Genomic DNA, 54,469 nt, shown 5'->3' with positions numbered 1-54,469 from the left:
AGGTGCATCATCACCACCACCAGGGCTTCCGGGCCTTCACCGAAGCGCACCAGAATCGCCCCGCGACCCTTGGGGCCCGGCAGCGGATGATCTTCAATCGCCCACGGGCGCAAGCGGCTGAGCACGCCATTGCTGTGCTGGCCGAGGCGACCTAGATTGCGATTGAGTTGTTGATACCAGTACGGGAAAGCGCCGAGCTGGGCCAGGTGTTCGACCTGGTTGACGTAGCCTGACCTGATGCTGCCACCATCGGCTTCCTGCAAGGCGACCAAATCGAAGTCGCCCAGCAGATCGCCGATTTTCTGCAGATTGGTCGCCCGCCCGGTGTGGGGCAGCAGATGCTGCCAGCCCCGGGTCAGGTAGTGCCGATAGCGCTCGGTACTGATGCCCACCTGGATATTGAAACTGAGCAGCCGCAGACGGCTGTCTGCGGGCAAACCCGTGGATTCCAGGTGATGTTCGTTGACCCGCGGATCATGCAGGCCAACCACTCGTTCAGTTCCCCAGCGGCGCATGGCAGGCCCCGCGCTTAGTTGGCAGCAGCCTTGTTAGCCGCTCGCTCTTTGTCGACCAGTTTTTCGGCCAACTGCAGTGCTTGTTCGGCACCGCCGGCAGAGCCGACGTCAAAACGATACTTGCCATTGACGATCAGGGTTGGAACGCCAGTGATTTCATACTTCTTGGCCAGCTCTTTAGCCTGCACGACTTTGCCCTTGATGGCGAAGGAGTTGAAGGTGGCCAGGAACTTGTCCTTGTCGACGCCTTGGGTGGCGAGGAACTCTGCCATTTCTTCAGGAGTGAGCAGTTTTTTGTGTTGTTTCTGGATGGCTTCGAACACGGCCGCATGGACCTTGTGCTCTACACCCATTGCTTCCAGGGTCAGGAACATTTGGCCGTGGGCATCCCATGGACCGCCGAACATGGCCGGGATGCGCACGAAATTCACGTCGGAAGGCAGCTTCTCGACCCATGGATTGATCACCGGCTCGAACGAGTAGCAATGCGGGCAGCCATACCAGAACAGCTCCACCACCTCGATCTTGCCAGGCACGGCAACCGGCACCGGATTGCTCAGTTCGACAAAGGGTGCAGCAGGGGCTTCGGCTGCCTGGGCAGTCATGCCGAACAGGCTGGCAGCGGCGAAGACGGCGCTGATGATCAGATTACGCATGCTTTACTCCTGGACAATTTTGGTCGCCTCGCGCGACCTGTTTTCAGACAGGTCATGGCGGGCTTGAGTTCTGTAGTGTAACGGCAGCGGCCACAAAAAAGGGCGGCCAGAGCCACCCTTTTTATACTCACCGCGACGGATTAATAGAGCGTTAACGTTGCAGGAGATGTACGTCCCGCCTGACGCTCCATGTGTCGGTCTTAGTGCAGGCCCTGAATGTAGCTGGACACCGCTGCGATATCTTCGTCGCTCAGGCGCTTGGCAATGGTCTGCATGGTCTTGGTATCGCCATCATTGGTGCGGCCGCCTTCTTCCTTGCGGAAGTCGGTCAGTTGCTTGGCAATGTACTGGGCGTGCTGGCCACCCAGGTGCGGGAAGCCGGCAGCTGCGTTGCCGGTTCCGTTAGGCGAGTGGCAGCCGGTGCAGGATGGCAGGCCCTTGGCCAGGTCACCACCACGGAACAAGGCTTCACCGCGAGCCACCACTTTCGGGTCGGCGGCGCCAACGCTGCCTTTCTGGCTGGCGAAGTAGGCGGACATATCAGCCAGGTCCTGATCGCTCAGGTTGGTCAGCAGGCCGGTCATTTCCAGTACGACACGCTTGCCGGACTTGATGTCGTGCAACTGCTTGTTCAGATAACGTTCGCCCTGACCTGCCAGTTTCGGAAAGTTAGGCGCCATGCTGTTGCCATCCGGGCCATGACAGGCGCCACATACTGCGGCTTTCGCCTGACCAGCAGTCGCATCACCTGCAGCATGGGCAATGCCGGAGATCCCCACGGTCAACAGCAGACTCACGATCAATTTGTTCATCAGCTAATCCAACTACGGCTAAGGGTTAAAGAGTTATGGGCCGGGATCACTCGCTCATCCAGTGGATGATGGCTTGGTAATCCTCGGCACTGCAGTCCATGCACAAACCACGCGGCGGCATCGCCTTGAAACCCTGGGTCACGTGTTGCACCAGCGTCTCCATACCTTTCGCCAACCTCGGCGTCCAAGCTTCCTGATCGCCCTTTCTGGGCGCCATTGGGAGTTGGCCGGAATGACAGGCACCACAAACACGGTTGTACACAGCTTCCGGATCCTGTGTAGCCTGAGCGCTGTAAAGCGGCATCAAGACACCGGCAGCTAGCAGCCATTTCGTCATAAAACGACCTTTTCAGGGTTGAGAGCGTGCTGCGTTCTAATGCGCAATCAAGGTCTATCGCTCTCGTGTACTTCATCCTACGCTGGGACAAAGCGCACACAAAATCTGCGGCATTATATACTGGCGTCACTGAAACGGAAACGACACTGCTCGCCGCGTCCATTCCCGGCGCCGCCCACATCGGAAATCCCATGCAACTCAAGAACCCCATCCTCGGCCTGTGCCAACAGTCCACCTTCATGCTCAGCGCTGCCAAAGTCGATCAATGTCCCGACGACGAAGGCTTTGAAGTGGCCTTTGCCGGGCGTTCCAACGCCGGTAAATCCAGCGCGTTGAACACCCTGACGCATGCCAGCCTGGCGCGGACCTCGAAAACTCCGGGTCGCACGCAACTCTTGAACTTCTTCAAGCTAGACGATGATCGCCGTCTGGTCGACCTGCCGGGCTACGGTTACGCGAAAGTGCCTATCCCGTTGAAGCTGCACTGGCAGCGTCACCTGGAAGCTTATCTGGGCGGTCGCGAGAGTTTGAAAGGTCTGATCCTGATGATGGATATCCGTCATCCAATGACCGATTTCGACCTGTTGATGCTCGACTGGGCTGTCGCCAGCGGTATGCCGATGCACATTTTGCTGACCAAGGCCGACAAGCTGACCTACGGCGCGGCGAAGAATGTGCTGCTCAAAGTGCAGTCGGACATCCGTAAGGGCTGGGGCGATGCGATTACCATCCAGCTGTTTTCGGCGCCGAAACGCCTGGGCCTGGAAGACGCCTACACTGTACTGGCGGGCTGGATGGAACTGGCGGACAAAGGCGCGGAACCTGCGGAGCAGTAAATCGCAGGCAAAAAAAACCCCGGACTTCTTATGGGGAGGGGGAAGTTCCGGGGTCCAAGTTCCGGACCGCTAGGGCGGGATCCAGATATCTGCCAACACTTAACACAACATAGGAGCATTGAAGGGCTTCACCAGCCTTTCAGTAACTCTGAGTGCCGATTCTGCAGATTAGTTCAGAATTTTTTCTAACGCGTTTGGAATAAGCGTCAGAATTTTCCGGACTAAGTCGGCAGGCCGCGGCTAAACGCCGCAGCGCAATCCCGTGTGGGAGCGAGCCTGCTCGCGATGTTCGTGAACGATAACTCGGGGAATCTGAATCCCCGCAGCGATCTCACGTTTTTCGCGAGCAAGCTCGCTCCTACAGGGGTGATGTGTGATCAGCGCTCCGAGGCTCAGTGAGCCTCATCCCAGTTGTTGCCCACCCCAACTTCGACCAGCAGCGGCACGTCCAGTTTCGCGGCATTGCTCATGTGCGTGCGAATTTCTTCACGCACGTGGTCCACCAGGTCCTCACGCACTTCCAGCACCAATTCATCGTGCACCTGCAGGATCACCTTGGCGTCCAGGCCGGACGCGGTCAGCCAGTTATCAACCGCCACCATGGCCTTCTTGATGATGTCTGCCGCCGTGCCCTGCATCGGCGCGTTGATGGCGGTGCGCTCAGCGCCTTTGCGCAGGGCCGGGTTTTTCGCGTTGATGTCCGGCAGGTACAGGCGACGACCGAAGATCGTCTCGACAAAACCTTGTTCAGCCGCTTGGGCGCGAGTGCGCTCCATATACTCCAGCACGCCTGGATAGCGGGCAAAGTAACGGTCGATGTACGCCTGGGATTGCTTGCGGTCGACGCCGATCTGCTTGGCCAGGCCAAAGGCGCTCATGCCGTAGATCAAGCCGAAGTTGATCGCCTTGGCGCTACGGCGCTGGTCGGTGCTGACTTCGCTCAGCTCGACGCCAAACACTTCGGCCGCAGTGGCCCGGTGCACGTCCAGGTCATTGCGGAAGGCGTGCAGCAGGCCCTCGTCCTTGGCCAGGTGCGCCATGATCCGCAGTTCGATTTGCGAGTAGTCCGCAGCCAGCAGCTTATAGCCCTTCGGCGCCACGAACGCCTGGCGAATCCGCCGGCCTTCGGCGGTGCGGATCGGGATGTTCTGCAGGTTCGGGTCAATCGACGACAGGCGTCCGGTCGCCGCGACGGCCTGCTGGTAAGACGTGTGGATGCGGCCGGTGCGCGCATTGATTTGCTCGGGCAAACGGTCGGTATAGGTGCTTTTCAGTTTGCTCAGCGAGCGGTATTGCATCAGCACCTTGGGCAGCGGGTAGTCCTGTTCAGCAAGCTCGGCCAGCACCGCTTCGGCTGTGGAAGCCTGGCCCTTGGCGGTTTTGCTGAGCACCGGCAGACCGAGTTTTTCGTAAAGAATCACCCCCAGTTGCTTGGGCGAGCCGAGGTTGAATTCTTCGCCGGCAATGGCGAACGCCTCGCGCTCAAGTGTCGTGAGTTTGTCGCCCAGCTCGACGCTCTGGATGCCCAGTAAATTGGCGTCCACCAACGCGCCCTGACGCTCGATGCGCGCCAGCACTGGCATCAGCGGCATTTCGATTTCGTCCAGCACCTTGCCCAGGCTAGGTGTGGCTGCGAGTTTTTCTTGCAATGCCAGGTGCAGGCGGAACACCACATCAGCATCTTCGGCGGCGAAGGGACCTGCCAGCTCCAGGGAGATCTGGTCGAAGGTCAGCTGCTTCACGCCTTTGCCGGCGATGTCCTGAAAGTCGGTCTTGCCCTGACCCAGGTACTTGAGCGCCAGGCTGTCCATGTCGTGGCGAGTGGCGGTCGAGTCGAGTACGTAGGACTCGAGCATGGTGTCGTAGACAATGCCGCGGACCATAATGCCGTTGCTCTGATCACCACCGATGGCGCAGTTGGCCAGGATGTTGGTTTCGAACTTGGCGTGCTGGCCGACCTTGAGCTTGTCCGGATTCTCCAGCAGCGGTTTTAACGCCAGCAGCACGGTGTCGCGATCCAGTTGGTCCGGTACGCCCATATAGGAATGGGTTAGCGGGATGTAGGCTGCTTCGTTGGCCGCCACGGAAAACGACAGGCCCACCAGCTGTGAATGCTGGGCATCGCCACCGTTGGTTTCGGTGACGAAGGCGATCAGCGGCGCCTTGTTGAGCTTGTCCAGCCAGGCCTCGAAGCGTTGCGGGTCGAGGATGGTTTCATACTGGGCTTCAACGGCGCCCGGCAGTTCCTGTACTACCTCGACAATTTCCTGGCCGGAGCGCTTGGCCTCGCGCTGGTTGTCGTCGAACCAGCTTTTGAACTCCAGCAGGGTGTACAGCTCGGCGAGTTTGTCGTGGTCCGGTTGGCCCATTTGCAGCTCGTCGAGCCCGATGTCCAGGGGCACGTCGATCTTGATAGTCGCCAATTTGTAGGAGAGAAATGCCATCTCCTTGTGCTCTTCGAGCTTGGCCGGCAGGGTCTTGGCCCCGCGAATCGGCAAGGTCGGAACGATGTCGAGCTGCGCATACAGCTCGGTCAGCCCGCCGTTCACACCTACCAGCAGCCCGGAGGCGGTTTTCGGGCCAATGCCCGGAACGCCTGGAATGTTGTCGGAGGAGTCGCCCATCAGTGCCAGATAATCGATGATCTGCTCGGGAGCGACCCCGAATTTCTCCTTCACGCCCTCTACGTCGAGCGCGCTACCGGTCATGGTATTGACCAGAGTAATGTGGCCGTCGACCAGTTGCGCCATGTCCTTGTCGCCAGTGGAAATCACCACCGGACGGTCGGCCGCTGCGCTGCTGCGGGCCAGAGTGCCAATCACGTCATCGGCCTCGACGCCTTCGACGCACAGCAACGGGAAGCCAAGGGCCTTGACGCTCTGGTGCAGAGGCTCGATCTGCACGCGCATGTCGTCGGGCATGCTCGGACGGTTGGCTTTGTATTCGGCGTACATGTCATCGCGGAATGTCCCGCCCTTGGCGTCGAACACTACGGCGAACGGGCTGTCCGGATACTGCTTGCGCAGACTCTTGAGCATGTTCAACACGCCCTTGACCGCACCGGTTGGCAGGCCTTTGGAAGTGGTCAGCGGTGGCAGCGCGTGAAAGGCGCGGTACAGGTAAGAAGAACCGTCCACCAGGACGAGGGGGGCTTGGCTCATGAGCAGGATCAACCTTTTCGGCGGGTCCGGCGCTAGAATAGCGGGACCGTTGACGACAAAGGGACAAGGTTATCATGCGCACACTAAATCGCCTGTTGCTGGCTGGCTTGTTTGCAATTACTCCGTTGGCCGTGATGGCGGCGGACGATGCGCCGTCACCCGACCCGGATGTCACCATTCGTACGGAAGGCGACAAGACCATTCAGGAATACCGCCAAAACGGTTTCCTGTACGCGATCAAGGTCACGGTAAAAGGAGCGCCGCCGTATTTTCTGGTGCGCGCGGACGGGACCGATGCAAATTTCATCCGCTCGGATCAGCCGGATATGCTGATTCCGTCGTGGAAGATCTTTGAGTGGAAGTAGTTTCTTAAATTCAATCGGCGCTGGCTCATCTGGCGGCGCCCGTACTGGCAGTTAAAACATGTCTGTGTTCACCCCCCTGGCTCGGCCCGAGCTGGAAACCTTTCTCGCCCCATACGGGCTCGGCCGCCTGCTTGATTTCCAGGGGATCGCCGCCGGTAGCGAAAACACCAATTTTTTCATCAGTCTGGAGCAGGGCGAGTTTGTCCTGACCTTGGTAGAGCGCGGTCCGGTCCAGGAAATGCCGTTCTTCATCGAACTGCTGGACGTGCTGCACGACGCCGACCTGCCGGTGCCTTACGCCTTGCGCACCACCGATGGCGTGGCCTTGCGTGAACTGGCCGGCAAGCCTGCATTGCTGCAGCCGCGCCTGGCTGGCAAACACGTCACGCAAGCCAACGCGCAACACTGCGCTCAGGTGGGCGAGTTGCTCGGCCACCTGCACCTGGCCACCCAGGCCAACATGATCAAGCGCAAGACCGATCGCGGCCTGGACTGGATGCTGGAGGAGGGTACGCAGTTCCTGTCGCACCTGGATGCCGAGCAGAACGAGCTGCTGCAGCGCGCGCTGGACGAAATCACCTTGCAGAAAACCAGGATCCTGGCGCTGCCGCGGGCCAATATTCACGCCGACCTGTTCCGCGATAACGCGATGTTCGAAGGTACGCACCTGACCGGGCTGATCGACTTCTACAACGCCTGCTCGGGGCCGATGCTGTATGACGTGGCGATTGCCTTGAATGACTGGTGCTCGGATGACGACGGCGTTATCGACGGGCCGCGGGCGCGGGCGTTGCTGGGGGCTTATGCCGGGTTGCGTCCATTCACTGCTGCAGAAGCGGAGTTATGGCCGACCATGCTGCGCGTGGCGTGCGTGCGGTTCTGGCTGTCACGGTTGATCGCTGCGGAGTCGTTTGCCGGGCAGGATGTGTTGATTCACGATCCGCTGGAGTTCCAGCGTCGGCTGGCGCAGCGGCAGAAGGTGAGTACACCGTTGCCGTTTGCCTTGTAAAAGGCCGGACGGGCAATATCTGGAATCACTACAACCCCTGTAGGAGTGAGCCTGCTCGCGATAGCGGAATAACATCCAGCATCAGTGCTGAATCTGCCACCGCTATCGCGAGCAGGCTCACTCCTACAGGGTTTTGGGTTGCCTACAGAGACTCCAGACACCCCGCCAGATCATTCCCCAACTTCTCCAGTACCTGCTCATACCCCTGGGCCGTCGCTGGCGTATACCCACCCAATGCATCCAGCTCCGCCAGTTTCACCGGCAGGCCAGCCACCAGGGTTTCCGCCAGGCGCGGACGCAGCGGTGGTTCGCTGAATACGCAGGTCTTGCCGACTTCCTGCAACCGCGTACGCATGGCCGCGACGTGCTGGGCGCCCGGTTGCACCTCGGCAGCAACGCTGAACACGCCAGCATGCTTGAGGCCGTAGGCGTCTTCGAAATAGTCGAACGCCTCGTGGAACACAAAGTACGGCTTGCCGGCGATGCCCGCCAGACGTTCCTTCAGGCGCAGGTCCAGCGCATCCAGGCGCTCATCGAAAGCCTTGAGGTTGCTTTCGTAACGCGCGGCATTGGCGGGGTCTGCGGCGCTCAGGTCGGCGGCCATTTTCGTGGCGATCACCCGGCCGTTTATCGGCGACAACCACAAATGCGCATCCAGGGTGCCCGGGCGGTGGTCATGATCATGCTCGTCCGCTTCTTCGGCGTGAGACTGGCTGTCTTCAGCAAAATGCCGCAGTTTCAGGCCCGGCAGATCCTGCACGGCAACGCTGGGCAACGTACGACCTTTCAGCACCCGAGGCAGGAAACCTTCCATATCCGGGCCGATCCAGTAGATCAGGTCGACTTCCTGCACCTTCCGTACGTCGGAAGGGCGCAGCGCATAGTTATGGGGCGAGGCACCCGGCGGCAGCAGTACTTCCGGAATCGCCACACCATCCTGCACCGCAGCGGCGATCAACTGCAGCGGCTTGATGCTGGTCAGCACCCTGACCTCGGCATGGGCGCTGCCGATCAGCATGAAACTGGCGAGAAATGTAACAAAGAAAGAAAAAAGTCGGGACACAATGACCACTCGAAGAGGCGAGAACAGGTAACATAATAACGTCTCTCACAAAACTCGTCGCCGCTCATGCCAAAAACACCGATAGCCAGCCGTCCCCACGACCACTCTCATTGCGTCCACAGCGCATTGTCCGAGGCCGATGCCCTGTGCGCGCGTCAAGGCTTGCGCCTGACCGCCCTGCGTCGGCGGGTGCTGGAGCTGGTGTGGCAAAGCCATAAACCGCTGGGGGCGTACGACATTCTGGCAGTGCTGAGCGAGCAGGACGGCCGCCGCGCCGCGCCGCCTACCGTGTACCGTGCGCTGGATTTTCTCCTGGAAAACGGCCTGGTGCACCGGATCTCGTCGCTCAATGCGTTTATCGGCTGCAACCACCCCGAGCATGCGCATCAGGGCCAGTTCCTGATCTGCCGGGAATGCCACGCGGCCATCGAACTGGAACAAAAATCCATCAGTGACGCGATCGTCGACAGCGCCAACGATGTCGGTTTTGTGGTTGAAGGCCAGACCGTCGAAGTGGTCGGGCTGTGCTCAGGTTGCCAGGGGGCCTGATGAGCAACGCGCTGATCCGTCTTGAGCAGGTATCTGTGACGTTCGCCGGGCAGAACGTCCTCGATAACATCGAACTGAGCGTCGAACCGGGGCAGATCGTCACCCTTATCGGTCCCAACGGTGCCGGCAAGACGACCCTGGTGCGGGCCGTGCTCGGTTTGTTGAAACCGGACAGCGGCAGCGTATGGCGCAAGCCGAAACTGCGGGTTGGTTACATGCCGCAAAAACTTCACGTAGACCCGACGCTGCCGCTATCAGTGCTGCGCTTTCTGCGCCTGGTGCCCGGAGTGGACCGTGCCCGGGCGCAGGCTGCGTTGAAGGAAGTCGGCGCCGAGCAGGTGATCGACAGCCCGGTGCAAAGTGTTTCCGGCGGTGAGATGCAGCGAGTCCTGCTGGCCCGGGCGCTGTTGCGCGAGCCGCAACTGCTGGTGCTCGACGAGCCGGTGCAAGGCGTTGATGTGGCGGGTCAGGCCGAGCTCTACAGCCTGATCACCCGCCTGCGCGACCGCCATGGCTGCGGCGTGCTGATGGTGTCGCACGACTTGCACCTGGTGATGAGCACCACCGACCAGGTGGTCTGCCTGAACCGGCATGTCTGCTGCTCCGGGCATCCCGAGCAGGTCAGCGGCGATCCGGCTTTCGTCGAGCTGTTCGGCAAGAATGCGCAAAGCCTGGCGATCTATCACCACCACCACGACCATGCTCACGACCTGCATGGCTCGGTGGTGACCACGGCCCCGTCGGCCTCTACCCATGTTCACGGAGATGGCTGCAAGCATGGCTGATTTTCTGCTCTACGCCCTGCTTGCAGGCTTGGCCCTGGCCCTTGTAGCGGGTCCGCTGGGTTCGTTTGTGGTCTGGCGGCGCATGGCCTATTTCGGCGATACCCTGTCCCACGCCGCGCTGCTTGGCGTGGCTCTGGGTTTCCTGCTGGATGTCAGCCCGACCGTCGCGGTCACCGTGGGCTGTCTGCTGCTTGCGGTCCTGCTGGTGACTTTGCAGCAACGCCAACCGCTGGCGTCCGACACACTGTTGGGCATTCTCGCACCGAGCACCCTCTCGCTCGGCCTGGTCGTACTAAGCTTCATGCATGAAGTGCGGATCGACCTGATGGCTTATCTGTTTGGCGACCTTCTAGCCATCAGCCCGGGCGATCTGGCCTGGATTCTCGGTGGGAGTGCGGCGGTGCTGGCGGTATTGGTGGCGATGTGGCGTCCGTTGCTGGCTATCACCGTGCATGAAGAGCTGGCCAAGGTTGAGGGGTTGCCGGTTGCGTCACTGCGACTGACCTTGATGCTGTTGATTGCCGTGGTGATCGCGGTGGCGATGAAGATTGTCGGGGTGTTGCTGATCACCTCGCTGCTGATCATTCCGGCCGCTGCGGCCCAGCGTCACGCCCGTTCGCCAGAGCAGATGGCGCTGGGCGCGAGCCTGCTGGGCATGCTCGCGGTGTGTGGCGGCCTGGCGCTGTCCTGGTTCAAGGACACCCCGGCAGGCCCGTCGATTGTGGTGACGGCGGCCGCGCTGTTTCTGCTGAGTTTTGTCCTGCCCCGTCGAGGGGTGTAGACTTGCTCGTTTTTTGCGCAAATAGAGAGTCGCAGGAATGAAGCCGTTCACCTCCCGTTATCTGCTCCTTGTCGCATTTTCTTTGCTACTGGGCGCTTGCCAAAGTACGCCGCCGGCGGCCCCCGAGGTCACTGATGCGCGGGCTGCGGCTATCGCGCAGCTGGAACAAAGCCTTGCCGGCAGTGAGCTGGCAACCGCTGAAGGGCAACTGGCTGCCCTTCAGGCAGAAGCGCCCAACGATCAATCGCTCGAGCAATACCAGCGCCAGTTGGCCGAGGCCTATCTGCTGCGCAGCCGCATTGTCCTGCAAAAAGGTGATGTGAATGCCGCCGCCACGGCGCTTAGCCGCGCTCGGGCGTTGATGCCCAAGGCGCCTGCGCTGACGGGTGGGGTCAACAACGCCATCGTCAATGCGCGCAAGGCTGAACTGGATAAAGCCGAAGCGGCGCTGATGGCGGCCGAAGCCAAACCACCGGCCAAAGTCATCGACCCGACAGCCGAAAGCACCACGGTGGCGCTGAATCTGACGGACATGGCAAAGCTGCGCCGGCAGCTGGATGCAATTGCTGCGGACGTGGTGAATTATCAGTGCGATGTGAGCATTCAGGCGCCGCGTACCCAGGATTATCCATGGTTGGCGACTTTGTTGACCAAGCGGGTGAAGAAGCTGGATTCGGGGTTTGATCTGAAATTGAAGAAGCAGATTTTGCGCAATATTCCGGCGCAGGTAGTTTTGAGTCCGCGTAAGCCTTAAAAGCATCGCGGGCAAGCCTTGCTCCCACAGGGCCGGAGCCGGTCACAAAAATGGTGATCGACTCCGGGCCCTGTGGGAGCAAGGCTTGCCCGCGATGGCGTCCTTGCCGTCGCTACAAATCTTAAGCCGGAACCGCCTTGGCCTTCGGCTCACGATCCCAAACCCGATGCTGCCCGATCGCCGCAATAAACGGTTTAAACAGCTTCGTATCCGCCCCCACGATCAATCCTGCATCGGCCTCCAGCTTCAGCACATCCAGCAATTGCTTGGCTTCGCCGTGCAGCGCGATTGCTTTCAGGTGCTTGTAGGCTTCGAGCACGTAATGCAGCGCCACGCCGTCAGTGCTCAACGCCTTGATCGACGCTGCACCACCCGGCACGAACACCGCATCGAATGCAACGGACGGCAAGCCTTCCATTGAGGCATCCACTGGCAGCGCCTTGCCGTCAGCAGTGGTCACCGGTGCCGAGGTAGGCCCCAGCAGCTTGGCGTGGGCACCTTCAGCCGCTAACGCTTTTTTCAACGCATCAATCGCCGCGCCATCGACGCCGTTCGCCGCCAGAATCGCCACCTTGCGGCTTTTGATGTTACCAGGCAGCAGGTTGGCCTGGCTCAGTGCAGGTGAGCGGTCCAGCGAAGTCTTCGGCACATCGACCGTACCTGCCTTGGGAGCTGGTAGACCGAGGTTCGCGGCAACACGTGCAGCCAGCTCAAGATCGATATTGGCCAGGATCTCGTTAACCTGACGCGCACGAATGAACTCGCGCTCGACCTTGCCCAGCTCGAAGCTGTACGCCGCAATGATGTGTTCCTGCTCGTGCTTGCTCATGCTGTGGAAGAACAGCCGCGCCTGGGAGAAGTGGTCGCTGAACGACTCGCTGCGCTGACGGATCTTGTTGGCGTCGATACGCTCAGGATACGTCTCGAAACCGCCGTCCTGGGCAGCAGGTGGAGTCTCTTTCGGCCAGCCACCGTCGATGGAATTCGGCTCGTAAGCAGCGCGTCCCTTGTCGATGGTGGTGCGATGCAGCGCGTCACGTTGACCGTTGTGGAACGGCGCAACCGGACGGTTGATCGGGATTTCGTGGAAGTTCGGGCCACCCAGACGGCTGATCTGCGTGTCGGTGTAGGAAAACAGTCGACCTTGCAGCAACGGGTCGTTGGAGAAATCGATCCCCGGCACGATGTGCCCCGGGCAGAATGCGACCTGCTCGGTTTCGGCGAAGAAATTGTCCGGGTTGCGATTCAGCACCATCTTGCCCAACGGCGTGATAGGCACGGTTTCCTCAGGGATGATCTTGGTCGGGTCGAGAATGTCGAAGTCGAAGGAGTGTTCGTTCTCTTCTTCGACAATCTGTACGCCCAGTTCCCATTCCGGGTAATCGCCCATCTCGATCGCTTCCCACAGATCGCGACGGTGGAAGTCGGTGTCCTTGCCGGCCAACTTCTGCGCTTCATCCCAAACCAGCGAGCAGGTGCCGTTGGAAGGGCGCCAATGGAATTTGACGAAACGCGATTTGCCCTCGGCATTGATCAGCCGGAAGGTGTGCACGCCAAAACCCTGCATGCTGCGCAGACTCTTCGGAATCGCGCGGTCGGACATCGCCCAGATCACCATATGCGCCGATTCCGGCACCAGGGAAACGAAGTCCCAGAAGGTGTCGTGAGCCGAGCCGCCGGTGGGAATCTCGTTATGCGGTTCAGGCTTCACCGCATGCACAAAATCGGGAAACTTGATCGCGTCCTGGATGAAGAACACTGGCATGTTGTTGCCCACCAGATCGAAGTTGCCTTCGTCGGTGAAGAATTTCACGGCAAAACCGCGCACGTCGCGCACGGTATCGCCCGAACCACGCGGGCCCTGCACCGTGGAGAAGCGGGTAAACACTGGAGTCTTCTTGCCCGGGTCCTGGAGGAAGCCGGCCTTGGTCAGTGCCGCATGGTTTTCATAAGTCTGGAAGTAACCATGGGCGCCAGTGCCGCGGGCATGCACGATACGCTCAGGAATGCGCTCATGGTCAAAGTGCGTGATTTTTTCACGCATGATGAAGTCTTCAAGCAGCGAAGGACCGCGCGCGCCGACCTTCAACGTATTCTGATTGTCCGCAATCTTCACGCCCTGGTTAGTGCGCAGGGCCTGGCCCGTGGCGTCGGAGCGAAACTCTTCCAGGCGGTCGAGCTTGGTATTAGTGTTGCCTCGGTCCAGGGTATCGGTCCCGGCCAGTTCGCTTTTCGGTGGGGCAGGTTTCTTGGTACTCATCAGTCGTAAACTCCTCGTTGCGATCTCGTCCTAGCCGGACTTGTGAGCAAGGTTCCAGGCACGGCACCTGGTCATTCTCGAGCTGCTTAAGTAGTGACTGGCGAGTGTTTCAGCCGTTCCTTTTTTCTGACCTTTGATCGCGTTATTGCCAAATCGCTGGTTGAATGCGAAATAAATGCTAAGAACCTCTATACGGACAGGCTAAAATGCGCGCCCGGCTAACCGCTGACCCTTTTCCAACGCGCCCCACAAGGTTCGCTACGTGATCGAGTTTCAAAACGTCCACAAAACCTACCGCGTCGCCGGTAAGGATATTCCCGCCCTGCACCCGACCAGTCTGACGATTGAGAATGGCCAGGTGTATGGCCTGATCGGCCATTCCGGCGCGGGGAAAAGTACCCTGCTGCGTCTGATCAACCGCCTGGAGAACTCCACGGGCGGCAAGATTTTCGTCGACGGCGAAGAAGTCACTGCGCTCGACGCCAACAGCCTGCGCCGCTTCCGCCAACAGGTCGGGATGATCTTCCAGCACTTCAACCTGCTGGCTTCCAAGACTGTGGCCGACAACGTCGCGTTGCCCCTGACCCTGGCTGGCGAACTGTCGCGCAGCCAGATCGACCAGCGCGTCGCTGAATTGCTGGCGCGGGTCGGGCTGTCCGACCACGCGAAGAAATACCCGGCGCAATTGTCCGGTGGGCAAAAGCAGCGCGTTGGTATCGCCCGTGCGCTGGCGACCAAGCCGAAAATCCTGCTGTGCGATGAAGCCACCAGCGCCCTGGACCCGCAGACCACCGCGTCGGTCCTGCAATTGCTGGCCGAGATCAACCGCGAGCTGAAGCTGACCATCGTACTGATCACTCACGAAATGGACGTGATCCGCCGGGTCTGCGACCAGGTGGCCGTGATGGACGCGGGTGTGATCGTCGAGCAAGGCTCGGTGGCAGAGGTGTTCCTGCACCCCAAACACCCGACCACCAAGCGTTTTGTGCAGGAAGCCGAGCAGGTCGATGAAGGCGAGCAGCGCGACGATTTCGCTCATGTACCCGGCCGCATTGTGCGTCTGACGTTCCAGGGCGAAGCAACCTACGCACCGTTACTGGGTACCGTCGCTCGCGAGACCGGTGTGGACTACAGCATCCTCGCCGGCCGCATCGACCGCATCAAAGACGTCCCTTACGGGCAACTTACCCTGGCCGTCACCGGTGGCGACATGGAGGCGGCCTTTGCCCGCTTCACCGCCGCTGACGTTCACATGGAGGTGCTGCGCTGATGGAAGCCCTGACAAGTTTCTTCTCCAACATCGACTGGTTCGAGATTTGGCTGGCCACTGGCGATACCTTGCTGATGCTCGGCGGTTCGCTGTTGTTCACCGTGCTGCTGGGCCTGCCACTGGGCGTGCTGCTGTTCCTGTGCAGCCCGCGGCAGTTGCTCGAAGCCAAAGGCATCTACGCGATGCTGTCGCTGGTGGTGAACATCCTGCGTTCGCTGCCGTTCATCATTCTGTTGATTGTGATGATTCCGTTTACCGTGCTGATCACCGGGACCTCCCTGGGCGTCGCGGGCGCAATTCCACCGCTGGTGGTGGGCGCCACGCCGTTCTTCGCGCGACTGGTGGAAACTGCCTTGCGTGAAGTCGACCGCGGCATCATCGAGGCGACCCAGGCCATGGGTGCGACCACGCGGCAGATCATCACCAACGCCTTGCTGCCGGAAGCCCGTCCGGGCATCTTCGCGGCGATTACGGTGACAGCTATTACACTGGTTTCCTACACGGCGATGGCCGGTGTCGTCGGCGCCGGTGGCCTGGGTGACCTGGCGATCCGCTTTGGCTACCAGCGCTTCCAGACCGATGTGATGGTCGTGACCGTGGTATTGCTGCTGGTGCTGGTCCAGGTGCTGCAAACCGTCGGCGACAAGCTGGTTGTGCATTTTTCCCGCAAATAAACATTTTTCGTCTATTACAAATGAGCCGGCCATTCGCTGGCAGGCGCCGCGAACTGGCGCCTCACATGGAGTTAGCTGAATGAAAAAACTACTCGTCGCGTTCGCCGCCGTTGCTGCGTTCTCTGCCCAGGCTGCTGAAACCCTGACCGTCGCCGCCACTCCGGTCCCGCACGCCGAAATCCTCGAATTCATCAAGCCAGCCCTGGCCAAGGAAGGCGTGGACCTGAAGGTCAAGGTCTTCACCGACTACATCCAGCCAAACGTGCAAGTCGCCGAGAAGCGCCTGGACGCCAACTTCTTCCAGCACCAGCCGTACCTGGATGAGTTCAACAAGGCCAAGGGCACCGACCTGGTAGCGGTGGCCCGCGTGCACCTGGAGCCCCTGGGCGCCTATTCCAGCAAATACAAAACCCTGGCCGAGCTGCCAGGCGGCGCCAACGTGGTGATCCCGAACGACGCCACCAACGGCGGTCGTGCCCTGTTGCTGCTGCAGAAGGCTGGCCTGATCAAGTTGAAGGAATCGAACAACATCCTGTCGACCATCAAGGACATCACCGAGAACTCCAAGGACCTGAAATTCCGCGAACTGGAAGCCGCCACCATCCCGCGCGTGCTGACCCAGGTCGACCTGGCGCTGATCAACACGAACTACGCGCTGGAAGCCAAGCTCGACCCGTCCAAGGACGCGCTGGTCATCGAAGGCAACGACTCGCCGTACGTGAACATCCTGGTCGCCCGCCCGGCCGACAAGGACAGCGAAGCGATGAAGAAGCTGATTGCTGCGCTGCACACTCCGGAAGTAAAAGCGTTCATTCTCGAGAAGTACAAGGGCGCGGTATTGCCAGCGTTCTGATTGGCTGAAGCAACGAAAAAGGGGCGCATTCAATGCGCCCCTTTTTTCTGCCTGAAATATGGTCCCCTGTGGGAGCGGGCTTGCTCGCGAAAGCGGTGTGTCATTCAACATCTATGTCGACTGACACACCGCTTTCGCGAGCAAGCCCGCTCCCACAGGGATTGCGGCGTTTACTTGCGCTTGAGCATCACCGGCAACTGCGCCACCAGCTTCACATTATTCAATGGCGCCCGAATAAACCCGCGTTGCGTGCCATCCGGTCCAATCACTGCCAGGTTGCCGCTGTGATCCACCGTGTAGTTTGGTTTGCTGGTGTCCGCCGGGATAAACGGGATGCTTACCGCGTTGGCGAATTTCTGCAGGTCTTCGATCGATGTCGGCGTCAGGCCGATGAACTGCGGGTCGAAGTAGCCCAGGTACTGCTTCAGCTGCTTGGGCGTGTCGCGGTTGGGGTCGACGCTGACCAGGATGATCTGCAGCTTGTCTCGGGCCTCCGCCGGCAACTCGCTCTTGATCTGCCGCAGTTGGGCGAGGGTGGTCGGGCAGATGTCCGGGCAGAAGGTGTAGCCGAAGAACAGCAGTGACCATTTGTCTTTCAACTCGTCGACCGCCACCGGCTTGCCATCCTGGTCGGTCATGGTCAGGTCCGGCAGGTTGCGGCTTTGCGGCAGCAGGATGATGCCGGCGTCGATCAGCGCTGTCGGGTCGCCCTGGCCTTTGCCGGACAACACTTTGTTGATGGTCAGGCCCAGCACCAGCGCGATCATGGCGACGAGGATGAAGACGGTTTTCTGAGTTCGAGTCATAGGTTCAACAGTAAGTAGTGGTCTACGAGCAGCGCGATAAACAGCAGGAACAAGTAGTAGATAGAGTACTTGAACGTGTTGATCGCCGCGTGCGGCCGAGTGCCACGGTACAGCACCACGGCCCATTGCAGGAACCTCGCGCCCAGACCCAGGGCGCAGACCAGGTAGAGCAGGCCGCTCATGTGGATCACGTAGGGCATCAGGCTGACGGCCAGCAGCGCGAAGGTGTAGAGCAGGATGTGCACCTTGGTGTAGTGCTCGCCGTGGGTGACCGGCAGCATCGGAATGTCGGCCTTGGCGTATTCCTCCTTACGATGAATCGCCAGGGCCCAGAAGTGCGGCGGGGTCCAGGCGAAGATGATCAGCACCAGCAGCAGGGGTTCGGCGCTGACATGGCCGGTCGCAGCGGTCCAGCCGAGCAGCGGTGGCGCGGCGCCGGCCAGGCCACCGATGACGATGTTTTGTGGAGTGGCGCGCTTGAGGAAGCCGGTGTAGACCACCGCGTAACCCAGTAGTGAAGCCAGGGTCAGCCCAGCGGTCAGCGGGTTGGTGAACGTCAGCAACAGGGCCTGGCCGAGCAGTGCCAGCACCAGGGCGAAGGTCAGCGCGGCGGCCGGTGAAACCCGGCCTTCGGCCAGGGGCCGTTTGTGCGTGCGCGCCATGACGGCATCGATGCGCCGGTCCACCACATGGTTGACCGCCGCAGCGCCGCCGGCACACAGCGCGATCCCCAGATTGCCGAAGATCAGCACCGTCCACGGCACCCCGGCGCGGGTCGCGAGGAACATCCCGACCAGGGAGGTGATCAGCATCAGCACCACCACTTTTGGCTTGGTCAGCTCCAGGTAGTCACGCCAAACCGCCTGGCTGTGACGTTCGCCGATCAGAGTCGCCATGGCATCTCTCCTTTTATTGTTATGGGCCCGGCTGAATGTTTACGCGGGCTGAACCGCCAGCGTGCGGGGGCTTGCTGCTTGACCCGAACCAGGCTGGTTCGCGCGTGATAATTGACCAGCACCAGCGACAGCAGCAAAGCAGCGCCACCAGCGTTGTGTGCGACGGCCACTGGCAACGGCAGGTGGAACACCACGTTGCTGATGCCCAGGGTGATCTGTGCGGCGAGCGCCACCAGCACCAGTCCCGCCAACCGTGTCATGCCGACGATCTTGAGTTGCCAGGCCAGGCCCAGCAGTACCAGGGTCACGAGCAGGGCGCCGATGCGGTGGGTCAGGTGGATGGCGGTGCGGGCATCGCTGTCCAGTTGCCCGCCTAGATAGTTCGGGCCGATGTGTTGAGTCAGGTGAAAGCCATTGGCGAAATCAGCCGGTGGCAGCCACTGTCCATGACAGGTGGGGAAGTCGACGCAAGCCACCGCAGCGTAGTTCGAGCTGACCCAGCCGCCGAGGGCAATCTGCCCGATCACTAGCAGCAGGCCGGCGGTGGCCCAGTACTGCAGACGCCGCGGTACGGTCAGCGCCGGCAGTACCCCTGACAGGCGCAAGGTCAGCAAAAACAGCAGGCTCAAGGTGGCGAAGCCGCCGAGCAGATGCCCGGTGACGACCTGTGGCCAGAGTTTGAGCGTGACTGTCCACATGCCAAACGCAGCCTGGGCGATCACCACGGCCAGCAGGAACAGCGGCAACTTCACCGGTTGCCCCGGATGCCGGCGATGCACCCACGCGCGACCGGCCAGTACCGCAATCAGCAGTCCGAGGGTGCCGGCGAAATAGCGATGGATCATCTCGTTCCAGCCTTTATGGGCTTCGACGGGGGTATCGGGAAAATGCAGCTCGGCATGGGCCAGCTGGGCTTCGCTTTTCGGCACGCTGATAAAGCCGTAGCAGCCCGGCCAGTCCGGACAGCCGAGGCCGGCATGGGTCAGGCGGGTGTACGCACCGAGCAACACCACAATCAGTGCCAGCAGGGTGGCGAACAGTGCGAGGCGAAATCCAGGTTTGGCCATGACGATGCCCTTATCCGATGTTCGACAGTTTCAACAGGTGGCGCAGGTCGTTGAGCAGGTCCTTGCCCTTGACTGTCGGGTCGTAGCGCAGCACCAGGTTGCCGTGCGGGTCGATGATCCACAGTTGCGGTTTGGCATGGTCACCGGTGGCTTTGCTGAAGGTAGTCAGGTCCATGGGATAGCGCTGCAGTTGCGGGTATTCCCGAGTGAGCTTGGCTTCGTACTCGTTGCTCAGCGGTTGCGCTGCTGCCAGCGCGTGACTGGCGCGGGAGGCATCGCGGGACAGGCCAATTTGCACCTGGCGCGCCAGGTACACCAGTTGCTGACAGTCCACCGAGCAATCCCTGGGCGCCGTCACCAGCATCTGCCAGCGTTGCTCTTGCGCCTGAATGCCAAGGTCGGCGCGGGTCTGGCCGTTGCCAATAAGCTCGCCGTGGTAGCTGCGACCCTCGGGCACCCAGAACTGCAGTTTGTACATGCCGGTGGCGAGGATCATCGGACCGATCACCCCAAGCAGAATCAGCAGCAGTTGCAAACGCCCTCTGCGCCGACTCGCCGGCGATTTCGCGTCAGACATGCTGGGTGGATTCATGGCCGCTCCCATGGTGTTTCTCCTTTGCGTTGTACCAGCCGAGGTAGATAAAGAGGCCTAGCAGGGCGATCGACATGGCGAACCACTGCACGGCATAAGCGATGTGTTTCTCCGGGCCCATGGCGACCACCGGCCAATCGGCCTGGTAGGCGGCAGGGCCCGGTTCTGCACGTAATTCGTAGGCGAAACCGTCGCGACCGAGCACTGGCCAGAGCTTCGCCGGATCAACTGCCGTCACCAGTTGTGGCCAGGCCGTGGTGGCCGGGTCGGCGTGGAGCTGGAACGTCGCGCCGGGGGACATATACACCCATGCGTTGAGCGTCAGGGCTTGGGCCGGCGTGGTGAATTGCGGTGGGATGCGCCGGTCTGGCCAGGGCAGCCAGCCGCGATTGACCAGCAGCCACAGCCCGCTGGCCTGATCCTGAAACGGTTGCAGCAGCTCGACCCCGACCTTGCCGTCTCGTTGACGGTTATCCAGCAACAGGCTGTGCGCGGCATCGAACTGGCCGTGCAGCATGACCCGGCGAAAGGCCGGGTCTTCGGTGTGCTGCAGCTCGGTGCTGGCCATCGGCTCAGCCACTCGACGCTCGGCATAGCTTTGCAGCAGCGCGCTTTTTTCCGCGCCACGGCTCAGTTGCCAAAACCCGAGCGAGACCAGCAGTGGCAGCAATATTGCGACCACCATCGTCGGCACGAGGCCCGGCCGGAAGCGCTTCATGACGTCGCCAGAAAGTCGGTAGTCGCGATAGCTATACTCAAGTGCATCGCATTTCCCCTGGAGTCTCACCATGCTCAAAGCAGCCATCGTCCTGATGCTGATTGCCACGGTTGTCAGCCTGTTCAGCGGCCTGTTTTTTCTGGTCAAGGACGACAGCAGCTCGAACCGCCTCGTCATTGCCTTGAGTATTCGTGTGGCCTTGGCTGCCATCACCGTCGGCTTGATAGCCTGGGGGTTTTTCAGCGGCCAGTTGGTTTCTCACGCACCCTGGTAACTGTAGGAGCGAGCTTGCTCCTACAACACGTAGACGAAGACGAACAACCCGATCCACACCACATCCACAAAGTGCCAGTACCAACTCGCCGCCTCGAAGCCGAACTGATGCTCGTTGTCGAAGTGCCCACGCATCACCCGCATCAACATCACAAACAGAATGATCGTGCCCATGGTGACGTGGGCGCCGTGAAACCCGGTGAGCATGAAAAACGTCGCGCCGTAGATGCCCGAACCCAGGGTCAGGCCCAGTTCCTTGTAAGCGTGGATGTACTCTTCAGCCTGGAAGCCAAGAAACGCACACCCCAGCAGCACAGTGATCGCCAGCCAGATTTTCAGCGCGCCGCGATGGCCCTTTTTCAAGGCATGGTGGGCGATGGTCACGGTCACGCTGGAGCTCACCAATAACACGGTGTTGAGCAACGGCAGGCCCCATGGGCTGATCACGTCCTTGGGTGGTGGAAACAGTTTCGAGTCAGGATTGTTCAGCAGAGGCCAGACGAACTCGAAATTCGGCCACAGCATGTGTGCCAGGCCCTTAGGGCCTTCTCCGCCGAGCGCGGGACCGGAGACTTGCCGCACATAGAACAGCGCACCGAAGAAGGCGATGAAAAACATCACTTCGGAAAAGATGAACCAGCTCATGCCCCAGCGAAACGACCGGTCCATCTGCGCGCTGTACAAGCCGCTGCGACTTTCCTTGATCACCGTGCCGAACCAGCCGAACAGCATGTAGGCCAGCAGCAGGCCGCCGACGAAAAAAATCAGTGGGCCATGAGATTCTGGCCGCGCTGCTTTCAGGTCGTTGAACCAGGTGGCCAGGCCGAACACGGTGACGAACATGCCGACCGTGGCAATGATCGGCCACTTGCTCTGGGACGGTACGTAGTAGTGCTCATGAGTTGCCATTTATTGTTCTCCTTATCGGGCACGCTCAGCCGCCAGTGTTTACTGCTACCGGTGGGTGTCGGGCGGTGATATCGAACAGCGTGTAGGACAGCGTCAGGTGCTTCACATCCTTGGGCATGTCACGGTCAACGATGAAACGTACCGGCATCTCGATCCGCTGACCGGGCTGCAGCACTTGCTGGGTAAAGCAGAAACATTCAGTTTTGTGGAAGTACGCGGCCGCTGCGCTGGGCGCGATGCTCGGCACGGCTTGGGCGCTCATTGGGCGATCGGTGGGGTTGTGCGCGATGAAAATCATCTCGTTCACTGCGCCCGGGTTGGCGGTCAGCTCGTCGTGCTTGGGATAAAAATCCCAGGACATGTCGGCAGAGTTGGTGGACAGAAATTGCACGCGCACTTGCCGTGAGGTGTCGACGACCTGCTCGCCCTCGTATTGCCCTGCGGTCTTGCCATTGATGCCGAACACCCTGCACATCACGTCGTAGATCGGCACCAGGGCGAAGCCGAAGACAAACATCGTCACTACCACCAGCAGCAGGCGGGTGACGAGTTTTTTCATTGAAATCGAGTCAGCCATGATCCCCGCCCTCGGCGCCGATGACTGTGGGAGCGGGCTTGCTCGCGAAGCAGGCGCTGCGGTTTAACAGGAGCACCGCGTCATCGTTCTTCGCGAGCAAGCCCGCTCCCACATTGGGTAGTGTGTTCATTTCACTTCCGGCGGCGTGGTGAAGGTGTGATAAGGCGCCGGCGACGGAATGCTCCATTCCAGGCCTTCTGCCCCGTCCCACGGTTTGGCCGGTGCTGGTGGGCCGCCACGGATGGTCTTGATCACGATGAACAGGAAGAAGATCTGCGTGGCGCCAAACATGAACGCGCCGATCGACGACACCATGTTGAAGTCGGCGAACTGCAGGTTGTAGTCCGGAATCCGCCGCGGCATGCCCGCCAGCCCGACGAAGTGCATCGGGAAGAACGCCATGTTCATGCCGATGAACGAGAGCCAGAAGTGCAGCTTGCCGAGGGTTTCGTCGTACATGTGGCCGGTCCATTTCGGCAGCCAGTAATAGGCCGAGGCGAAGATCCCGAAGATTGCCCCTGGCACCAGCACATAGTGGAAATGCGCGACCACGAAGTAAGTGTCCTGGTATTGGAAGTCCGCCGGGGCGATGGCCAGCATCAGCCCGGAGAAGCCGCCAATAGAAAACAGGATCACGAACGCCACGGCAAACAGCATCGGTGTTTCGAAGGTCAGCGAGCCTTGCCACATGGTGCTGGCCCAGTTGAACACCTTGACCCCGGTCGGCACTGCAATCAGCAATGTGGCGTACATGAAGAACAGCTCGCCCACCAACGGAATGCCGACCACGAACATGTGGTGCGCCCAGACGATGAACGACAGGAACGCGATACTCGCCGTGGCGTAGACCATCGAGGTGTAGCCGAACAGCGGTTTGCGCGAAAAGGTCGGGATGATGGAGCTGACGGCACCGAAGGCCGGCAGGATCATGATGTACACCTCGGGGTGACCGAAGAACCAGAACACATGCTGGAACAACACCGGGTCACCGCCACCGGCGGCACTGAAGAAACTGGTGCCGAAGTGGATGTCCATCAGCATCATGGTCACGCATCCGGCCAGGACCGGCATTACTGCGATCAACAGGAACGCGGTGATCAGCCACGTCCAGACGAACAACGGCATTTTCATCAATGTCATGCCGGGGGCGCGCAGGTTGAGGATGGTGGCGATCACGTTGATCGCGCCCATGATCGAACTGATCCCCATCAAGTGGATGGCGAAGATGAAAAACGTCACGCTTTCCGGGGCATAGGTGGTCGATAGCGGGGCGTAGAAGGTCCAGCCGAAGTTCGGCCCGCCACCCGGAGTGAACAGGGTCGAAACCAGCAGGATGAACGCCGCCGGCAACAGCCAGAAACTAAAATTGTTCATGCGTGGCAGCGCCATGTCTGGCGCGCCGATCATCAACGGGATCATCCAGTTGGCCAGGCCGACGAATGCCGGCATTACCGCGCCGAAGACCATCACCAGGCCGTGCATGGTGGTCATCTGGTTGAAAAACGCCGGTTCGACGATCTGCAGGCCCGGCTGGAACAGTTCGGCGCGAATCACCATCGCGAACGACCCGCCGAGCAGGAACATGGAAAACGCGAACCACAGGTACAGGGTGCCGATGTCCTTGTGGTTGGTGGTCAGCACCCAGCGCATCAGGCCTTTGGCAGGGCCGTGGGCATGGTCAGCGGCATGACCGTGATCATCGATTACAGCGCTCATGGCCGTTCTCCCGAGAACGAATGGGCTGGGCAGGCCGGGGCGTACTGCCCCGACCGGTTCCTTGGGTACGCAATAGACCGGGTCATTTGCTTTCCGCCTGTTTCAGCTCCAGCACTTCTTTAGGAGTGACCATGTCGCCTTTGTTGTTGCCCCAGGCGTTACGTTCGTAGGTCACGACCGCCGCGATATCGACTTCCGAGAGCTGCTTGCCGAACGCCGCCATGGCCGTGCCGGGTTTACCGTGGAAGACAATGCCCAGGTGTGCATCTTTTGGTCCGGTGGCGATTTTCGAGCCCTTGAGTGCCGGGAACATCGGCGGCAGGCCCTGGCCTTCTGCCTGGTGACAGGCTACGCAGGCTGTGTGGTAGACCTTGTCGCCGCGCTCCTTGAGCTCGTCGAGGGTCCATTCCTTGCTGGTCAGCTCTTTGAGTTGCGCAGCTTCGGCCTTGCGTTCGCCCAGCCATTTTTCGTAATCGGCCTTTTCCTTGACCTCGACCACGATCGGCATGAAGCCGTGATCCTTGCCGCACAGCTCGGCGCACTGGCCGCGGTAGATGCCGGGTTTGTCGACACGGGTCCAGGCTTCATTGACGAAACCGGGAATCGCATCGCGCTTGACCGCGAAGGCCGGCACCCACCAGGAGTGGATCACGTCGGCGGAGGTCACCAGGAAACGCACCTTGGCGCCGATCGGCAGCACCAGCGGCTTGTCGACTTCGAGCAAGTAATGCTCGCCCTTGGTTTCCTTGTTGTGGATCTGCTCGGCGGGGGTGGCCAGGTTGCTGAAAAACTCGACGTCCTGGCCCAGGTATTTGTAGTGCCACTTCCACTGATAGCCGGTGACCTGGATATCGATATCCGGCTCACTGGAGTCATACATCTTTATCAGGGTTGCAGTTGCGGGAACCGCCATGGCCACCAGGATCAGGAAGGGCACGATGGTCCAGAGGATTTCCACTGTAGTACTTTCATGAAATTTCGCGGCCACCTGCCCGGTTGAGCGACGGTGGAGAATCATCGACCAGAACATGGCGCCGAAGACGATGATGCCGATCACTACACAGATCCAGAAAATGGTCATGTGCAGGTCAAATACTGCGTGACTGATTTCAGTCGCTCCAGGCGCCATATTCACAGTCCAGGCGGCTTGCGCCTGGCTGAAAATCGACCACAACAGGAGGCCCATCCAGACGTGTGGATGTCGCATCATTGCGGGTTCCCCTTATCGTTCTTGTTATCCCGCCGGCTTTCACCAGTGGCAAGGGAGCGGCTTTTCAGACTACGAACTTGATTGCCGGGCCTTGCTGCGTGTGCAGTCGGGCGTCATCAGCTAACTCCATTCCAACCCGAGTATAGACAGCGACCGCGACCTCGCAATGCGATGTGGTAAAACAAACGAGACAGTGACCTCTTGCGCTCAAGGGCACGAATGGAGAAGGATGCAGACGAGTGGTGGCAAATGGATATAACTTTGATGTCTTAAGGGTGAAATAATTATGACAAATGTGTCTGAGGATTTTTCCTACGGCAGCTAAGTTATGTCTTCCCTATTTCTTTGCCTTGTTTCCTGGAGTTTTCATGAACACCGCCGCATTGCGCGAGCAGATCCAAAAAGCCCAACAACACGAAGCCGAGACTGGCCTGCTGACCCGTCAGCTGGAAACCAAACTGCCTCATCTACACCCGTCCATCCAGTTGCCAGAGACGGACGCCAATGGCGTGCTGACACGATTTGTCGCCGCCTACATCGACGAGGTGCCTGACCTGCTGGATGCTGCGAATGAAGTGGCCAGGGAAGCGGGCATCGAATCGCAGATCAAGCCGGTGCTGAAAATTGCCGAGCAGTATTTTATCCAGCCGCCAGCGGTCATGGCTGGTCACATCGGGCTCGACAGCCTGCTGGATGAAGCCTATCTGGCGCATCGCTTTGTCGAAGAGGTCAACGACCTGTATATCAAGCATCTGGGGCAGCCATTGATCCCATTGGACATGACTGTCGCCAACCTGATTGCCCATCAGTTGATCGGTGAGGAATTCGCCAACCAGCTGGATGAGGTGGTGCATCACGCCCTCGACGAGATGCTCAATAATGAGAGCTTCGCGCTGGAGTCGGTGGACGCCTATCGCGAGAAACTGAGCAGTCCCGACACAGGTGCCGCGTGGAAACGCTGGCCATGCATGTCGCGTCGGTTAGGTTTGGGCCTGGACCTGGATCAGCCTGCGGCTTGATTGCCTGTCTGAAATAATCCCATGTGAGCGCGAGCCTTTGGGACCAAGGCTGTGGGAGCAAGGCTTGCCCGCGATGGCGTTGGCACATCCGAGATTGATGTGACTGACAGGCCGCCATCGCGAGCAGGCTCGCTCCTACATTGATCGTGTTTTATCCTGCGGATCCTACGCCGGTGGTCGTGCGTAACCGCCCTTCCAGCCTGCGCTTCAACCCCCGCGCCTCGATCAGCAGCTTCGAACCCTTCGCCGCATTGGCCCGCCCCCATTCCTCCAACAGTTCCAGGCACGAGTGATCGATGTAGCTCAGGTTATTGAGCGGCACATGCACGGTTGCGCCCGGGGGAATAGTGCCCAGCACCTGGGTCAGCGCCGGTACTTTGAGAAAGGTCGCCGCACCGCTCAGGCGCAGCTCCATTTCACCCTCTGCTGGCAAATCGATCAGGCTGATTTTCAGGCGCGAAGCTTTCCACGCCAGCTTGGCCAGCGTCAGGCCAAAGCCGATCAACACGCCCGTCAGCAGGTCGGTGAAGACGATCGCCAGCGCAGTCGCCGCGTAGGTAAACATAGGCATCCGACCGTAACGCCCCAGGCCGCGAAATGCCTTGAGGTCGACCAGCTTGAACCCGGTAAAGACCAATACGCCTGCCAGGCTCGCCACTGGAATACTTTGCAACACACTGGAAAGCAGCAGTACGAAGGCCAGCAGCCACAAACCGTGGAACACCGTCGACAGTCGAGTGGTGGCGCCGGCCTGCACGTTGGCCGAGCTTCGCACGATCACACCGGTCATTGGCAGGGCACCCAGCAAGCCGCAAAGCATATTGCCCACGCCTTGAGCCGACAGCTCCCGGTCGAAGTCGGAGCGCTGGCCGCTGTGCATGCGGTCTACCGCAGCGGCAGAGAGCAAGGTTTCGGCGCTGGCGATGAAGGCCACGGCAAACGCGGCGATCAGCAAGGTTGGATCGGCAAGGTTCAGCAAGTCCGCCGGTTTCAGCCAGTCGATGGCTTCCGCCAGGTTTGCCGGGACTTCAACCCGTTTGACTTGCAAGGCCAGTATCAGGCTGGCGCCGGTCGCCAGTCCGACGCCGAGCAAAGCGCCCGGAATAAAGCGCAGGGAGTGTGGACGGAATTTTTCCCATAGCCACATCACGGCAATCGTCGACAGTCCGAGCAAGCCCGCTTGCCAGCCGAATGACGGCAAGGCTTGTGCGATGGCGGCAGGGAAGGCCGTCAGGTTGTCCAGGCCAGAGGGCTTGGGCGCGGAGTCGAGCATCACATGGACCTGGGACAGTACGATCAGCACGCCGATACCGGCGAGCATGCCGTAGACCACTGCAGGTGCCGTTACCCGAAACCAGCAGCCCAGTTTCAACCGACCGGCCACCAGTTGCAGAAATCCCGCCAGCAGCAGGATCGGCCCGAGCATGGCGATGCCATGCTGACGCACCAGCTCGAAGACCAGTACCGCCAGCCCGGCCGCCGGGCCACTGACTTGCAGGGGCGAGCCGGCCAGCCAGCCCACTACCAGGCCACCGATGATCCCGGTAATCAAGCCTTTTGCAGGCGGCAGGCCTGAAGCGATGGCGATGCCCATGCACAAGGGCAGGGCCACCAGGAATACCACTACCGAAGCCAGCAGCTCCCGGGGTAGAACAGCTTTGAGTTGCGCAGCACGCATATTGATTCTCCCGACATTTCTTCAGGCGTGGCAAAGCCCGGCTGCTTGTTGAGCAACCTCGGCTTTGCCACACAGGGGTTTAGGAGGAGTTAGAAGCGCGCTTTGGGCGTCGCCACCGGGATCGGATGGGTGCCATCCAGTGGCAGGAAACAACCTTTGTCCGCGTCGTAAGCTTTGATTTCGCTGGTTTCGATGTTGTAGACCCAGCCGTGAATAAACAGATGACCGTTGGCCATGCGCGAGGCCACTGAAGGGTGCGTGCGTAAGTGCTGGAGTTGCGCGATCACGTTCTCTTCGGTGAGCACGTGCATGCTTTCGTTTTCATCGGCGCAGTTGCAGTTCTCATGAACCATCGTCTTCGCCACTTCGGCGTGGCGCAGCCAGGCTTTGACCGTTGGCATCTTTTCCAGGCTGTCGGGGTTCAGCACCGCGCGCATGGCGCCGCAGTCGGAATGCCCGCAGATGATGATGTGCTGCACACCAAGCGCCAGCACCGCATATTCGATAGCGGTAGAAACACCGCCGTTCATTTGTCCGTAAGGCGGCACGACGTTGCCGACGTTACGGGTCACGAACAGATCGCCGGGGGCGCTTTGGGTGATCAATTCAGGAACGATGCGCGAATCGGCGCAGGCAATAAACATTGCCCGGGGACTTTGCGCGGTGGCGAGTTTCTTGAAGAGTTCTTCCTGCTGGGGAAAAACGTCGTGATGAAAATGCAAAAAGCCGTCAACGATATGCTGCAACGCTGCATCGGCGGTTTCAGCCACGGGTTGGGCGGAAGCCGACGCAGCCAACGGCTGTTTATCCTTGTCACTCATGAAATTCATCCTCTTTGGCGGAGTCAGGGAAGTGTCCCGTTTTGTCCGGTATGAAGCCAGTGGCTGCTAAAAACATCCAGGCCAGAAATCTCGACCCATCAGTCACTCGATGAACAAGGTAGTCCGCGAAACTTAACTCAAACTGAATCAACCGCTCTAGAACGTGTGTTCCAGGTCACAAAAAACGTGACTGGGTGATGGCAAGTTGCTTCGTCACTCCTCAACCATAGGCCAATTGTCCTCAAATCAGCGACATTTGGCGACCCGGGGGACAGAAGGCATTGCAGTCCAGGTCAAAACCTTCCCGGCGGTTAAGCCCCAGGCGCTTGATGGTCTTGGCAAAACGTTGCGCTAGGAGGTCGGCGAAGGGACCTTCGCCGCGCATTCGAGCGCCAAATCGGCTGTCGTACAACTCACCGCCGCGGCTTTGGCGAATCAGGCTCAATACATGAGCTGCCCGTTGCGGATAGTGCGCCGCCAGCCATTCTTCGAACAGCGGTGCCACTTCCAATGGTAGCCGCAGCATCATGTAGGCGGCACTGCTGGCGCCGGCGGCGCAGGCTTCGGTGAGCAGGCTTTCGAGTTCGCTGTCGTTGATCATCGGGATCATCGGCGAACACAGCACCCCGACCGGAATTCCGGCCTCGCGCATCACGCGGATCGCTCGCAGGCGGGCCTTGGGTGCGGCGGCTCGGGGTTCGAGAATGCGCTTGAGCTCATCATCCAGGGTCGTCAGGCTGATCATCACCGCCACCAGTTTTTGCTCGGCAAGTTCGGTCAGCAGGTCCAGGTCCCGAAGAATCAGCGAACCCTTGGTGATGATGGTGACCGGATGCCGGTAGCGCAGCAGCACTTCCAGGGTCTGGCGGGTAATTTTGTGTTCGCGTTCGATCGGTTGGTACGGGTCGGTGTTGGAACCCAGGTTGATCGGTGCGCACTGGTAACCGCGCTTGGACAGCTGTTCTTCCAGCACATCGGCAGCGTTGGTCTTGGCGATCAGTCGGGTTTCGAAGTCCAGTCCGGGTGACATGTCCCAGTAAGCATGACTGGGCCGGGCATAACAATAAATGCACCCATGCTCACATCCGCGATAGGGGTTGATCGAACGATCGAAGGGCAGGTCCGGCGAGTTGTTACGGGTGATGATGGTTTTTGCCGTTTCGAAGCGCACTTCCGTGCCTTGGGTCAGCGGCACCTCCTGGTACCAGCCGTCGTCTTCGGCTACCGAACGATTCGGAGCGAACCGATTGTGCGGGTTGGTGGCAGTGCCGCGGCCACGGGGTGGAAGTGGAGTAGCCATCGATCGGGCCTCATCAGCTGTATGCTTATACAGTATACGGCCTTGACTCAATCAGCCAGTGCCGTTCGGCTATTTCCTGAATATTTCGCAGTGTGTTCAGGTCATGTTGAGAAATACATGGTGGCTAGCTTATTGATCGGTAGTGTCAGTATTCTTTGGTCTACGGAAGTTCTGATTCCTCAGTTATTAAAAGGATTTAATAAATGTCTTTCTACAATCAGCGCGGTATTTTTCTTCAACTGTTACGACCCTCTGTAGTAAGCCCGAACGAAGTGCGGGTTTCCATGCAGTTCGCATTAAAGGAGGAAGGGTACGATCCGGTCAACCGGGAGGTAATCTATTCTTTACTGGACTCCACAAGCCGCGAAGCCGTGTCGAACGACCGCGGCGCCACCTTCTCCATGCGCGCCGCGTCTACTGACCTGGATGGCGACGGAGATATCGATGCGCAGGACAAGTCAGTTCTGCTGGCATTAGCAAAAGCCTATTCAAAAATCGTTAATCCCTGATCGCTGCGGGACAGCTGCATACAAGTTCAAATAAGTAATACATCGAGCCCCCTTTCCCTGAACTTCGGCGCGGTTTCTTTGCGCCGTTTTTTTTGAATTCACGGATCTTTGACAATGGCCTCACAAACCATTGACTGTTCAACAGTGAAAATAGGGTCACTCTTCCAAGCCAGGCACACGGTCGTTTGAGCATGCTCCCATTACGTCTATCACTTGCGGCACTAATCTGTTCGCTCGCCGCATTGTTCAGCCTCCCGCATGCGTACGCCGAAGATTCCTCGTTCACCCGGCCTGGGGAATGGGCTCAGCCGGTCGAGGCGCGGTACAACCTTTTTCAAATGTCTCCCACGCTCTACCGCAGTGCACTGCCGGATCGAAACGCGATGCCGCTGCTGCAGGAACTGAAGGTCACCACGGTCATCAACTTCCTGCCCGAGGCGGATTCGAACTGGCTGTCATCCCCAGGAGTCACCCAAGTACAACTGCCATACCGGACTAATCACGTGGATGATGCAGATGTATTGAAGGTACTTCGAACTATCCGCGACGCAGAGAACAATGGGCCGGTGCTGATGCACTGCAAGCACGGCTCCGATCGCACGGGTTTGATGGCGGCGATGTATCGGGTTGTCATTCAAGGGTGGAGCAAGGAAGAGGCCCTGAGTGAAATGACGCAGGGCGGCTTCGGTGACAACGCCCATTACCGCGATGGCGTGCGTTACATGATGCAGGCCGATGTCGACAAGCTACGCACCGCACTGGCCAATGGCGACTGTAGCACCAGTGCTTTCGCTGCCTGCTCGATGAAGAGCTGGTTCAAATCGGCGCATGTCGACTCGCAGCAGTGAACAGCGCCACCCCATTCCCTTTCAGAGGTCAAAGGTGGCGGCGACTCACGGTTGCTCGTCAGGCTTTTTCTTCAATTTCGGGTTCGGGAAAAACTGGACTGCCTGAACTTTCGCGTCCGCGACCTTCAGTGCCGAAGTGTTGACCCGCGTACCCAATTCCTTGGGCACGGACAAGCCTTGTGCATTGAGCGTGTCGGCATAACCACAGGCCACGCATTCACGATGGGGAACGTCGTCCTCGCTCCACATCATCAACTTGTCCGGCTCGCTGCATGCCGGGCACACAGCACCGGCAATAAAGCGTCGTTTGGTAATCACAGGCCCCTCACTCATGCTGCCGCTTCCTCACTCAGGCCGCTGTGGCGCAAGAGTGCGTCAATCGATGGCGCACGGCCACGGAAGTCGACGAACAGCACCATTGGCTCCTGTGAACCGCCTCGGGCCAGGATTGCCTCGCGGAAGGCGCGACCGGTTTGTTCGTTGAGTACGCCATCTTCTTCAAACTTCGAGAATGCGTCGGCAGACAGTACTTCAGCCCATTTGTAGCTGTAGTAACCCGCGGCGTAACCGCCAGCGAAAATGTGCGCAAAACTGTTGGGGAAGCGGTTGTAAGCCGGTGGCCGCATCACCGAAACCTCGTCACGCACTCCTTCGAGCACTTGCAGGACGCTGCGACCATCGCCGTGGGTAGCGTGCAGTTCGAAGTCGAACAGCGAGAATTCAAGCTGGCGGACCATCATCAGGCCGGACTGGAAATTTTTTGCCGCGAGCATTTTTTCCAGCAGGTCCTGTGGCAGCGGTTCACCGGATTCATAGTGACCCGAGATCAACGCCAGGCCTTCCGGCTCCCAGCACCAGTTCTCCATGAACTGGCTTGGCAACTCGACTGCATCCCAGGCCACACCGTTGATACCGGAAACGCCGGCGTGTTCAACGCGGGTGAGCAGGTGGTGCAAGCCATGACCGAATTCGTGGAACAGCGTGGTTACTTCATCGTGGGTCAACAGGGCTGGCTTGCCACTGTCAGCTGGAGTGAAGTTACACACAAGGTTAGCCACCGGGTTCTGCAACGCACCTTCAGCGGTCCGGCGGCGGTCGCGGGCGCCGTCCATCCAGGCTCCGCCGCGCTTGTTGGCGCGAGCATACAGGTCGAAGAAGAAGCGACCCACGTGCTGACCATTTTCCTTGATCTCGAACAACCGGACATCCGGGTGCCAGGTGTCGAAGCCTTTCTGCTCGGCGATCTCGATGCCATACAGACGCTGGACGATGGCAAACAGGCCGCCCAGTACTTTGTCGATCGGGAAGTAGGCACGAAGCGTTTCCTGGGCAACGCTGTAACGTTGTTCGCGCAGTTTTTCCCCGTAGAAACCGCTGTCCCAGCTTTGCAGGTCCGGGCAGCCTTGCTCGGCGGCATACGCCTTGAGCTGCTCCAGATCCTGTGCGGCAAACGGTTTGCTGCGCTTTGCCAGGTCGCGCAGAAAACTGATGACCTGATCGCTCGACTCAGCCATTTTGGTCGCCAGGCTCAGTTCCGAGAAGCTGGCGAAGCCCAGCAGTTTTGCGAGCTCCTGGCGCAGGTCGAGGATTTCTTCCATGACCGGACCGTTATCGTTCTGTCCGGCGTTAGGTCCCTGGTCCGACGCACGGGTGCAGTAGGCGGCGTAGACTTCTTCGCGCAGGCCACGATCGTGGGCGTAAGTCATCACCGCGTAGTAGCTCGGGAATTCCAGGGTGATCAGCCAGCCATCAAGACCTTTGGCCTGGGCGGCAGCAGCCATCTGCGCCTTGGCAGAGTCGGTCAGGCCGGCGAGGGTGGCCTCGTCAGTGACGTGGCGGGTCCAGGCCTGGGTCGCGTCGAGCAACTGGTTCGAGAAGCGGCTGCCCAGTTCCGACAGTTTGCTCTGCACCTCGGCGTAGCGCTTTTGCTCAGCTTCAGGCAAGTCGATACCCGACAGACGGAAGTCGCGCAGGGCGTGTTCCAGGATAGTTTTCTGGGCTACGTCGAATCCTTCAGCCTCTGGGCTATTGGCCAGGGCTTCGAAGGCCTGGAACAGCTCGCGGTTCTGGCCCATCTCTGTGGAGTAGGCGCTCAAGGCAGGCAGACAGGATTCGTAGGCTTCGCGCAACTCAGCGCTGTTGCACACGGCATTCAGATGACTGACCGGGCTCCAGGCGGCGCCCAGGCGATCGTTCAATTCGTCCATCGCCAATACCAGGCCGGCCCAGGTCGGTTGTTTGCCCTGGCTCTTGAGGATCTCGATAATGGCGGCACGGTTGTCCGCCAGGATCTGCTCAATGGCCGGTTGCACGTGCTCGGCACGGATCGCGGAGAACGGCGGCAGGTCGTAGGACTGCAAAAGAGGGTTGTTCACGCTCACGGTTGGCACCTTGGCTGGAAGAAACATTGCCCCATCTTAATTACAATCGACGCCGACCGCAGCTATCAGCAACAGAGAGAGAGCCTATCGTGACGCTTCGCAAGTATCAGAACCACACGCCATTGCTGGGCAACGGTGCTTTTGTCGACAGTTCGGCGGTGGTTATCGGTGACGTTGAAATCGGCGAAAACAGCTCAGTCTGGCCGCTGACGGTGATCCGTGGCGATATGCACCGCATCCGAATAGGCGCGCGCACCAGCGTCCAGGACGGTTGCGTGCTGCACATTACCCATGCCGGCCCGTTCAATCCCGATGGCTTTCCGTTGCTGATCGGCGACGATGTGACCATTGCGCACAAGGTCATGCTTCACGGTTGCAGCGTGGGCAGCCGGGTGCTGATTGGCATGGGCAGCATCGTCATGGACGGCGCAGTCGTCGGCGATGACGTGATCATCGGCGCGGGCAGCCTGGTGCCTCCGGGAAAACGGTTGGAAAGCGGCTTTCTCTACGTGGGTAGCCCGGTGAAACAGGTCCGTGAGCTGACTGACAAGGAGCGCGCGTTTTTCACCTACAGCGCGGCCAACTACGTGAAGCTGAAAGATCTGCACTTGGCTGAAGGCTACGACCAGCTCTGACCCGGCACACTCAATTCAGGATTCAACATGCATTACCAGAACGTATTGTTCGACCTTGATGGCACCCTGACCGACCCGCGCGAAGGCATTACCCGTTCAATCCAGTTCGCCTTGGGCAAGTTGGGGATCGACGAGCCCGACCTGAGCAAACTCGAACACTTCATTGGTCCGCCGCTGTTGCAGGCGTTCATGCAGTTCTACGACTTCGATGAGCCCAAGGCCTGGGAGGCGGTCAACTTCTACCGTGAACGCTTCAAGGTCACCGGGCTCTACGAGAATCGGGTCTTCGACGGGGTTACACCGTTGCTGGAAACCCTCGGCGGGCAAGGCCGACAGCTTTATATCGCAACCTCCAAGCCATGGATTTTCGCCCGGGAGATCGCCCGCCACTTCGATTTCAGCAAACACTTCAAGGTGATCTACGGCAGCGAGCTGGACGGCACCCGGACCAACAAGGTCGAGCTGATTGCGCACCTGATGGCCGAAGAAAGTCTGGACCCGACCACCACCTTGATGATCGGTGACCGCAAACACGACCTCATCGGCGCGCGCAGCAACGGACTGGATGCGGCGGCAGTGGGGTATGGTTTTGGCAGCCGCGAAGAACTGAGCGCCGAAACTCCGACTTATCATTTTGAAACGCTGGCTGGCTTGCATCAGGCGTTTTTGAGTAATTAGTTGGGGGGTAAGTCTGTAGGAGCGAGCCTGCTCGCGATGGTCGTTAACGATAACGCCGGAAAACAGACACCCTGCGGCGTTCTCAGGTTTTTCGCGAATAAGCTCGCTCCTTCAAGGCCAATGTCTTCAGTGCTCGCTTGCGGTCCTCCACCGGCAGTGCTCCAAGCTTTTCTGCCGCCGCGTAAAACGCAGGCCAATCCCCGCCCGCCTGCCGAAACAACGCCTCGAACGCCGGCACCCACTGGTCATACAAACCAAACGGCAGCAGTCGGGCATTGTTCAACGGGGCGTTGATCCAGGCGTCATAACGTTTGTCTCCCCCCCACCGGCTGTCGCGGATCTTGCGGTATTCAGTGCGTAACCGTTCGAATTGCGCCGCCTTGCGCTGGCGCATCTGTTCTGGAGGCAAGAGCAGGGCGTACAGCTGTTCGAGTTGGGTGCGCGTTCGCAGTACCAGTTCTATGAATTGATCCCGCTGCTGCGCCTGCGAACCGTTATCTAAAGGCAGTCCACGGAATGCGCGCCATTGCCGAGTGCCTTCCTGCTCCACGAAGGTCGCAAAAGATTCGTTGAATTCGGTGTCGTCCTTCACATACAGGCGTTGGTGCGCGAGCTCGTGGAAGATCAACGTTGCCAGCCGCTCGTCGCCCCAATGCATCATGGAACTGATAATCGGATCGTTGAACCAGCCGAGCGTCGAATAGGCCTCGACGCCGCCAATCGATACGTCCATACCTTGCAGGCGCTGCACAGCGGCCTCACCGCGAGCGGCACTCTGGCTGTAGTAACCGCGATAGGCCACGCAGCCGGCAATCGGGAAGCAATGGTTCTGCGGGGTCAGGGAAAACTCCGCAGTGGCAAATACGTTCCAGACCACAAAAGGTCGCCCGATGTCGGCATACAGGCGGTAGCTCTGATTGTCCGGCAGGTGCAGATGATCGCTGGCAAACGCCCGGGCCTTTTGTGACTGGGTCAGGTGCTCACGCAATTGCTGATTGCGCCGAGGATTGGCGATCACCTCTGATACTGGTTCCCGAGACCACAGCAACTGCAGCTGCCCACTGGCCAACTGGCCGTAGTAGCTGACGCTGGCGCAACCGTTAAGCAACAAAAGCAACACACCCGGAAACAAAACGCGCAAAACGCGATCAAGTAACCCATGGCTTGGAAACGGCCTGATCACAATAAAATTATTCCTGGGAAGTCTGCCCGCAAGATTATCCCGCCGCACTGGAGCTCCGCTATGCGCAAATTGATGCTGACGGGCGGCCTGTTGATGCTGACAGGCTGTGCTGGGTTCGGATTGCCCTATCACGATCCCTCGCAAGCCTGGATCGACCTCGACTCACAGCAGCAAGACACCGCGCTGCAGGCAGTGCAGGTCGATGACAAAGACTCCACCGACAAGCGCTATTTCGAGGTAGAGCCTGGTAGCCACGAATTGACCGTGCGTTACCAATTCCCGGTCGCCGCGACCAATATTGGCCCTGACGCCGAGCCGTTGTGGCGCGATTGCCAACTGAATGTGAAATTCAAGGATTTCAATGCGGGCGAACGCTATCAACTCCAAGCGGGGAACATAGGTTTCCGCCCATGGGCGAAGCTCTACGATCAACAGCGCAAAGTGATAGGCCAAGGCACGCCGGCGGGCTGCCAGCGGACTTGATCGGCGCTATGCTGAATGTCCAGACACAAGGACATTCATCATGCGCAGGTTGCTGCTGTTGCTCGCCACCAGTTTTGTCGCCGCTTGCCAGAGCCCGATGCCGGCCATTAACCCGCAGATGGCCTGGGTAGACTTTGCCACGCCAAGCCCCGGCGGCAAGTTGTTGATGGCCGAGCGTCTGGATAACCAGCGGTTGCGTGATGGCCGTTATTACCAGGTCGCGCCTGGCAGCCATGAACTGCTGGTACGTTTCGACTTCGAAGTGTTTGGCGGCGGCGGCAGCCTGATGACCGGCCCGGTGGAGCGCCTATGCTACCTGACCATCAACTACGACCATTTCGAGGCTGGCCAGCGTTATCTGCTGGAAGCCCGAAGTCTGGCATTCACGCCAAGCGCCAGGTTATACAACGCCAAGCGCGAGATCGTCGCTGAAGACCGGCAGGTCAACTGCCTGATGTAAGCCAGATCAGTTGTCGTTTTTTTGGTAGACGATGGCTTTAGTGCCGTTTTCGCAGGTACCGACGACCATGGCGATGTCATGCTTTTCGCCTTCTTCCTTGGACACGATTTCAAGCGTGTAGGAAGGCACTGCATTCGCCTGGATCTTGATCTCGATCTCTTTCCTGAGTTCTTCGCAATCCTTGGGCGCTGCCATGGCCGAAGTCGCCAGTGCACCGCAGATGATCGCCAAGGCAAAACGTTTCATGGTGAAGCTCCTTTTCCGGCAGCGCGCACGGCCGTGCGCTAAAGCTGCTGTCATTTATTCGACCACAGTATGACCTTCCGGGTTTTGTTTCAGGACAAAAAAGATCGCCGCCCATGGCAGCGTCTACCTCGGTAGACGCTGCCGCAGACAGCGATCTGTGTCCCGCCTGGGCAGAATTAGCTGACCAGGGTCGCATCCAGAGTGATTTTCGCATTCAACACTTTGGAAACCGGGCAGCCCTCTTTGGCTTTATTGCTCAACTCTTCAAACTGCTCCTGGGTGGCACCCGGGATCTTGGCCTTGAGGACCAATTTCACCGCCGTGATGGCGAAACCTCCTTCAACCTGGTCCAGGGTCACTTCGGCGTTGGTATCGATGCTGTCAGCCTTGAGCCCGGCGTCGCCGAGGATCATCGAAAACGCCATGGAAAAACAGCCCGCGTGGGCCGCGCCGATCAGTTCTTCCGGATTGGTGCCCTTACCGCCTTCGAACCTGGCCTTGAAGCCGTAAGGGGCTTCGCGCAGGACCCCGGTTTCCGTGGAAATCGAGCCGATACCGGTTTTCAGGTCACCTTCCCAATGAGCCGATGCTTTCTTAGTGATAGCCATGTCTGCCTCCTCAAGATCGGGCGCGAATCGCCGCGCCTTCGTGGTTTTCGGTTGCTAGGGTTCTGAGGATAGACGCGGGGGCAAAGTTCACCCGATCTGAAAAGTCCTACTATATTCCTAGGTTTTTTGCCTTGGCTATTGAATCTCGGGTATATGCCCTCATTGCATGAGACACGCTTATGGATTCGGCAGGTTTTCGTTCGCAAGAAAAAACCTGCGCCCCCACTGATTGGAGAAGCAGGTTTATGAAACGACTATCCGACGTGAAGTTTTCCACCCTGGATCTGGTTCCCGTGCGGGAAAACGGCAGTGCCGCCCAGTCCCTGCGCAATTCGCTGGACCTGGCGCAACAGGTCGAAAAATTTGGCTACAACCGCTTCTGGGTTGCCGAGCACCACAACATGGACGGCATCGCCAGCTCGGCGACTTCGGTATTGCTGGGCTACCTGGCCGGTGGTACGTCGACCATTCGCGTCGGCTCCGGCGGGGTGATGTTGCCCAACCACGCGCCACTGGTGATCGCCGAACAGTTCGGCACACTCGAAAGTCTCTATCCAGGCCGTATCGACCTGGGCCTGGGTCGTGCCCCCGGCTCCGATCAGATGACTGCCCGCGCCTTGCGGCGTGAGCGTTCCGGCAGTGCCGACGACTTCCCCGCTGATGTAACAGAACTGATGCGCTACCTTGGCCCCCGCACGCCGGATCAACGGATTATCGCCATGCCGGGCACCGGCACCAATGTTCCGGTGTGGTTGCTGGGTTCAAGCCTGTTCAGCGCGCAACTGGCCGGTGAGCGCGGTTTGCCCTACGCCTTCGCCTCCCATTTCGCACCGCGCTTCATGCATGAGGCGATCCGTGTCTACCGCAATCATTTCAAGCCTTCGGCGGTATTGGACAAGCCTTACGTGATGCTGGGCGTGCCGTTGGTGGCTGCCGATACTGACGAGCAGGCCGATTACCTGGCGACCTCGGTCTACCAGCGAATCCTTGCATTGATGCGTGGGCAGAGCCTGGTGCAGCGCCCACCGGTGAAAACCATGGACGGCCTGTGGCTGCCTCACGAGAAGGAAGCGGTAGGGGATTTCCTGGGCTTGGCAATGGTCGGCAGCCCGCAGAAGATCCGCGCCAAACTGGAAGTGTTGATCGAGCAGACTCAGGCGGATGAACTGATCTTCACCAGCGACCTGTACGAACACGCCGACCGGGTTCATTCCTATGAGCTGTTGGCGCAAGCCATGCAGGGCTGATACTCAAACGCCGCGCATAAAAAAGCCGACGCCACACTGCGTCGGCTTCAGGGGTGCCGCACCAACTTACTTCTTGTAGACAATTTCCTTGGCGCCGCCTTCGCAGGTACCAACGATTTTTCCGTCAGCCGCAGTGCCTTTGTCGACTATTTCCAGCGAGTAACCAGAAACGCCCTTGGCATCGAGCTTCGCGGCGATTTCGGCCTTGAGCTCTTCGCACGGTTTGCCGGCAGCGAGTGCCGTACCGGCAAGGCTCAACAAACCTACCGCCAAAATAAACTTCTTCATCGGATGCATTCTCTGGTCGGAGTAATAGGGGCGCCCAGCTTCATCCAGGCGCACTCATGTAGCGCTTTGCCATTCCCTATGGCATTCGGCCAGCGCGCAAGTTCAGAAGACTAGCTCAAACTCAGCTGCTGGCAATCCGGAAGCCGACTTTGAGTGTTACTTGAAAATGCGCGGCTTTGCCGTCCTTGATGTGCCCGCGGGTCTCGGTCACCTCAAACCATTCCAGGTGCTTGATGGTCTTGCTGGCTTCGGCCAGTGCGTTGTTGATCGCGTCTTCGATACTGCTGGCAGACGAGCCAACCAGCTCGACTTTCTTGTACGTATGGTGATCGGTCATGGCGTTCTCCTTGGGGTATGAATTACAGACTAGCAGTGAATTTTCGTATTACTTCTGTCGGTCAATGCGATGCAGAAGTTCAGATTTACTGCACTTTCTCAAACCCCTGTAGTCCCAACCAACACACGCCACTCATCACCAATGCAGGAGAGCCACCATGGCCAACACCTCTTTACGTAAAGCCTCATTGCAAAGCATGGAAGCCGAGATCGAGAGTCTTCTTAAGTCTTTGGAAAGCCTGAAGGATGACGCCTCGGACGAGTCGCGCAAAACCCTGAAAGTCTTGAAAGCCAACGCTGAAAGCGCTCTGAAGCATTCGCGTCATCTGCTCAGCGATGCCTACGAAGAAGTCAAAGTCAAAACCCGCGAAACCGGGATTGCTACTCGAGATTACGCTCAGGAGCACCCTTGGACCACCGCCGGTGTTGCCGTGGGTGCACTGGGTCTGCTGGCTGCTTACCTGCTGTGCAAACGTGGTGACTAATCAGCTTGGCGCAGCTCGTTCCTGAGCCATTGCGCCAGCTGCTCGGCGCGCCCGTCTGCGGCGCGCTTGGGTAACCACAACGCCAGTTGCGCCTGGGTTTCAGTAAATCCCCATGGCGCAACCAGGCGACCCGCTTTCAAGTCTTCGGTCACCAGCGGTTCGGGTGCAATTGCTACTCCCAGCCCGGCAACCGCCGCTTCCAGCAAATAATACAGATGCTCGAAACCCTGCCCGTACTTCAACGCTTTGGCGTCGAGGTCGCTTTGCTGCGCCCAGCTCGGCCAGGCTTGTGGACGCGAGGTGGTGTGCAGCAGTGGTTCGCCCAGCAGTGCGCTCGCCGGTGCATCCTGCAATTTTACATATCCGGCGAAACGCGGGCTCATCACCGGGCCGATGCGTTCGCTGGCCAGGGGGTAAACCTGCATATCGGCCGGCCAGGGTGGCTCGGCGAATACCAGCAGTGCATCCAGCCCAGGGCGCCGCGGATCAAGATCGCCTTCGCCTGCGGACAGGTGCAGGCGCAGGTCCGGCAGGTCGGCATTCAGCCGGCCCAGGCGCGGAATGAACCAGCGCGCCAGCAGGCTGCCTGAACAGCCAAGCACGAACGGTGCATCTGCAGTGCTTTGCGTCAGCTCGGCGCAAACCGAGCGCAAGCGCTCGAAGGCTTCACTGCTGGCATCCCGTAGACGAGTGCCTGCATCTGTGAGTTTCAGGCCGCGTCCATCCTTGACGAAAAGACTGACGCCCAGATGCTCTTCGAGCACCTTCAGCTGCCGGCTTACCGCCCCATGGGTGACGTGCAATTGCTCGGCCGCCTGGCTCACGCTGTTCAGGCGGGCAGTCGCCTCAAAGGCGCGCAGGGCGTTTAACGGAGGAAGGTCATGGCTCATGGGATCTGTGAGTTTTCCTGACAGGTTGCGGCGATCTTATCGGTTTTCAGCGCTGCACGTCAGGGGTAAAGTGAACCTCATTGTCATCACACGAATTCAACTGGAGCGACTCATGACCCAGACTAATCTGCGCAATGGCCCCGATGCCAGCGGCCTGTTCGGCGCCTTCGGCGGCCGTTACGTCGCTGAAACCCTGATGCCGTTGATCCTCGACCTGGCCCGCGAATATGAAGTGGCCAAGGAAGATCCGGCATTCAAGGAAGAACTGGCCTACTTCCAGCGCGACTACGTCGGACGTCCGAGCCCGCTTTACTACGCCGAACGCCTGACGGAATTCTGTGGCGGCGCGAAAATCTATCTCAAGCGCGAAGAGCTGAACCACACCGGCGCGCATAAGATCAACAACTGCATTGGCCAGATCCTGCTGGCGCGGCGCATGGGCAAGAAACGCATCATCGCCGAGACCGGTGCGGGCATGCACGGCGTGGCAACTGCCACGGTAGCGGCGCGTTTTGGTCTGGATTGCGTGATTTACATGGGCACCACTGACATCGAGCGTCAGCAGGCCAATGTGTTCCGCATGAAGCTGCTGGGCGCGGAAGTGATTCCAGTGGTGGCCGGTACCGGTACATTGAAGGATGCGATGAACGAGGCGCTGCGTGACTGGGTGACCAACGTCGACAGCACTTTCTACCTGATCGGCACGGTGGCGGGCCCGCATCCTTACCCTGCCATGGTGCGTGACTTCCAGGCCGTCATCGGCAAGGAAACCCGCGACCAATTGCAGGCCCAGGAAGGCCGTCTGCCAGACAGCCTGGTGGCATGCATCGGTGGCGGCTCCAACGCCATGGGCCTGTTCCACCCGTTCCTGGACGACCAGAGCGTTGAGATCATCGGCGTTGAAGCTGCCGGCCACGGTATCGAAACCGGCAAGCACGCAGCGAGCCTGAACGGTGGGGTGCCTGGCGTGTTGCACGGCAACCGTACCTTCCTGCTGCAGGACGATGACGGCCAGATCATCGACGCTCACTCCATTTCCGCCGGTCTGGACTACCCAGGCATTGGCCCGGAACACGCCTGGTTGCATGACATTGGCCGCGTGCAGTACACCTCCGTGACTGACGACGAAGCACTCGACGCATTCCATAAATGCTGCCGCCTGGAAGGGATCATTCCAGCACTGGAAAGCGCCCACGCCCTGGCGGAAGTGTTCAAGCGCGCACCTACGCTGCCAAAAGATCACTTGATGGTGGTCAACCTGTCTGGCCGTGGCGACAAAGATATGCAGACCGTAATGCACCACATGGAGCTCTCTCAACAACAGCAATCCAAGCAGGAGAAACACTGATGAGCCGCCTGCAAACGCGTTTTGCCGAACTCAAGGAACAGAATCGCGCCGCCCTGGTGACCTTCGTCACTGCTGGCGACCCGAGCTATGAGACTTCCCTGGCGATCCTCAAGGGCCTGCCAGGCGCAGGTGCCGATGTCATCGAGCTGGGCATGCCGTTCACCGATCCAATGGCCGACGGTCCGGCAATCCAGCTGGCCAACATCCGCGCCTTGGGTGCCAAGCAGAACTTGGCGAAAACTCTGCAGATGGTTCGCGAGTTCCGGGAAGGCAATACCGATACGCCGCTGGTGCTGATGGGGTACTTCAACCCGATCCACATGTACGGCGTGCCACGCTTCATTGAAGACGCCAAGGCGGCCGGTGTGGATGGCCTGATCGTGGTCGATCTGCCACCTGAGCATAACGGCGAACTGTGCGAACCCGCCCAGGCAGCTGGCCTGGACTTCATCCGCCTGACGACGCCGACCACTGACGACGTGCGGCTGCCAACCGTACTAAACGGCAGCTCCGGTTTCGTTTATTACGTGTCGGTGGCCGGTGTGACCGGTGCTGGTGCGGCAACTCTGGAACACGTTGAAGAAGCGGTCGCTCGCCTGCGTCGCCATACCGATCTGCCAATCAGCATTGGTTTCGGTATTCGTACGCCAGAGCAGGCGGCGGCGATCGCACGTCTCGCCGATGGCGTGGTGGTGGGTTCGGCATTGATCGATCACATCGCCAACGCTACCACCCCTGACCAGGCCATCGACGGCGTGTTGAGCCTCTGCGCAGCCTTGTCGGAAGGCGTGCGCAAGGCTCGTGTCAGCTAAGAGCGCGGTTTTTACTCAAGGCAGCTCGAGTCCTCCAGCTGCCTTGTGCAACTTGCGCAAATGTTCGCCGACCTGCTTCAGGTTGGCTTCATTCTCCGCCATCTCTGCTGCTCGGGCCGGATCCAGCAGCGCTCTTACTTCCTTGTCCAAATCTCCAGTCAGCACCTGAAGCTGTTTCTGCCGCAGGCTGCTTTCTGATTCCAGACGTTGCCATTCACTCGGCTGCGGCAATCCGTAGCCGCCGGTGCCGAGTAATTCGGCTGGCCGGCTCAGATAACCGCTGTTGGCGAGAATCTGCTGCAGGGTGGCATTGGCTTTGTCCATACCGCCGTTCTTCAATTCCCGTGCGCCGAGGTAGCGTTGCTTGACCTCATCCTGCGCCAGCACCAATTGTTGGCGGAACGCTGCCTGTTCCAGCAACAGCAGGGCGGCACTGGTGCGCAGGTCAGCCTGGTCAATCCACTTGCGCCGCTCTTGCGCCTTGAGCGCCAGCCAGTCTTCGACCTTCTCTTGCTTGATCGGCAAATGCTTTTTCAGCACTTCGAACATCGCCTGGTAACGGTCGCGGAATGAGTCGAAGCGATAGCCCAGGCGCAAGGCTTCACGCGGGTCATCGAGGACACTGGTGTCCGCCAGCCCACGGCCCTTGAGCACCTCCAGCAAACCATTGGGCATGATGCTGTCGAGGCCGACCAGCTGTTTGTTGTTGGTACCACTGCGCAACAGCTTCAGCCCTTCCACGGCGCAGTTGTTGGACAGGAAGAAGTAGTTGCCGTCGTAGCTCCAATGCATTTCGGCAGCGTGTTCGACCACTTCTTCGATCTCATTGCGCGACAGGGTCAACGGGATCGACGCCAGGCTGCGCAATTCGGTCTTGGTGTATTCATCGATGACCTGGGCCAGCGGCAGGACAAACAGGCGCGACGGATACTTCCCGACCAGCCCGTCCCAGCTCGATAGCTGCACGTCACCGACAAAGGCTCGGTAGGACAACACCAGGTGTTGATCAAGATCCAGCCGGCAGTCCGGACCTCGCGGGCGTCCTGGCGCACAGATCACCAGGCGCAACATGCTGTGGCCCCAGCGACTCACCCAGTTCTGGTTGGCTTCGGCCAGCAGATAGTCGACGGCGTAGACGCGCTCCGGGTCTACCTGCCCCAAGGGCTCCTTGGCGAAGTCGTTGCCGGCGTTGAGGAAGGCGAAAGATTTGGCACAGGTGTCCTTGGCGGCGGGTGCCCAGCCGAAGTGTTCCTGGTAATAGCGATAAAGCGCGGGCCGACGGCAGGCATAGCTCGGGTCGAGGAGGAAATACTCCATGTTGACCGCGACGAACTCCTTCGGACTGCTGATTTCGTAGATGTCCGGGCTGCGTGCGATCTGCCGGTTATGCTGCTCACGCTCACCACGACGTCCGACATATTGCTGCCAGCCAGCGAGGTCGAGCAGCCGTGGATCGTCGCTGATGGTGAAACGACGATCGTTCTGGCCCCGACACTCGTCCGGCATACCGACCAGGCCGGCGCTGCTATTGCGTCGCGTGCAGCGCTGGATCAGGGTGCGTTCGGCGCCGGTCCACAGACGTGAGCGGTCGTAGATGTGGGTAAGTTCGTGCAACACCGTAGCGAGCATCTCGCGGCGCACGGTGCCGTGGGGGCGATAGGTCTTTTTGCTCGCGGCGCTACCGTCCGTGAGGCTGTTGAGCAGGTTGCGGTTCAGGTCTAGCTCAGACACCAGTGACGCCTGACCGTAAGCGTTGCTGGGCATGTCATCGGTCCAGCCGACGTCGATGCGCCGGTCGAGTTGCTGGATGAACCGCGGCGGCAACGCCTGCATGGCTTCATCGAGCAGCGCCTGGCTGGCCTGTTGTTGCGCGGGGCTCAAGCCGGCGGTCTTGAGCCGTAATTGCAGGTCAGCCTGGGCCGTATTGCCGAGCAGCAACAGGACCCCGGCCAGCAGCCAGGCGCCTACCGACCTCACAGTGCGAGGATGGCTTCGGCGAGTACCTGATCACTGGCGTCGCGTGCTTCAGGCACGCGGGTGCGCAAGGTGTCGAAAGCCGCTTCCAGGTGCGCGCCGCGGATATCGCCATCGCTGGCGACAAAACTGGCGGCATCGTCATGGGCTTCTCGGACAATTTTCGAATCACGGATCGACGTAGTGGTGTCCGAAGTGAAATCCAGCGTGCGCTGGCTGGCACGGATCACGATGTTACTGGTGGCTACCAGGGTTTGCGCCTGGGCCACGTCGGCCAACAACAACAGGCCAAGGGTGGCGGCAATCAGCGGGTTACGCATGGAACGACTCCGGAAGTACAGGGATAGCTATTGGACGAGAATTGCCCGCGCCAGTTCAAGGTCGCTGGCATGAAGTTTTGGCCGTGTGTGGCGCAGATAAACCAGTGCGGACTCCAGTCGCGCGCCGCGCATTTCCCCGTCGGTGGCGACGAAGGTGGCAGCGTCATCCTGAGCAGCGAGCAGTAGCTTACGGTCGAAGGGGGCCGAGGTCACCATGCTTGTGGCATAGCCGCTGGCAACGAAGCCCTGGGTGGAAAGGTTGAAGGCGTCATAAGCCTGGGCCGATCCCGACCAGCAGATGGCAATTAAAACCGGAGAGAGCAACAGATTTGAAAGAAAACGCATGAGACTCGATAGTTGAAAAGCGAGTCCAGAGGCTAGCGTAATGCCTGTTTTAGAGCCAGCGCTGAAACAATGGGACACGACTTGCGTGCCCCATGTCAGTCACGCGATTCAGATAGTCAGGATGGCCTGGGCCAGCTGTGCGTCGGTTGCGTTCAGCTGAGGCGCCTGGTGGCGAATGTGGTCGAGCGCGCTTTCCAGCTTCACGCCACGGATCGAACCTTCGCTGGCGACGAAGCTGGCAGCGTCATCACGGGCGGCACGGACGATCTTGTCGTCACGAAACGAGGAGGTGACGTCGGAAGTCGCATCGGAAGTAGCTTTCAGAGCGCCGACTACGGCATCGGTGGTGACGATGAAGCTGGTGGCGTGGGAATTGGCAGCCACGGCGAGCAGGGCTGCAGCGCTGAGCAGACGAAGACGGGACATGGTGTAACTCCTTTAAATGAACCGATTGAGAAGTGGCTTATTGATTTGGACGTCTGATTTGCAGCGTTCGCCACGTTCCAGTTGGATATTAGGCCTGGGGGGGGGCGTTCGAACAGCCTAAACCGAAGAAACACCGCGTAGGAGCTGCCGAAGGCTGCGATCTTTTGATCTTGGGTGCGGCTAATGAAGATCAAGAGATCGCAGCCTTCGGCAGCTCCTACGGGACTGTACCTGAAGTATTTAATCTCGTTGTAACTGTACTGGTACTAGTTTTTACAGCCCTGAAACGACAAAACCCGTCGCGATTGCCCGCAACGGGTTTTGTTTGTTCGATTCGGGTTGCTGGCGGTGGACCCTGCAGGTCAGAGCCAGCGACGCTACTTAGCGCCAGAACGGCTTGCTCAGCTCTTCGTAGCGTTGTGCTTCGCTAATCCCGGCATCAGCCAGCAGACGCGAATCCAGACGAGCCAGTTGATGGCGGCTGGAAATGCGGCGCTGCCACAACATCAGGTTGGCGATAACGCGAAGAGGCATCGAAGCCTGGGTTTTTGCAGCGGTATCTTCGAAGAACAGTTCGGAACTGAGTGTACGTTCCATGGTGACATCCTTCCGCTTGTGGCGGGATTAGGTAGTGGTTTAACTGATGCCAATGATCCTCTTGTTTGGCCAGTCCCTGTAGATACAGTTCACTTGTATTGTGAGGGTCCAGTTAACTGTTAATAGGCGGTGTACTGGTCTAAATTGAGGCAACTGTACTTGTAAGCACTAAATTGGTGCGTTTATGCGGATTCGACCAGTAAAGAGGGGGCTTTTTTGTAGGATCCGACCGGTACAGTAGTACAGTTTTGCTAGGATGGTGTGTTCGCAGTTGCACGCTGGCGAAACTGTGTTTGCGCCAGCGGCCATCTGTACTATTTATACAGCAAGCATGCGTCCGGTTTCTTCCAGGTTAATATGCCAGCTAAGGGCTTCACGGAGGATGTGCGGGGTGTGGCCACCGATGGCGCAGGCAGCTGTGAAGTAGTCATCCAGCGCCTGGCGGTAGTCCGGATGCACGCAGTTGTCGATGATCACGCGTGCCCGTTCTCTCGGCGCCAGGCCGCGCAGGTCGGCGAGGCCCACTTCGGTCACGAGGATGTCGACGTCATGTTCGGTGTGGTCAACGTGGCTGACCATCGGCACGACGCTGGAGATCGCGCCGCCCCTGGCAATGGACTTGGTCACGAAGATAGCCAGGTGGGCATTTCGCGCGAAGTCACCGGAACCACCGATGCCGTTCATCATCCGTGTGCCGCACACATGGGTGGAGTTGACGTTGCCGTACAGGTCGAACTCCAGCGCCGTGTTGATGCCGATGATGCCCAGTCGACGCACCACTTCCGGGTGGTTGGAGATCTCCTGCGGACGCAAGACCAGCTTGTCCTTGTAGCGCTCCAGATTGCCGAACACGTCACTGTTGCGTCGGGCCGACAAGGTGATCGAACTGCCGGATGCAAAGGTCAGCTTGCCGGCGTCGATCAGGTCGAAGGTGGAATCCTGAAGCACTTCCGAATACATCGTCAGGTCTTCGAACGGCGAATCGATCAAGCCGCACATCACCGAATTGGCGATGGTGCCGATGCCCGCCTGCAACGGGCCAAGCTTGTTGGTCATTCGCCCGGCAGCGACTTCCTGCTTGAAGAAATCGATCAGGTGATCGGCGATGGCCTGGGTGTCGACGTCTGGCGGCAGTACTGTGGAGGGCGAGTCCGATTGGTTGGTGATGACGATCGCGACGATCTTTTCCGGCGGGATCGGGATGGCAGTGCTGCCGATGCGGTCGTCGACCTTTACCAGCGGAATCGGCGTGCGGGTTGGCCGATAAGTCGGGATATAGATGTCATGCAAACCTTCCAGATTCGGATTGTGTGCGAGATTGATCTCGACGATCACTTGCTTGGCGAAAATCGCGAAGCTGGCCGAGTTGCCGACCGAAGTGGTGGGAACGATGTGGCCTTGTTCGGTAATCGCCACGGCTTCGATGACCGCGATATCCGGCAGCTTGAGCTGCTGGTTACGCAGTTGCTCGACGGTTTCCGACAGGTGCTGGTCAATGAACATTACCTCGCCGGCGTTGATCGCCTTGCGCAGGGTGCTGTCCACCTGGAACGGCATGCGTCGTGACAGTACGCCGGCTTCGGTGAGCTGTTTATCGAGGTCGTTGCCCAGGCTGGCGCCGGTCATCAAGGTGATTTTCAGCGGAGTGATTTTGGCGCGCTCGGCCAGTGCGTGGGGCACGGCCTTGGCTTCGCCGGCGCGGGTGAAACCGCTCATGCCGACGGTCATGCCGTCCTCGATCAGGGCGGCAGCGTCAGCGGCGCTCATCACCTTATCCAACAACGAAGGCAAGCGAATACGATCACGGTACATGGATGGTTATCTCGGGCAACGGAAGCAAGGTGTGCAGTTTAGTGATTTCAAAAAAAATCCTCCCGCTACCATGGTCGAATGCAGACCGCTGATTTAGAGCCTTTGGTCGGGTTCGACGGGATTTTCATGGGCAATAAAAAACCCCAGCCTACTAAAGGCCGGGGTTTTCGGTATTGCGCTGGAGCAGCTTTTACTCGACTGCTTTAACCATATCTTCGATGACTTTCTTCGCGTCGCCGAACACCATCATGGTTTTGTCGAGGTAGAACAGTTCGTTGTCCAGGCCGGCGTAACCACTGGCCATCGAGCGCTTGTTGACGATGATGGTCTTGGCCTTGAAGGCTTCGAGAATCGGCATGCCGGCAATCGGCGATTTCGGATCGTTCTTCGCCGCCGGGTTGACCACGTCGTTGGCTCCGAGCACCAGCACCACGTCGGCCTGGCCGAACTCGGAGTTGATGTCTTCCATCTCGAACACCTGGTCGTAAGGCACTTCGGCCTCAGCCAGCAGTACGTTCATGTGCCCAGGCATCCGGCCCGCTACCGGGTGGATCGCGTATTTCACGGTTACGCCACGGTGGGTCAGCTTTTCGGTCAACTCTTTCAGTGCATGCTGTGCACGAGCCACCGCCAGGCCGTAGCCAGGGACGATGATCACGGTGTCGGCGTTGGTCAGCAGGAAGGTTGCGTCGTCAGCCGAACCGGATTTGACCGGACGGGCTTCCGTGGCACCTGCAGGACCTGCATCAGCCGTATTGCCGAAACCACCCAGCAATACGTTGAAGAACGAACGGTTCATCGCCTTGCACATGATGTACGAGAGGATGGCACCGGACGAACCCACCAGCGAGCCGGCGATGATCAACATCGAGTTGTTCAGCGAGAAACCGATACCCGCTGCGGCCCAACCTGAGTAGCTGTTAAGCATCGATACCACTACCGGCATGTCCGCGCCGCCAATCGGGATGATGATCAGCACGCCGAGGACGAAAGCCAGTGCCAGCATCAGGGCGAAGGCGCCCAGGTTGCCGGTGAGCATGAACGTAATGCCCAATGCCAGCGTGGCCAGGCCCAGCAACAGGTTCAGTTTGTGCTGACCGCCGAACTGTACCGGTGCACCCTGAAACAGGCGGAACTTGTACTTGCCGGAGAGCTTGCCGAACGCGATCACCGATCCGGAGAAGGTAATTGCACCAATGGCCGCGCCGAGGAACAGTTCCAGACGGTTACCCGCCGGGATTGCATCACCCAGGTGTTTGACGATGCCCAGGGACTGCGGCTCGACCACCGCTGCGATGGCAATAAAGACCGCAGCCAGGCCGATCATGCTGTGCATGAAGGCGACCAGTTCCGGCATCTTGGTCATCTCGACGCGCTTGGCCATGATCGAACCGGCGGTACCGCCCACTAGCAAGCCAACGATGACGTAGCCGATGCCAGCAGTGGCAAGCTCAGCGCCCAGCTTATAGATGAGGCCCACGGTGGTGAGGATCGCCAGGCCCATGCCAAGCATGCCGAACAGGTTGCCGCGACGGGACGTGGTCGGGTGCGACAGGCCTTTCAGGGCCTGGATGAAGCAGATCGACGCGATCAAGTAGAGCGTCGTTACAAGGTTCATGCTCATTACTTGGGCGCCTCTTCTTTTACGACTTTCGGGGCTTTTTTCTTGAACATCTCAAGCATCCTGCGAGTGACCAGGAAGCCACCGAACACATTCACTGCCGCCAGGGCCACGGCCAGGGTGCCCATGGTCTTGCCCAGCGGGGTCACGGTCAGCGCCGCGGCCAGCATGGCGCCGACGATCACGATCGCGGAGATGGCGTTAGTCACCGCCATCAGGGGGGTGTGCAGTGCTGGAGTAACGTTCCAGACCACGTGGTAACCGACATAAATCGCCAGCACGAAGATGATCAGGTTGTAGATACCGGGGGAGATAAGCTCTTCCATCGTCTGAATCCCTGCTTAGGCGTTTTTGCGGATGACTTGGCCGTCGCGGCACATCAGGCACGCGGCGACAATGTCGTCTTCGAGGTTGATCTCGAACTGGCCTTCCTTGTTGAAGACCAGCTTCAGGAAGTCCAGCAGGTTGCGTGCATACAGTGCCGAAGCATCCGCCGCGACTGCGCCGGCCAGGTTGGTCGGGCCGCAAATGGTCACGCCATTCTCGACAACCACCTGGTCCGCCACGGTCAGCGGGCAGTTGCCGCCCTGGGCCGCTGCGAGGTCGATGACCACCGAGCCTGGCTTCATCTGTGCCACGGTTTCGGCGCTCAACAGCGTCGGCGCCTTGCGGCCCGGGATCAGGGCAGTGGTGATGACGATGTCAGCCTGCTTGGCGCGTTCGTGCACGGCCAGGGCCTGACGTTGCATCCAGCTGGCGGGCATTGGCCGCGCGTAGCCGCCGACACCGACGGCGCATTCACGCTCTTCATCGGTCTCGTAAGGTACGTCAACGAACTTCGCGCCGAGGGATTCGATCTGCTCTTTTACCGCAGGACGTACATCAGACGCTTCGATTACGGCCCCCAGGCGTTTTGCCGTGGCAATCGCCTGCAGCCCGGCAACACCGGCGCCAAGAATCAACACGCGCGCCGCTTTCACGGTACCCGCTGCAGTCATCAGCATTGGCATGAAGCGCGGATAGTGGTGAGCGGCCAGCAACACGGCCTTGTAGCCGGCAATGTTTGCCTGGGATGACAGCACGTCCAGGCTCTGGGCCCGGGAGGTGCGTGGCGCCGCTTCCAGCGCAAACGCGGTAACGCCGCACTCGGCCAGCTTGGCAATGGTTTCATTGCTGAACGGGTTGAGCATGCCGACAACTACGGTTCCGCTCTTGATCAAAGCGAGTTCGCTGTCGCTGGGAGCGACCACCTTGAGAATCAGCTCGGCACCAAACGCATCATTGGCGCTGCCAATAATCGCGCCTGCCGCTTCATAGGCACTGTCGACAACGCTGGCTTTAACCCCGGCGCCGCTTTGTACAGTGACCTTATGACCCTGGCCGATCAGCTTCTTGATGGTTTCCGGGGTTGCAGCAACCCGCGTTTCACCCGTCTGGGTTTCGAGAGGAACACCAATGTGCACGTCAAATCTCCTGCGTGATCTTATTGAGTAAACCCAGGCACTACGGATGGTGCGAGCTGGGGCGGCCGATCAGCACGATCCCGCTAAATCAGGGCGGGGCGCGGCATTTTGCAGGCGAACTTTGCGCCCTTCAAGGGATTATGATGCGTGACGGAAAATTAACTACAAGTCACCCCGTGACCGAATGTCGCAAGCTTTTGGGATGGGCCCTTACATTACGGGGCTTACAGGCGATTTCTGCGGAATTCTAGAATTTGCGCATGAGTCAGGTGAATGAACCGCTATTGCGCCTAAATAACGGCGCAAAGCCGCGACTTCAGGTGCTTGTGACAGGATTTCACACCTTGTCAGCACAGTCTGCGTAAATGCGACAAATAATTATATCTGTAGGGCTTTCAGTTTGCTGACTACGAGGTCAGTTAATCACCGTGAGCCTTTACGAATCGAGGCTGTAGCCCTGCGCTTGACCAACCAGCCAGTCACGAAAAGCCCTTAAAGAGGCCGATTCGACCTTTCGCTCAGGAATCATCAGGTAATAGGCCTTGATGCTCGACAGTGCTTTGGGGTTCGCAATCACCAGGCGCTTCTCCGCCAGTTCACGTTGAATCAGGAACGGCGGAATCAGTGCAATCCCCATCTCGTGCATGGCCGCCTGGGCGAGCATGGAGAATAGCTCGTAGCGCGGGCCTGTCATGTCCCGCGGGATATTAAGGTTCTGCGAGTTGAACCACTGGCGCCACGCGTAGGGGCGGGTGGTCTGCTGCAGCAGTGGCAGCTCGGCTATTTCTTCCGGGGTCAGATGGGTTTGATTCTGCAGCAGGCTCGGGCTGCACACAGGCATCGGATTTTCTCCCATCAGCCTGTGGGATTCGGTACCCGACCAGTCTGCATCGCCAAAATAGATGGCCGCATCGAAATCGGTATCAGCGAACAGGAAGGGTCGCGTCCGGTTCGTCAGGTTGACCGTGACTTCCGGGTGTTTGTGCTGGAAGTCCTTTAGCCGAGGCAGCAGCCATTGCGTGCCGAATGTCGGCACTACCGCCAGTTCGATGACGCTGGCGCCTTGCTGGCCCATCACAGACAAGGTATCGCGTTCAACCGCATCCAGTTGGGTGGCCACTCGACGACTGTAGGAAAGCCCGGCCTCGGTAAGTTTCACTCCGCGCCGGGAGCGTCGGAACAATTCGACGCTGAGAAATTCCTCAAGGCTGGCAATCTGTCGACAAATCGCGCCCTGGGTGAGCGAAAGCTCCTGGGCTGCCTTGGTAAAGCTCTCATGGCGCGCGGCTGCCTCGAAGCTGATCAGGGCGGTTGTGCTGGGTATCTTTCTGCGCATGTACGTCCACCTCACTAATCCGTCGCATAATTGAGCTCGTGCAATGTTACGGAGTGAGAAATTAGCACAACAGTATGCAAAATCCTCGTTTGCCGTGATGCCTGAGCAGGCCTAGGATCAGTCCACGTTATTTGATGCCTTTCGAGAGGACTTGCTCATGGCCGGTAAAGCTAGCTTCAACTGGATCGATCCCCTGCTGCTGGATCAACAGCTCACTGAAGAAGAACGCATGATTCGCGACACCGCCGAGCAATTTGCTCAGCAGAAGCTGGCGCCGCGTGTTCTGGAAGCTTTCCGCCATGAGAAGACCGACCCGGCGATCTTCCGTGAGATGGGTGAAGTGGGCCTGCTGGGCGCAACAATCCCTGAACAATACGGCGGCAGTGGCCTGAACTATGTCAGCTACGGCCTGATCGCCCGGGAAGTGGAGCGGGTCGATTCCGGTTACCGTTCGATGATGAGCGTGCAGTCCTCGCTGGTCATGGTGCCGATCAATGAATTCGGTACCGAAGCGCAGAAACAGAAGTACCTGCCGAAACTGGCGTCGGGTGAGTGGATCGGTTGTTTCGGCCTCACCGAGCCTAACCACGGTTCCGACCCGGGCGCGATGATCACTCGTGCGCGCAAGGTTGAAGGTGGTTACAGCCTGACCGGTAGCAAAATGTGGATCACCAACAGCCCGATCGCCGACGTGTTCGTGGTCTGGGGTAAGGACGACGCCGGCGACATCCGCGGTTTTGTCCTGGAGAAAGGCTGGAAAGGCCTGAGCGCTCCGGCGATCCACGGCAAGGTCGGCCTGCGGGCTTCGATCACCGGTGAGATCGTGATGGACAACGTGTTCGTTCCCGAAGAGAACATCTTCCCGGACGTGCGCGG

Annotated in this window: 61 protein-coding genes (2 of these 61 only partly in view); 23 read left to right on the top strand and 38 right to left on the bottom strand. The window is 59.4% G+C overall.

The features are described 5' to 3' along the window. The 4 genes from ACYZTK_RS15105 to ACYZTK_RS15090 all read right to left on the bottom strand — a co-directional run. Positions 1–515, bottom strand: partial view of an endonuclease/exonuclease/phosphatase family protein gene (locus ACYZTK_RS15105; protein ID WP_462010628.1) — the 5' portion only. It extends 349 nt beyond the left edge of the window; the window shows 515 of its 864 coding nt (coding positions 1–515); the start codon lies at positions 513–515; its stop codon lies beyond the left edge, outside the window. A 14-nt stretch (positions 516–529) separates the two neighbouring features. After that, entirely contained in the window at positions 530–1,171 is a 642-nt protein-coding gene (locus ACYZTK_RS15100; protein WP_462010627.1) for a thiol:disulfide interchange protein DsbA/DsbL, read from the bottom strand. A gap of 200 nt (positions 1,172–1,371) precedes the next feature. Further along, the gene (locus ACYZTK_RS15095; protein WP_462010626.1) at positions 1,372–1,983 is read right to left on the bottom strand and encodes a c-type cytochrome; all 612 of its coding nucleotides are present in this window, start codon (positions 1,981–1,983) and stop codon (positions 1,372–1,374) included. A 46-nt stretch (positions 1,984–2,029) separates the two neighbouring features. Further along, the gene (locus tag ACYZTK_RS15090) at positions 2,030–2,320 is read right to left on the bottom strand and encodes a c-type cytochrome (protein ID WP_034149449.1); all 291 of its coding nucleotides are present in this window, start codon (positions 2,318–2,320) and stop codon (positions 2,030–2,032) included. Positions 2,321–2,511: 191 nt separating this feature from the next. Here ACYZTK_RS15090 and yihA point away from each other — a divergent pair, with 191 nt between their 5' ends. After that, positions 2,512–3,156: a ribosome biogenesis GTP-binding protein YihA/YsxC gene (gene yihA / locus ACYZTK_RS15085; protein ID WP_462010625.1), complete on the top strand. Its 645-nt coding sequence runs from the start codon at positions 2,512–2,514 to the stop codon at positions 3,154–3,156. A 392-nt stretch (positions 3,157–3,548) separates the two neighbouring features. Here yihA and polA read toward each other — a convergent pair whose 3' ends face one another. Beyond that, a complete protein-coding gene (gene polA, locus ACYZTK_RS15080) occupies positions 3,549–6,317 on the bottom strand; it encodes a DNA polymerase I (protein ID WP_462010624.1) in 2,769 nt (922 codons plus the stop codon). A 74-nt stretch (positions 6,318–6,391) separates the two neighbouring features. On the opposite strand from polA, the gene ACYZTK_RS15075 reads away from it, so the two are divergent. Together ACYZTK_RS15075 and ACYZTK_RS15070 are read left to right on the top strand one after the other, a co-directional pair. Then, positions 6,392–6,682, top strand: coding sequence for a DUF2782 domain-containing protein (locus ACYZTK_RS15075; protein ID WP_462010623.1), 291 nt, complete (start codon positions 6,392–6,394; stop codon positions 6,680–6,682). 58 nt (positions 6,683–6,740) lie between these two features. Continuing rightward, the gene (locus ACYZTK_RS15070; RefSeq protein WP_462010622.1) at positions 6,741–7,691 is read left to right on the top strand and encodes a homoserine kinase; all 951 of its coding nucleotides are present in this window, start codon (positions 6,741–6,743) and stop codon (positions 7,689–7,691) included. Between the two features lie 142 nt (positions 7,692–7,833). Here the strand turns inward: ACYZTK_RS15070 and ACYZTK_RS15065 are convergent, their stop codons facing one another. Further along, positions 7,834–8,754: a zinc ABC transporter substrate-binding protein gene (locus ACYZTK_RS15065; RefSeq protein WP_462010621.1), complete on the bottom strand. Its 921-nt coding sequence runs from the start codon at positions 8,752–8,754 to the stop codon at positions 7,834–7,836. Positions 8,755–8,820: 66 nt separating this feature from the next. Here ACYZTK_RS15065 and zur point away from each other — a divergent pair, with 66 nt between their 5' ends. Genes zur through ACYZTK_RS15045 form a run of 4 tightly spaced genes read left to right on the top strand, consistent with a single transcriptional unit; the run spans position 8,821 to position 11,623 of the window. Beyond that, positions 8,821–9,303, top strand: coding sequence for a zinc uptake transcriptional repressor Zur (zur, locus tag ACYZTK_RS15060; RefSeq protein WP_462010620.1), 483 nt, complete (start codon positions 8,821–8,823; stop codon positions 9,301–9,303). Continuing rightward, positions 9,303–10,088 (top strand): zinc ABC transporter ATP-binding protein ZnuC, encoded by a 786-nt coding sequence (znuC, locus tag ACYZTK_RS15055; protein WP_462010619.1) that lies wholly within the window; start codon positions 9,303–9,305, stop codon positions 10,086–10,088. Before zur ends, znuC begins: the two co-directional genes overlap by 1 nt. Next, on the top strand, positions 10,081–10,869 hold the full coding sequence (gene znuB, locus ACYZTK_RS15050; RefSeq protein ID WP_462010618.1) for a zinc ABC transporter permease subunit ZnuB: 789 nt from the start codon (positions 10,081–10,083) through the stop codon (positions 10,867–10,869). Before znuC ends, znuB begins: the two co-directional genes overlap by 8 nt. A gap of 37 nt (positions 10,870–10,906) precedes the next feature. Beyond that, a complete protein-coding gene (locus ACYZTK_RS15045) occupies positions 10,907–11,623 on the top strand; it encodes a PA5502 family lipoprotein (protein ID WP_462010617.1) in 717 nt (238 codons plus the stop codon). Between the two features lie 121 nt (positions 11,624–11,744). Here the strand turns inward: ACYZTK_RS15045 and katE are convergent, their stop codons facing one another. Beyond that, the gene (gene katE, locus ACYZTK_RS15040; RefSeq protein ID WP_462010616.1) at positions 11,745–13,883 is read right to left on the bottom strand and encodes a catalase HPII; all 2,139 of its coding nucleotides are present in this window, start codon (positions 13,881–13,883) and stop codon (positions 11,745–11,747) included. 262 nt (positions 13,884–14,145) lie between these two features. Here katE and ACYZTK_RS15035 point away from each other — a divergent pair, with 262 nt between their 5' ends. From ACYZTK_RS15035 to ACYZTK_RS15025, 3 genes are all read left to right on the top strand, one after another. Further along, entirely contained in the window at positions 14,146–15,153 is a 1,008-nt protein-coding gene (locus ACYZTK_RS15035) for a methionine ABC transporter ATP-binding protein (protein WP_462010615.1), read from the top strand. Further along, positions 15,153–15,827, top strand: a complete 675-nt coding sequence (locus tag ACYZTK_RS15030; protein WP_462010614.1) for a methionine ABC transporter permease — start codon at positions 15,153–15,155, stop codon at positions 15,825–15,827. Before ACYZTK_RS15035 ends, ACYZTK_RS15030 begins: the two co-directional genes overlap by 1 nt. 79 nt (positions 15,828–15,906) lie before the next feature. Further along, complete coding sequence (locus tag ACYZTK_RS15025) at positions 15,907–16,680, top strand: MetQ/NlpA family ABC transporter substrate-binding protein (RefSeq protein ID WP_462010613.1); 774 nt, start codon at positions 15,907–15,909, stop codon at positions 16,678–16,680. Positions 16,681–16,850: 170 nt separating this feature from the next. Here the strand turns inward: ACYZTK_RS15025 and ACYZTK_RS15020 are convergent, their stop codons facing one another. Genes ACYZTK_RS15020 through ACYZTK_RS15000 form a run of 5 tightly spaced genes read right to left on the bottom strand, consistent with a single transcriptional unit; the run spans position 16,851 to position 20,759 of the window. Then, entirely contained in the window at positions 16,851–17,486 is a 636-nt protein-coding gene (locus ACYZTK_RS15020) for an SCO family protein (protein ID WP_462010612.1), read from the bottom strand. After that, the gene (gene cyoE / locus ACYZTK_RS15015) at positions 17,483–18,382 is read right to left on the bottom strand and encodes a heme o synthase (RefSeq protein WP_462010611.1); all 900 of its coding nucleotides are present in this window, start codon (positions 18,380–18,382) and stop codon (positions 17,483–17,485) included. Before cyoE ends, ACYZTK_RS15020 begins: the two co-directional genes overlap by 4 nt. Then, the gene (locus tag ACYZTK_RS15010) at positions 18,370–19,449 is read right to left on the bottom strand and encodes a COX15/CtaA family protein (protein WP_462010610.1); all 1,080 of its coding nucleotides are present in this window, start codon (positions 19,447–19,449) and stop codon (positions 18,370–18,372) included. Before ACYZTK_RS15010 ends, cyoE begins: the two co-directional genes overlap by 13 nt. A gap of 10 nt (positions 19,450–19,459) precedes the next feature. Next, positions 19,460–20,053, bottom strand: a complete 594-nt coding sequence (locus ACYZTK_RS15005; protein WP_462010609.1) for a hypothetical protein — start codon at positions 20,051–20,053, stop codon at positions 19,460–19,462. Further along, a complete protein-coding gene (locus ACYZTK_RS15000; RefSeq protein WP_462010608.1) occupies positions 20,019–20,759 on the bottom strand; it encodes an SURF1 family protein in 741 nt (246 codons plus the stop codon). Before ACYZTK_RS15000 ends, ACYZTK_RS15005 begins: the two co-directional genes overlap by 35 nt. 70 nt (positions 20,760–20,829) lie before the next feature. Here ACYZTK_RS15000 and ACYZTK_RS14995 point away from each other — a divergent pair, with 70 nt between their 5' ends. Continuing rightward, positions 20,830–21,033, top strand: coding sequence for a twin transmembrane helix small protein (locus tag ACYZTK_RS14995; protein ID WP_054617194.1), 204 nt, complete (start codon positions 20,830–20,832; stop codon positions 21,031–21,033). 20 nt (positions 21,034–21,053) lie between these two features. Here ACYZTK_RS14995 and ACYZTK_RS14990 read toward each other — a convergent pair whose 3' ends face one another. From ACYZTK_RS14990 to coxB, 5 genes are all read right to left on the bottom strand, one after another. Next, positions 21,054–21,941, bottom strand: a complete 888-nt coding sequence (locus tag ACYZTK_RS14990; protein ID WP_462010607.1) for a cytochrome c oxidase subunit 3 — start codon at positions 21,939–21,941, stop codon at positions 21,054–21,056. A 25-nt stretch (positions 21,942–21,966) separates the two neighbouring features. Beyond that, positions 21,967–22,518: a cytochrome c oxidase assembly protein gene (locus ACYZTK_RS14985; RefSeq protein WP_462010606.1), complete on the bottom strand. Its 552-nt coding sequence runs from the start codon at positions 22,516–22,518 to the stop codon at positions 21,967–21,969. Beyond that, complete coding sequence (locus ACYZTK_RS14980) at positions 22,511–22,648, bottom strand: hypothetical protein (RefSeq protein WP_462010605.1); 138 nt, start codon at positions 22,646–22,648, stop codon at positions 22,511–22,513. The genes ACYZTK_RS14985 and ACYZTK_RS14980 overlap by 8 nt, the downstream gene beginning before the upstream one ends. Beyond that, positions 22,645–24,234, bottom strand: a complete 1,590-nt coding sequence (gene ctaD / locus ACYZTK_RS14975; protein ID WP_462010604.1) for a cytochrome c oxidase subunit I — start codon at positions 24,232–24,234, stop codon at positions 22,645–22,647. The genes ACYZTK_RS14980 and ctaD overlap by 4 nt, the downstream gene beginning before the upstream one ends. A gap of 82 nt (positions 24,235–24,316) precedes the next feature. Continuing rightward, complete coding sequence (coxB, locus tag ACYZTK_RS14970) at positions 24,317–25,444, bottom strand: cytochrome c oxidase subunit II (RefSeq protein WP_462010603.1); 1,128 nt, start codon at positions 25,442–25,444, stop codon at positions 24,317–24,319. Between the two features lie 368 nt (positions 25,445–25,812). Between coxB and ACYZTK_RS14965 the strand changes: the two genes are divergently transcribed. After that, positions 25,813–26,463 (top strand): hypothetical protein, encoded by a 651-nt coding sequence (locus tag ACYZTK_RS14965; protein ID WP_462010602.1) that lies wholly within the window; start codon positions 25,813–25,815, stop codon positions 26,461–26,463. A 151-nt stretch (positions 26,464–26,614) separates the two neighbouring features. Here the strand turns inward: ACYZTK_RS14965 and ACYZTK_RS14960 are convergent, their stop codons facing one another. The 3 genes from ACYZTK_RS14960 to ACYZTK_RS14950 form a co-directional block, all read right to left on the bottom strand. Continuing rightward, positions 26,615–28,141 (bottom strand): SulP family inorganic anion transporter, encoded by a 1,527-nt coding sequence (locus tag ACYZTK_RS14960; protein WP_462010601.1) that lies wholly within the window; start codon positions 28,139–28,141, stop codon positions 26,615–26,617. Between the two features lie 89 nt (positions 28,142–28,230). Then, the gene (locus ACYZTK_RS14955; protein ID WP_462010600.1) at positions 28,231–28,962 is read right to left on the bottom strand and encodes a carbonic anhydrase; all 732 of its coding nucleotides are present in this window, start codon (positions 28,960–28,962) and stop codon (positions 28,231–28,233) included. A 241-nt stretch (positions 28,963–29,203) separates the two neighbouring features. After that, entirely contained in the window at positions 29,204–30,262 is a 1,059-nt protein-coding gene (locus ACYZTK_RS14950) for a PA0069 family radical SAM protein (protein ID WP_462010599.1), read from the bottom strand. Between the two features lie 203 nt (positions 30,263–30,465). On the opposite strand from ACYZTK_RS14950, the gene ACYZTK_RS14945 reads away from it, so the two are divergent. Both ACYZTK_RS14945 and ACYZTK_RS14940 read left to right on the top strand, forming a co-directional pair. Then, on the top strand, positions 30,466–30,771 hold the full coding sequence (locus ACYZTK_RS14945; protein WP_462010598.1) for a hypothetical protein: 306 nt from the start codon (positions 30,466–30,468) through the stop codon (positions 30,769–30,771). Positions 30,772–30,962: 191 nt separating this feature from the next. Continuing rightward, positions 30,963–31,619 (top strand): dual specificity protein phosphatase family protein, encoded by a 657-nt coding sequence (locus ACYZTK_RS14940; RefSeq protein WP_462010597.1) that lies wholly within the window; start codon positions 30,963–30,965, stop codon positions 31,617–31,619. A 45-nt stretch (positions 31,620–31,664) separates the two neighbouring features. Here ACYZTK_RS14940 and ACYZTK_RS14935 read toward each other — a convergent pair whose 3' ends face one another. Further along, on the bottom strand, positions 31,665–31,952 hold the full coding sequence (locus ACYZTK_RS14935; RefSeq protein ID WP_462010596.1) for a YheV family putative zinc ribbon protein: 288 nt from the start codon (positions 31,950–31,952) through the stop codon (positions 31,665–31,667). Continuing rightward, on the bottom strand, positions 31,949–34,027 hold the full coding sequence (gene prlC, locus ACYZTK_RS14930; RefSeq protein WP_462010595.1) for an oligopeptidase A: 2,079 nt from the start codon (positions 34,025–34,027) through the stop codon (positions 31,949–31,951). The genes ACYZTK_RS14935 and prlC overlap by 4 nt, the downstream gene beginning before the upstream one ends. Before the next feature lie 62 nt (positions 34,028–34,089). Between prlC and ACYZTK_RS14925 the strand changes: the two genes are divergently transcribed. Together ACYZTK_RS14925 and ACYZTK_RS14920 are read left to right on the top strand one after the other, a co-directional pair. Next, complete coding sequence (locus ACYZTK_RS14925) at positions 34,090–34,635, top strand: gamma carbonic anhydrase family protein (RefSeq protein ID WP_462010594.1); 546 nt, start codon at positions 34,090–34,092, stop codon at positions 34,633–34,635. 27 nt (positions 34,636–34,662) lie between these two features. Further along, a complete protein-coding gene (locus tag ACYZTK_RS14920; RefSeq protein ID WP_462010593.1) occupies positions 34,663–35,313 on the top strand; it encodes an HAD family hydrolase in 651 nt (216 codons plus the stop codon). 82 nt (positions 35,314–35,395) lie between these two features. Here ACYZTK_RS14920 and ACYZTK_RS14915 read toward each other — a convergent pair whose 3' ends face one another. Continuing rightward, the gene (locus ACYZTK_RS14915; RefSeq protein WP_462010592.1) at positions 35,396–36,496 is read right to left on the bottom strand and encodes an aminopeptidase; all 1,101 of its coding nucleotides are present in this window, start codon (positions 36,494–36,496) and stop codon (positions 35,396–35,398) included. Positions 36,497–36,556: 60 nt separating this feature from the next. On the opposite strand from ACYZTK_RS14915, the gene ACYZTK_RS14910 reads away from it, so the two are divergent. After that, positions 36,557–36,979: a PA0061/PA0062 family lipoprotein gene (locus tag ACYZTK_RS14910; protein ID WP_462010591.1), complete on the top strand. Its 423-nt coding sequence runs from the start codon at positions 36,557–36,559 to the stop codon at positions 36,977–36,979. Between the two features lie 40 nt (positions 36,980–37,019). Then, entirely contained in the window at positions 37,020–37,439 is a 420-nt protein-coding gene (locus tag ACYZTK_RS14905) for a PA0061/PA0062 family lipoprotein (protein ID WP_462010590.1), read from the top strand. Positions 37,440–37,445: 6 nt separating this feature from the next. Here ACYZTK_RS14905 and ACYZTK_RS14900 read toward each other — a convergent pair whose 3' ends face one another. Both ACYZTK_RS14900 and ACYZTK_RS14895 read right to left on the bottom strand, forming a co-directional pair. After that, positions 37,446–37,685 (bottom strand): DUF1161 domain-containing protein, encoded by a 240-nt coding sequence (locus tag ACYZTK_RS14900; protein WP_462010589.1) that lies wholly within the window; start codon positions 37,683–37,685, stop codon positions 37,446–37,448. A gap of 176 nt (positions 37,686–37,861) precedes the next feature. Further along, complete coding sequence (locus ACYZTK_RS14895; RefSeq protein ID WP_462010588.1) at positions 37,862–38,293, bottom strand: OsmC family protein; 432 nt, start codon at positions 38,291–38,293, stop codon at positions 37,862–37,864. 245 nt (positions 38,294–38,538) lie between these two features. Between ACYZTK_RS14895 and ACYZTK_RS14890 the strand changes: the two genes are divergently transcribed. Then, positions 38,539–39,540 (top strand): LLM class flavin-dependent oxidoreductase, encoded by a 1,002-nt coding sequence (locus tag ACYZTK_RS14890; RefSeq protein ID WP_462010587.1) that lies wholly within the window; start codon positions 38,539–38,541, stop codon positions 39,538–39,540. A 66-nt stretch (positions 39,541–39,606) separates the two neighbouring features. Here the strand turns inward: ACYZTK_RS14890 and ACYZTK_RS14885 are convergent, their stop codons facing one another. Beyond that, positions 39,607–39,828: a DUF1161 domain-containing protein gene (locus tag ACYZTK_RS14885; RefSeq protein ID WP_462010586.1), complete on the bottom strand. Its 222-nt coding sequence runs from the start codon at positions 39,826–39,828 to the stop codon at positions 39,607–39,609. A gap of 121 nt (positions 39,829–39,949) precedes the next feature. Beyond that, positions 39,950–40,165, bottom strand: a complete 216-nt coding sequence (locus tag ACYZTK_RS14880) for a dodecin (RefSeq protein WP_462010585.1) — start codon at positions 40,163–40,165, stop codon at positions 39,950–39,952. 157 nt (positions 40,166–40,322) lie between these two features. On the opposite strand from ACYZTK_RS14880, the gene ACYZTK_RS14875 reads away from it, so the two are divergent. Then, the gene (locus ACYZTK_RS14875; protein ID WP_045059079.1) at positions 40,323–40,649 is read left to right on the top strand and encodes an ElaB/YgaM/YqjD family protein; all 327 of its coding nucleotides are present in this window, start codon (positions 40,323–40,325) and stop codon (positions 40,647–40,649) included. On the opposite strand, the gene ACYZTK_RS14870 is transcribed toward ACYZTK_RS14875, so the two are convergent. Beyond that, positions 40,646–41,539, bottom strand: coding sequence for a LysR family transcriptional regulator (locus ACYZTK_RS14870; protein WP_462010584.1), 894 nt, complete (start codon positions 41,537–41,539; stop codon positions 40,646–40,648). The genes ACYZTK_RS14875 and ACYZTK_RS14870 overlap by 4 nt on opposite strands. A gap of 112 nt (positions 41,540–41,651) precedes the next feature. On the opposite strand from ACYZTK_RS14870, the gene trpB reads away from it, so the two are divergent. Both trpB and trpA read left to right on the top strand, forming a co-directional pair. Continuing rightward, entirely contained in the window at positions 41,652–42,887 is a 1,236-nt protein-coding gene (gene trpB / locus ACYZTK_RS14865; protein WP_462010583.1) for a tryptophan synthase subunit beta, read from the top strand. After that, the gene (trpA, locus tag ACYZTK_RS14860; protein WP_462010582.1) at positions 42,887–43,699 is read left to right on the top strand and encodes a tryptophan synthase subunit alpha; all 813 of its coding nucleotides are present in this window, start codon (positions 42,887–42,889) and stop codon (positions 43,697–43,699) included. The genes trpB and trpA overlap by 1 nt, the downstream gene beginning before the upstream one ends. Before the next feature lie 15 nt (positions 43,700–43,714). On the opposite strand, the gene ACYZTK_RS14855 is transcribed toward trpA, so the two are convergent. The 10 genes from ACYZTK_RS14855 to ACYZTK_RS14810 form a co-directional block, all read right to left on the bottom strand. Beyond that, complete coding sequence (locus ACYZTK_RS14855) at positions 43,715–45,676, bottom strand: DUF7844 domain-containing protein (protein WP_462010581.1); 1,962 nt, start codon at positions 45,674–45,676, stop codon at positions 43,715–43,717. Next, entirely contained in the window at positions 45,673–45,993 is a 321-nt protein-coding gene (locus ACYZTK_RS14850; protein WP_462010580.1) for a DUF2388 domain-containing protein, read from the bottom strand. Before ACYZTK_RS14850 ends, ACYZTK_RS14855 begins: the two co-directional genes overlap by 4 nt. Positions 45,994–46,020: 27 nt before the next feature. Next, positions 46,021–46,338 (bottom strand): DUF2388 domain-containing protein, encoded by a 318-nt coding sequence (locus tag ACYZTK_RS14845; protein ID WP_462010579.1) that lies wholly within the window; start codon positions 46,336–46,338, stop codon positions 46,021–46,023. 108 nt (positions 46,339–46,446) lie between these two features. Continuing rightward, positions 46,447–46,764, bottom strand: a complete 318-nt coding sequence (locus ACYZTK_RS14840) for a DUF2388 domain-containing protein (RefSeq protein WP_045059072.1) — start codon at positions 46,762–46,764, stop codon at positions 46,447–46,449. A 381-nt stretch (positions 46,765–47,145) separates the two neighbouring features. Beyond that, positions 47,146–47,298, bottom strand: a complete 153-nt coding sequence (locus ACYZTK_RS14835) for a DUF1127 domain-containing protein (protein WP_370694728.1) — start codon at positions 47,296–47,298, stop codon at positions 47,146–47,148. A gap of 381 nt (positions 47,299–47,679) precedes the next feature. After that, positions 47,680–49,173: an acetyl-CoA hydrolase/transferase family protein gene (locus ACYZTK_RS14830; protein ID WP_462010578.1), complete on the bottom strand. Its 1,494-nt coding sequence runs from the start codon at positions 49,171–49,173 to the stop codon at positions 47,680–47,682. A 190-nt stretch (positions 49,174–49,363) separates the two neighbouring features. After that, entirely contained in the window at positions 49,364–50,797 is a 1,434-nt protein-coding gene (locus ACYZTK_RS14825; protein ID WP_462010577.1) for an NAD(P)(+) transhydrogenase (Re/Si-specific) subunit beta, read from the bottom strand. Beyond that, on the bottom strand, positions 50,797–51,120 hold the full coding sequence (locus ACYZTK_RS14820) for an NAD(P) transhydrogenase subunit alpha part 2 (RefSeq protein ID WP_007947884.1): 324 nt from the start codon (positions 51,118–51,120) through the stop codon (positions 50,797–50,799). The genes ACYZTK_RS14825 and ACYZTK_RS14820 overlap by 1 nt, the downstream gene beginning before the upstream one ends. A gap of 15 nt (positions 51,121–51,135) precedes the next feature. Further along, on the bottom strand, positions 51,136–52,257 hold the full coding sequence (locus ACYZTK_RS14815; protein ID WP_462010576.1) for a Re/Si-specific NAD(P)(+) transhydrogenase subunit alpha: 1,122 nt from the start codon (positions 52,255–52,257) through the stop codon (positions 51,136–51,138). 436 nt (positions 52,258–52,693) lie between these two features. Further along, positions 52,694–53,593 (bottom strand): LysR family transcriptional regulator, encoded by a 900-nt coding sequence (locus ACYZTK_RS14810; RefSeq protein ID WP_462010575.1) that lies wholly within the window; start codon positions 53,591–53,593, stop codon positions 52,694–52,696. A gap of 157 nt (positions 53,594–53,750) precedes the next feature. On the opposite strand from ACYZTK_RS14810, the gene ACYZTK_RS14805 reads away from it, so the two are divergent. Beyond that, positions 53,751–54,469 carry the 5' portion of an acyl-CoA dehydrogenase gene (locus tag ACYZTK_RS14805; protein ID WP_462010574.1) on the top strand. It continues 463 nt past the right edge of the window, so the window shows 719 of its 1,182 coding nt (coding positions 1–719); it begins with the start codon at positions 53,751–53,753; its stop codon lies off the right edge, out of view.

It is taken from the genome of Pseudomonas sp. LB3P31 (genome assembly GCF_054897945.1).
This window is presented reverse-complemented; position numbering and strand designations above follow the sequence as displayed.

Bases quoted from the DNA above. Each gene is read 5' to 3' on its own strand.
- ACYZTK_RS15100 (WP_462010627.1), bottom strand. From the start codon at position 1,171: ATGCGTAATCTGATCATCAGCGCCGTCTTCGCCGCTGCCAGCCTGTTC.
- ACYZTK_RS15095 (WP_462010626.1), bottom strand. From the start codon at position 1,983: ATGAACAAATTGATCGTGAGTCTGCTGTTGACCGTGGGGATCTCCGGC.
- ACYZTK_RS15090 (WP_034149449.1), bottom strand. From the start codon at position 2,320: ATGACGAAATGGCTGCTAGCTGCCGGTGTCTTGATGCCGCTTTACAGC.
- yihA (WP_462010625.1), top strand. From the start codon at position 2,512: ATGCAACTCAAGAACCCCATCCTCGGCCTGTGCCAACAGTCCACCTTC.
- polA (WP_462010624.1), bottom strand. From the start codon at position 6,317: ATGAGCCAAGCCCCCCTCGTCCTGGTGGACGGTTCTTCTTACCTGTAC.
- ACYZTK_RS15075 (WP_462010623.1), top strand. From the start codon at position 6,392: ATGCGCACACTAAATCGCCTGTTGCTGGCTGGCTTGTTTGCAATTACT.
- ACYZTK_RS15070 (WP_462010622.1), top strand. From the start codon at position 6,741: ATGTCTGTGTTCACCCCCCTGGCTCGGCCCGAGCTGGAAACCTTTCTC.
- zur (WP_462010620.1), top strand. From the start codon at position 8,821: ATGCCAAAAACACCGATAGCCAGCCGTCCCCACGACCACTCTCATTGC.
- znuC (WP_462010619.1), top strand. From the start codon at position 9,303: ATGAGCAACGCGCTGATCCGTCTTGAGCAGGTATCTGTGACGTTCGCC.
- znuB (WP_462010618.1), top strand. From the start codon at position 10,081: ATGGCTGATTTTCTGCTCTACGCCCTGCTTGCAGGCTTGGCCCTGGCC.
- ACYZTK_RS15045 (WP_462010617.1), top strand. From the start codon at position 10,907: ATGAAGCCGTTCACCTCCCGTTATCTGCTCCTTGTCGCATTTTCTTTG.
- katE (WP_462010616.1), bottom strand. From the start codon at position 13,883: ATGAGTACCAAGAAACCTGCCCCACCGAAAAGCGAACTGGCCGGGACC.
- ACYZTK_RS15030 (WP_462010614.1), top strand. From the start codon at position 15,153: ATGGAAGCCCTGACAAGTTTCTTCTCCAACATCGACTGGTTCGAGATT.
- ACYZTK_RS15025 (WP_462010613.1), top strand. From the start codon at position 15,907: ATGAAAAAACTACTCGTCGCGTTCGCCGCCGTTGCTGCGTTCTCTGCC.
- ACYZTK_RS15020 (WP_462010612.1), bottom strand. From the start codon at position 17,486: ATGACTCGAACTCAGAAAACCGTCTTCATCCTCGTCGCCATGATCGCG.
- cyoE (WP_462010611.1), bottom strand. From the start codon at position 18,382: ATGGCGACTCTGATCGGCGAACGTCACAGCCAGGCGGTTTGGCGTGAC.
- ACYZTK_RS15010 (WP_462010610.1), bottom strand. From the start codon at position 19,449: ATGGCCAAACCTGGATTTCGCCTCGCACTGTTCGCCACCCTGCTGGCA.
- ACYZTK_RS15005 (WP_462010609.1), bottom strand. From the start codon at position 20,053: ATGGGAGCGGCCATGAATCCACCCAGCATGTCTGACGCGAAATCGCCG.
- ACYZTK_RS15000 (WP_462010608.1), bottom strand. From the start codon at position 20,759: ATGAAGCGCTTCCGGCCGGGCCTCGTGCCGACGATGGTGGTCGCAATA.
- ACYZTK_RS14995 (WP_054617194.1), top strand. From the start codon at position 20,830: ATGCTCAAAGCAGCCATCGTCCTGATGCTGATTGCCACGGTTGTCAGC.
- ACYZTK_RS14990 (WP_462010607.1), bottom strand. From the start codon at position 21,941: ATGGCAACTCATGAGCACTACTACGTACCGTCCCAGAGCAAGTGGCCG.
- ACYZTK_RS14985 (WP_462010606.1), bottom strand. From the start codon at position 22,518: ATGGCTGACTCGATTTCAATGAAAAAACTCGTCACCCGCCTGCTGCTG.
- ACYZTK_RS14980 (WP_462010605.1), bottom strand. From the start codon at position 22,648: ATGAACACACTACCCAATGTGGGAGCGGGCTTGCTCGCGAAGAACGAT.
- ctaD (WP_462010604.1), bottom strand. From the start codon at position 24,234: ATGAGCGCTGTAATCGATGATCACGGTCATGCCGCTGACCATGCCCAC.
- coxB (WP_462010603.1), bottom strand. From the start codon at position 25,444: ATGATGCGACATCCACACGTCTGGATGGGCCTCCTGTTGTGGTCGATT.
- ACYZTK_RS14965 (WP_462010602.1), top strand. From the start codon at position 25,813: ATGAACACCGCCGCATTGCGCGAGCAGATCCAAAAAGCCCAACAACAC.
- ACYZTK_RS14960 (WP_462010601.1), bottom strand. From the start codon at position 28,141: ATGCGTGCTGCGCAACTCAAAGCTGTTCTACCCCGGGAGCTGCTGGCT.
- ACYZTK_RS14955 (WP_462010600.1), bottom strand. From the start codon at position 28,962: ATGAGTGACAAGGATAAACAGCCGTTGGCTGCGTCGGCTTCCGCCCAA.
- ACYZTK_RS14950 (WP_462010599.1), bottom strand. From the start codon at position 30,262: ATGGCTACTCCACTTCCACCCCGTGGCCGCGGCACTGCCACCAACCCG.
- ACYZTK_RS14945 (WP_462010598.1), top strand. From the start codon at position 30,466: ATGTCTTTCTACAATCAGCGCGGTATTTTTCTTCAACTGTTACGACCC.
- ACYZTK_RS14940 (WP_462010597.1), top strand. From the start codon at position 30,963: ATGCTCCCATTACGTCTATCACTTGCGGCACTAATCTGTTCGCTCGCC.
- ACYZTK_RS14935 (WP_462010596.1), bottom strand. From the start codon at position 31,952: ATGAGTGAGGGGCCTGTGATTACCAAACGACGCTTTATTGCCGGTGCT.
- prlC (WP_462010595.1), bottom strand. From the start codon at position 34,027: ATGTTTCTTCCAGCCAAGGTGCCAACCGTGAGCGTGAACAACCCTCTT.
- ACYZTK_RS14920 (WP_462010593.1), top strand. From the start codon at position 34,663: ATGCATTACCAGAACGTATTGTTCGACCTTGATGGCACCCTGACCGAC.
- ACYZTK_RS14910 (WP_462010591.1), top strand. From the start codon at position 36,557: ATGCGCAAATTGATGCTGACGGGCGGCCTGTTGATGCTGACAGGCTGT.
- ACYZTK_RS14905 (WP_462010590.1), top strand. From the start codon at position 37,020: ATGCGCAGGTTGCTGCTGTTGCTCGCCACCAGTTTTGTCGCCGCTTGC.
- ACYZTK_RS14900 (WP_462010589.1), bottom strand. From the start codon at position 37,685: ATGAAACGTTTTGCCTTGGCGATCATCTGCGGTGCACTGGCGACTTCG.
- ACYZTK_RS14895 (WP_462010588.1), bottom strand. From the start codon at position 38,293: ATGGCTATCACTAAGAAAGCATCGGCTCATTGGGAAGGTGACCTGAAA.
- ACYZTK_RS14890 (WP_462010587.1), top strand. From the start codon at position 38,539: ATGAAACGACTATCCGACGTGAAGTTTTCCACCCTGGATCTGGTTCCC.
- ACYZTK_RS14885 (WP_462010586.1), bottom strand. From the start codon at position 39,828: ATGAAGAAGTTTATTTTGGCGGTAGGTTTGTTGAGCCTTGCCGGTACG.
- ACYZTK_RS14880 (WP_462010585.1), bottom strand. From the start codon at position 40,165: ATGACCGATCACCATACGTACAAGAAAGTCGAGCTGGTTGGCTCGTCT.
- ACYZTK_RS14875 (WP_045059079.1), top strand. From the start codon at position 40,323: ATGGCCAACACCTCTTTACGTAAAGCCTCATTGCAAAGCATGGAAGCC.
- ACYZTK_RS14870 (WP_462010584.1), bottom strand. From the start codon at position 41,539: ATGAGCCATGACCTTCCTCCGTTAAACGCCCTGCGCGCCTTTGAGGCG.
- trpB (WP_462010583.1), top strand. From the start codon at position 41,652: ATGACCCAGACTAATCTGCGCAATGGCCCCGATGCCAGCGGCCTGTTC.
- trpA (WP_462010582.1), top strand. From the start codon at position 42,887: ATGAGCCGCCTGCAAACGCGTTTTGCCGAACTCAAGGAACAGAATCGC.
- ACYZTK_RS14850 (WP_462010580.1), bottom strand. From the start codon at position 45,993: ATGCGTAACCCGCTGATTGCCGCCACCCTTGGCCTGTTGTTGTTGGCC.
- ACYZTK_RS14845 (WP_462010579.1), bottom strand. From the start codon at position 46,338: ATGCGTTTTCTTTCAAATCTGTTGCTCTCTCCGGTTTTAATTGCCATC.
- ACYZTK_RS14840 (WP_045059072.1), bottom strand. From the start codon at position 46,764: ATGTCCCGTCTTCGTCTGCTCAGCGCTGCAGCCCTGCTCGCCGTGGCT.
- ACYZTK_RS14835 (WP_370694728.1), bottom strand. From the start codon at position 47,298: ATGCCTCTTCGCGTTATCGCCAACCTGATGTTGTGGCAGCGCCGCATT.
- ACYZTK_RS14830 (WP_462010578.1), bottom strand. From the start codon at position 49,173: ATGTACCGTGATCGTATTCGCTTGCCTTCGTTGTTGGATAAGGTGATG.
- ACYZTK_RS14825 (WP_462010577.1), bottom strand. From the start codon at position 50,797: ATGAGCATGAACCTTGTAACGACGCTCTACTTGATCGCGTCGATCTGC.
- ACYZTK_RS14820 (WP_007947884.1), bottom strand. From the start codon at position 51,120: ATGGAAGAGCTTATCTCCCCCGGTATCTACAACCTGATCATCTTCGTG.
- ACYZTK_RS14810 (WP_462010575.1), bottom strand. From the start codon at position 53,593: ATGCGCAGAAAGATACCCAGCACAACCGCCCTGATCAGCTTCGAGGCA.